The sequence below is a fragment of the Pseudomonas sp. LFM046 genome (assembly GCF_000949385.2).
Lineage (GTDB): Bacteria > Pseudomonadota > Gammaproteobacteria > Pseudomonadales > Pseudomonadaceae > Metapseudomonas.
On sequence record NZ_JYKO02000001.1, the window covers coordinates 1,574,220 to 1,627,765 of the forward strand.

General features: G+C 64.9%; 56 protein-coding genes and 4 pseudogenes (2 of these 60 cut by a window edge). 30 read left to right on the forward strand and 30 right to left on the reverse strand.

Annotated features, from left to right (window positions below; genetic code table 11):
* From TQ98_RS07365 to TQ98_RS07385, 5 genes are all read right to left on the reverse strand, one after another.
* Positions 1-35, reverse strand: the start of a protein-coding gene (locus TQ98_RS07365; protein ID WP_044871547.1) for a DUF2790 domain-containing protein. 232 nt of this gene lie to the left of the window's left edge; 35 of the gene's 267 nt are visible here — the first part of the coding sequence; the start codon lies at positions 33-35; its stop codon lies off the left edge, out of view.
* A gap of 141 nt (positions 36-176) precedes the next feature.
* Complete coding sequence (locus TQ98_RS07370) at positions 177-2,009, reverse strand: ABC transporter ATP-binding protein (protein WP_044871546.1); 1,833 nt, start codon at positions 2,007-2,009, stop codon at positions 177-179.
* Positions 2,010-2,067: 58 nt separating this feature from the next.
* Positions 2,068-2,622, reverse strand: coding sequence for a peptidylprolyl isomerase (locus tag TQ98_RS07375; protein WP_103102902.1), 555 nt, complete (start codon positions 2,620-2,622; stop codon positions 2,068-2,070).
* The gene (locus tag TQ98_RS07380; protein ID WP_044871543.1) at positions 2,616-3,425 is read right to left on the reverse strand and encodes an alpha/beta hydrolase; all 810 of its coding nucleotides are present in this window, start codon (positions 3,423-3,425) and stop codon (positions 2,616-2,618) included. Before TQ98_RS07380 ends, TQ98_RS07375 begins: the two co-directional genes overlap by 7 nt.
* Before the next feature lie 13 nt (positions 3,426-3,438).
* Complete coding sequence (locus TQ98_RS07385) at positions 3,439-4,365, reverse strand: LysR family transcriptional regulator (RefSeq protein ID WP_103102903.1); 927 nt, start codon at positions 4,363-4,365, stop codon at positions 3,439-3,441.
* A gap of 109 nt (positions 4,366-4,474) precedes the next feature.
* Between TQ98_RS07385 and TQ98_RS07390 the strand changes: the two genes are divergently transcribed.
* The 3 genes from TQ98_RS07390 to rarD all read left to right on the forward strand — a co-directional run bounded on the left by TQ98_RS07390 (position 4,475) and on the right by rarD (position 6,728).
* Complete coding sequence (locus TQ98_RS07390; RefSeq protein ID WP_044871540.1) at positions 4,475-4,792, forward strand: hypothetical protein; 318 nt, start codon at positions 4,475-4,477, stop codon at positions 4,790-4,792.
* A 161-nt stretch (positions 4,793-4,953) separates the two neighbouring features.
* Positions 4,954-5,553 (forward strand): FMN-dependent NADH-azoreductase, encoded by a 600-nt coding sequence (locus tag TQ98_RS07395; RefSeq protein WP_044871539.1) that lies wholly within the window; start codon positions 4,954-4,956, stop codon positions 5,551-5,553.
* A gap of 278 nt (positions 5,554-5,831) precedes the next feature.
* Positions 5,832-6,728: an EamA family transporter RarD gene (gene rarD / locus TQ98_RS07400; RefSeq protein ID WP_044871538.1), complete on the forward strand. Its 897-nt coding sequence runs from the start codon at positions 5,832-5,834 to the stop codon at positions 6,726-6,728.
* Positions 6,729-6,738: 10 nt separating this feature from the next.
* Here the strand turns inward: rarD and TQ98_RS07405 are convergent, their stop codons facing one another.
* Together TQ98_RS07405 and TQ98_RS07410 are read right to left on the reverse strand one after the other, a co-directional pair.
* Positions 6,739-7,134 (reverse strand): NUDIX domain-containing protein, encoded by a 396-nt coding sequence (locus TQ98_RS07405; RefSeq protein WP_044871537.1) that lies wholly within the window; start codon positions 7,132-7,134, stop codon positions 6,739-6,741.
* The gene (locus TQ98_RS07410; RefSeq protein WP_044871536.1) at positions 7,131-7,676 is read right to left on the reverse strand and encodes a dihydrofolate reductase family protein; all 546 of its coding nucleotides are present in this window, start codon (positions 7,674-7,676) and stop codon (positions 7,131-7,133) included. Before TQ98_RS07410 ends, TQ98_RS07405 begins: the two co-directional genes overlap by 4 nt.
* 139 nt (positions 7,677-7,815) lie before the next feature.
* Between TQ98_RS07410 and TQ98_RS07415 the strand changes: the two genes are divergently transcribed.
* The 3 genes and pseudogenes from TQ98_RS07415 to TQ98_RS28060 form a co-directional block, all read left to right on the forward strand.
* The gene (locus tag TQ98_RS07415; RefSeq protein ID WP_044871535.1) at positions 7,816-9,147 is read left to right on the forward strand and encodes a DEAD/DEAH box helicase; all 1,332 of its coding nucleotides are present in this window, start codon (positions 7,816-7,818) and stop codon (positions 9,145-9,147) included.
* A 2-nt stretch (positions 9,148-9,149) separates the two neighbouring features.
* Positions 9,150-9,278: pseudogene (locus tag TQ98_RS28055) on the forward strand (DUF4124 domain-containing protein); the annotation flags it as partial.
* Between the two features lie 135 nt (positions 9,279-9,413).
* A pseudogene (locus TQ98_RS28060) lies at positions 9,414-9,611 on the forward strand (DUF1294 domain-containing protein); the annotation flags it as partial.
* Between the two features lie 124 nt (positions 9,612-9,735).
* Here TQ98_RS28060 and TQ98_RS07425 read toward each other — a convergent pair.
* Positions 9,736-10,713 carry a zinc-dependent alcohol dehydrogenase family protein gene (locus TQ98_RS07425; RefSeq protein ID WP_044871534.1) on the reverse strand — a complete coding sequence of 326 codons (978 nt, stop codon included), beginning with the start codon at positions 10,711-10,713 and terminating at the stop codon, positions 9,736-9,738.
* A 211-nt stretch (positions 10,714-10,924) separates the two neighbouring features.
* Here TQ98_RS07425 and TQ98_RS07430 point away from each other — a divergent pair, with 211 nt between their 5' ends.
* Together TQ98_RS07430 and TQ98_RS07435 are read left to right on the forward strand one after the other, a co-directional pair.
* Entirely contained in the window at positions 10,925-11,983 is a 1,059-nt protein-coding gene (locus tag TQ98_RS07430) for a phosphorylcholine phosphatase (RefSeq protein ID WP_044871533.1), read from the forward strand.
* A gap of 180 nt (positions 11,984-12,163) precedes the next feature.
* A complete protein-coding gene (locus TQ98_RS07435; RefSeq protein ID WP_044871532.1) occupies positions 12,164-13,459 on the forward strand; it encodes a phospholipase in 1,296 nt (431 codons plus the stop codon).
* Between the two features lie 142 nt (positions 13,460-13,601).
* Here the strand turns inward: TQ98_RS07435 and TQ98_RS07440 are convergent, their stop codons facing one another.
* On the reverse strand, positions 13,602-15,935 hold the full coding sequence (locus TQ98_RS07440) for an LTA synthase family protein (protein ID WP_044871531.1): 2,334 nt from the start codon (positions 15,933-15,935) through the stop codon (positions 13,602-13,604).
* A gap of 319 nt (positions 15,936-16,254) precedes the next feature.
* Here TQ98_RS07440 and TQ98_RS07445 point away from each other — a divergent pair, with 319 nt between their 5' ends.
* Both TQ98_RS07445 and TQ98_RS07450 read left to right on the forward strand, forming a co-directional pair.
* Positions 16,255-17,091 (forward strand): S1-like domain-containing RNA-binding protein, encoded by an 837-nt coding sequence (locus tag TQ98_RS07445; RefSeq protein ID WP_044871530.1) that lies wholly within the window; start codon positions 16,255-16,257, stop codon positions 17,089-17,091.
* Positions 17,092-17,358: 267 nt separating this feature from the next.
* A complete protein-coding gene (locus TQ98_RS07450) occupies positions 17,359-17,619 on the forward strand; it encodes a DUF3509 domain-containing protein (protein WP_044871529.1) in 261 nt (86 codons plus the stop codon).
* A 54-nt stretch (positions 17,620-17,673) separates the two neighbouring features.
* Here the strand turns inward: TQ98_RS07450 and TQ98_RS07455 are convergent, their stop codons facing one another.
* Positions 17,674-17,994 carry a hypothetical protein gene (locus TQ98_RS07455; protein WP_044871528.1) on the reverse strand — a complete coding sequence of 107 codons (321 nt, stop codon included), beginning with the start codon at positions 17,992-17,994 and terminating at the stop codon, positions 17,674-17,676.
* A gap of 333 nt (positions 17,995-18,327) precedes the next feature.
* Here TQ98_RS07455 and TQ98_RS07460 point away from each other — a divergent pair, with 333 nt between their 5' ends.
* On the forward strand, positions 18,328-19,242 hold the full coding sequence (locus TQ98_RS07460; protein ID WP_044871527.1) for a c-type cytochrome domain-containing protein: 915 nt from the start codon (positions 18,328-18,330) through the stop codon (positions 19,240-19,242).
* 22 nt (positions 19,243-19,264) lie between these two features.
* Here TQ98_RS07460 and TQ98_RS07465 read toward each other — a convergent pair whose 3' ends face one another.
* Positions 19,265-20,200: a DMT family transporter gene (locus tag TQ98_RS07465; RefSeq protein WP_044871526.1), complete on the reverse strand. Its 936-nt coding sequence runs from the start codon at positions 20,198-20,200 to the stop codon at positions 19,265-19,267.
* 127 nt (positions 20,201-20,327) lie between these two features.
* On the opposite strand from TQ98_RS07465, the gene TQ98_RS07470 reads away from it, so the two are divergent.
* Positions 20,328-21,260 (forward strand): LysR substrate-binding domain-containing protein, encoded by a 933-nt coding sequence (locus tag TQ98_RS07470; protein ID WP_044871525.1) that lies wholly within the window; start codon positions 20,328-20,330, stop codon positions 21,258-21,260.
* Positions 21,261-21,305: 45 nt separating this feature from the next.
* On the opposite strand, the gene TQ98_RS07475 is transcribed toward TQ98_RS07470, so the two are convergent.
* From TQ98_RS07475 to TQ98_RS07495, 5 genes are all read right to left on the reverse strand, one after another.
* Complete coding sequence (locus TQ98_RS07475) at positions 21,306-21,860, reverse strand: hypothetical protein (RefSeq protein WP_044871524.1); 555 nt, start codon at positions 21,858-21,860, stop codon at positions 21,306-21,308.
* A 189-nt stretch (positions 21,861-22,049) separates the two neighbouring features.
* Positions 22,050-22,229: a hypothetical protein gene (locus tag TQ98_RS07480; protein ID WP_044871523.1), complete on the reverse strand. Its 180-nt coding sequence runs from the start codon at positions 22,227-22,229 to the stop codon at positions 22,050-22,052.
* A gap of 95 nt (positions 22,230-22,324) precedes the next feature.
* Positions 22,325-22,534, reverse strand: a complete 210-nt coding sequence (locus TQ98_RS07485) for a cold-shock protein (protein ID WP_044871522.1) — start codon at positions 22,532-22,534, stop codon at positions 22,325-22,327.
* A 275-nt stretch (positions 22,535-22,809) separates the two neighbouring features.
* Complete coding sequence (locus TQ98_RS07490) at positions 22,810-23,940, reverse strand: PilT/PilU family type 4a pilus ATPase (protein WP_044871521.1); 1,131 nt, start codon at positions 23,938-23,940, stop codon at positions 22,810-22,812.
* Positions 23,941-24,008: 68 nt separating this feature from the next.
* Positions 24,009-24,917, reverse strand: coding sequence for a LysR family transcriptional regulator (locus TQ98_RS07495; protein ID WP_044871520.1), 909 nt, complete (start codon positions 24,915-24,917; stop codon positions 24,009-24,011).
* 126 nt (positions 24,918-25,043) lie between these two features.
* Between TQ98_RS07495 and TQ98_RS07500 the strand changes: the two genes are divergently transcribed.
* Positions 25,044-25,802 carry an SDR family oxidoreductase gene (locus TQ98_RS07500; protein ID WP_044871519.1) on the forward strand — a complete coding sequence of 253 codons (759 nt, stop codon included), beginning with the start codon at positions 25,044-25,046 and terminating at the stop codon, positions 25,800-25,802.
* Positions 25,803-26,144: 342 nt separating this feature from the next.
* Positions 26,145-27,023, forward strand: a complete 879-nt coding sequence (locus TQ98_RS07505) for a universal stress protein (RefSeq protein ID WP_044871518.1) — start codon at positions 26,145-26,147, stop codon at positions 27,021-27,023.
* 60 nt (positions 27,024-27,083) lie between these two features.
* Here the strand turns inward: TQ98_RS07505 and TQ98_RS28250 are convergent, their stop codons facing one another.
* Positions 27,084-27,215: a hypothetical protein gene (locus TQ98_RS28250; RefSeq protein WP_277949285.1), complete on the reverse strand. Its 132-nt coding sequence runs from the start codon at positions 27,213-27,215 to the stop codon at positions 27,084-27,086.
* Positions 27,216-27,465: 250 nt separating this feature from the next.
* On the opposite strand from TQ98_RS28250, the gene TQ98_RS07510 reads away from it, so the two are divergent.
* The 3 genes from TQ98_RS07510 to TQ98_RS07520 all read left to right on the forward strand — a co-directional run bounded on the left by TQ98_RS07510 (position 27,466) and on the right by TQ98_RS07520 (position 30,692).
* Positions 27,466-28,233, forward strand: coding sequence for a protein phosphatase 2C domain-containing protein (locus tag TQ98_RS07510; protein ID WP_044871517.1), 768 nt, complete (start codon positions 27,466-27,468; stop codon positions 28,231-28,233).
* Positions 28,234-28,237: 4 nt separating this feature from the next.
* Positions 28,238-29,755, forward strand: a complete 1,518-nt coding sequence (locus TQ98_RS07515) for a serine/threonine-protein kinase (protein ID WP_044871516.1) — start codon at positions 28,238-28,240, stop codon at positions 29,753-29,755.
* 94 nt (positions 29,756-29,849) lie between these two features.
* Positions 29,850-30,692 carry an FHA domain-containing protein gene (locus TQ98_RS07520; protein WP_044871515.1) on the forward strand — a complete coding sequence of 281 codons (843 nt, stop codon included), beginning with the start codon at positions 29,850-29,852 and terminating at the stop codon, positions 30,690-30,692.
* A 62-nt stretch (positions 30,693-30,754) separates the two neighbouring features.
* Here TQ98_RS07520 and TQ98_RS07525 read toward each other — a convergent pair whose 3' ends face one another.
* Positions 30,755-31,345 (reverse strand): NAD(P)H-dependent oxidoreductase, encoded by a 591-nt coding sequence (locus TQ98_RS07525; RefSeq protein ID WP_044871514.1) that lies wholly within the window; start codon positions 31,343-31,345, stop codon positions 30,755-30,757.
* Positions 31,346-31,504: 159 nt separating this feature from the next.
* Between TQ98_RS07525 and TQ98_RS07530 the strand changes: the two genes are divergently transcribed.
* Positions 31,505-31,819, forward strand: coding sequence for a putative quinol monooxygenase (locus tag TQ98_RS07530; RefSeq protein WP_103102904.1), 315 nt, complete (start codon positions 31,505-31,507; stop codon positions 31,817-31,819).
* Here the strand turns inward: TQ98_RS07530 and TQ98_RS07535 are convergent.
* Entirely contained in the window at positions 31,816-32,580 is a 765-nt protein-coding gene (locus TQ98_RS07535) for an alpha/beta fold hydrolase (protein ID WP_044871511.1), read from the reverse strand. The two genes, TQ98_RS07530 and TQ98_RS07535, sit on opposite strands and share 4 nt — an antisense overlap.
* 164 nt (positions 32,581-32,744) lie before the next feature.
* Between TQ98_RS07535 and TQ98_RS07540 the strand changes: the two genes are divergently transcribed.
* Positions 32,745-33,068, forward strand: a complete 324-nt coding sequence (locus TQ98_RS07540) for a carboxymuconolactone decarboxylase family protein (RefSeq protein ID WP_044871510.1) — start codon at positions 32,745-32,747, stop codon at positions 33,066-33,068.
* 162 nt (positions 33,069-33,230) lie between these two features.
* On the opposite strand, the gene TQ98_RS07545 is transcribed toward TQ98_RS07540, so the two are convergent.
* Complete coding sequence (locus TQ98_RS07545; RefSeq protein ID WP_044871509.1) at positions 33,231-35,084, reverse strand: ABC transporter ATP-binding protein/permease; 1,854 nt, start codon at positions 35,082-35,084, stop codon at positions 33,231-33,233.
* A gap of 710 nt (positions 35,085-35,794) precedes the next feature.
* On the opposite strand from TQ98_RS07545, the gene TQ98_RS07550 reads away from it, so the two are divergent.
* Positions 35,795-36,721 (forward strand): universal stress protein, encoded by a 927-nt coding sequence (locus TQ98_RS07550; protein WP_044871508.1) that lies wholly within the window; start codon positions 35,795-35,797, stop codon positions 36,719-36,721.
* Positions 36,722-36,775: 54 nt separating this feature from the next.
* On the opposite strand, the gene TQ98_RS07555 is transcribed toward TQ98_RS07550, so the two are convergent.
* Positions 36,776-37,213 carry an Lrp/AsnC family transcriptional regulator gene (locus TQ98_RS07555; protein ID WP_044871507.1) on the reverse strand — a complete coding sequence of 146 codons (438 nt, stop codon included), beginning with the start codon at positions 37,211-37,213 and terminating at the stop codon, positions 36,776-36,778.
* A gap of 131 nt (positions 37,214-37,344) precedes the next feature.
* Between TQ98_RS07555 and TQ98_RS07560 the strand changes: the two genes are divergently transcribed.
* On the forward strand, positions 37,345-38,244 hold the full coding sequence (locus TQ98_RS07560) for a DMT family transporter (protein ID WP_044871506.1): 900 nt from the start codon (positions 37,345-37,347) through the stop codon (positions 38,242-38,244).
* Between the two features lie 59 nt (positions 38,245-38,303).
* Here TQ98_RS07560 and TQ98_RS07565 read toward each other — a convergent pair whose 3' ends face one another.
* The 3 genes from TQ98_RS07565 to TQ98_RS07575 form a co-directional block, all read right to left on the reverse strand.
* Positions 38,304-38,555, reverse strand: a complete 252-nt coding sequence (locus tag TQ98_RS07565; RefSeq protein ID WP_044871505.1) for a hypothetical protein — start codon at positions 38,553-38,555, stop codon at positions 38,304-38,306.
* The gene (locus tag TQ98_RS07570) at positions 38,533-39,237 is read right to left on the reverse strand and encodes a YebC/PmpR family DNA-binding transcriptional regulator (protein ID WP_044871504.1); all 705 of its coding nucleotides are present in this window, start codon (positions 39,235-39,237) and stop codon (positions 38,533-38,535) included. The genes TQ98_RS07565 and TQ98_RS07570 overlap by 23 nt, the downstream gene beginning before the upstream one ends.
* Before the next feature lie 193 nt (positions 39,238-39,430).
* Entirely contained in the window at positions 39,431-39,907 is a 477-nt protein-coding gene (locus TQ98_RS07575; protein WP_044871503.1) for a YbhB/YbcL family Raf kinase inhibitor-like protein, read from the reverse strand.
* 212 nt (positions 39,908-40,119) lie between these two features.
* Between TQ98_RS07575 and TQ98_RS07580 the strand changes: the two genes are divergently transcribed.
* From TQ98_RS07580 to TQ98_RS07595, 4 genes are all read left to right on the forward strand, one after another.
* Entirely contained in the window at positions 40,120-40,791 is a 672-nt protein-coding gene (locus TQ98_RS07580; RefSeq protein ID WP_044871502.1) for a twin-arginine translocation pathway signal protein, read from the forward strand.
* 26 nt (positions 40,792-40,817) lie between these two features.
* On the forward strand, positions 40,818-41,567 hold the full coding sequence (locus TQ98_RS07585) for a TIGR01458 family HAD-type hydrolase (protein WP_044871501.1): 750 nt from the start codon (positions 40,818-40,820) through the stop codon (positions 41,565-41,567).
* A gap of 218 nt (positions 41,568-41,785) precedes the next feature.
* The gene (locus TQ98_RS07590) at positions 41,786-43,549 is read left to right on the forward strand and encodes a diguanylate cyclase (RefSeq protein ID WP_103102905.1); all 1,764 of its coding nucleotides are present in this window, start codon (positions 41,786-41,788) and stop codon (positions 43,547-43,549) included.
* A 177-nt stretch (positions 43,550-43,726) separates the two neighbouring features.
* Entirely contained in the window at positions 43,727-44,578 is an 852-nt protein-coding gene (locus tag TQ98_RS07595) for a CAP domain-containing protein (RefSeq protein ID WP_044871498.1), read from the forward strand.
* 30 nt (positions 44,579-44,608) lie between these two features.
* Here the strand turns inward: TQ98_RS07595 and TQ98_RS07600 are convergent.
* A pseudogene (locus tag TQ98_RS07600) lies at positions 44,609-44,749 on the reverse strand (flavodoxin family protein); the annotation flags it as partial.
* 9 nt (positions 44,750-44,758) lie between these two features.
* Between TQ98_RS07600 and TQ98_RS07605 the strand changes: the two are divergent.
* A pseudogene (locus tag TQ98_RS07605) lies at positions 44,759-44,962 on the forward strand (LysR substrate-binding domain-containing protein); the annotation flags it as partial.
* A gap of 66 nt (positions 44,963-45,028) precedes the next feature.
* Here TQ98_RS07605 and TQ98_RS07610 read toward each other — a convergent pair.
* A complete protein-coding gene (locus TQ98_RS07610) occupies positions 45,029-45,865 on the reverse strand; it encodes a bifunctional allantoicase/(S)-ureidoglycine aminohydrolase (RefSeq protein WP_044874745.1) in 837 nt (278 codons plus the stop codon).
* A gap of 188 nt (positions 45,866-46,053) precedes the next feature.
* Positions 46,054-46,938: a LysR family transcriptional regulator gene (locus tag TQ98_RS07615; protein WP_044874746.1), complete on the reverse strand. Its 885-nt coding sequence runs from the start codon at positions 46,936-46,938 to the stop codon at positions 46,054-46,056.
* A 163-nt stretch (positions 46,939-47,101) separates the two neighbouring features.
* Between TQ98_RS07615 and TQ98_RS07620 the strand changes: the two genes are divergently transcribed.
* Complete coding sequence (locus TQ98_RS07620; protein WP_044874747.1) at positions 47,102-47,953, forward strand: AraC family transcriptional regulator; 852 nt, start codon at positions 47,102-47,104, stop codon at positions 47,951-47,953.
* A 39-nt stretch (positions 47,954-47,992) separates the two neighbouring features.
* On the opposite strand, the gene TQ98_RS07625 is transcribed toward TQ98_RS07620, so the two are convergent.
* From TQ98_RS07625 to TQ98_RS07640, 3 genes are all read right to left on the reverse strand, one after another.
* A complete protein-coding gene (locus TQ98_RS07625) occupies positions 47,993-48,502 on the reverse strand; it encodes a DUF417 family protein (RefSeq protein WP_044874748.1) in 510 nt (169 codons plus the stop codon).
* A gap of 528 nt (positions 48,503-49,030) precedes the next feature.
* The gene (locus TQ98_RS07635) at positions 49,031-49,261 is read right to left on the reverse strand and encodes a hypothetical protein (RefSeq protein ID WP_044874750.1); all 231 of its coding nucleotides are present in this window, start codon (positions 49,259-49,261) and stop codon (positions 49,031-49,033) included.
* A 129-nt stretch (positions 49,262-49,390) separates the two neighbouring features.
* Entirely contained in the window at positions 49,391-50,182 is a 792-nt protein-coding gene (locus TQ98_RS07640) for a helix-turn-helix transcriptional regulator (protein WP_044874751.1), read from the reverse strand.
* Between the two features lie 129 nt (positions 50,183-50,311).
* Here TQ98_RS07640 and TQ98_RS07645 point away from each other — a divergent pair, with 129 nt between their 5' ends.
* The 3 genes from TQ98_RS07645 to TQ98_RS07655 all read left to right on the forward strand — a co-directional run.
* Entirely contained in the window at positions 50,312-51,127 is an 816-nt protein-coding gene (locus tag TQ98_RS07645; protein WP_044874752.1) for a carbon-nitrogen hydrolase family protein, read from the forward strand.
* Between the two features lie 113 nt (positions 51,128-51,240).
* Positions 51,241-52,341 (forward strand): polyamine ABC transporter substrate-binding protein, encoded by a 1,101-nt coding sequence (locus TQ98_RS07650; protein ID WP_044874753.1) that lies wholly within the window; start codon positions 51,241-51,243, stop codon positions 52,339-52,341.
* Positions 52,342-52,394: 53 nt separating this feature from the next.
* Positions 52,395-53,546: the 5' portion of an amidohydrolase gene (locus tag TQ98_RS07655; protein ID WP_052659251.1), read on the forward strand. The gene runs 483 nt beyond the window's last position; only the first 1,152 of its 1,635 coding nucleotides appear in the window; its start codon is at positions 52,395-52,397; its stop codon lies beyond the right edge, outside the window.

The window sequence follows — 53,546 nt, forward strand, 5'->3', positions numbered from 1 at the left end:
GCAAGCACGGCGCTGACGGCGGATGCGATCTTCATGGGCTGATCCTCATTGGGTCCGTGGGTGGTTTCAGGTGAAACCGGAGACGGGTCCCATATGACCAGCCGGATGAGTCCGGTAGAAATCAAAGCACTTGGTAGTGGAGATCAGCCGCGTCGATGGCGCGACGCGGCCCGGCTTCATTCCACGCCGACGAAACCGCCGGTCTGGTGCTGCCAAAGCCGTGCGTAAAGGCCGCCGTGCTCCAGCAACTGCGCGTGAGTGCCGGTTTCCACCACTCGACCTTTATCCATCACCACGAGGCGATCCATGCGGGCGATGGTGGACAGGCGGTGGGCGATGGCGATCACCGTCTTTCCGTGCATCAGGGTTTCCAGGCTCTCCTGAATGGCCGCTTCCACTTCCGAGTCCAGGGCCGAGGTGGCTTCGTCGAGGATCAGGATGGGGGCGTTCTTGAGCAACACGCGGGCGATGGCGATGCGCTGGCGCTGGCCGCCGGAAAGCTTGACCCCCCGTTCGCCGACGTGGGCATCGAAGCCGCGCCGTCCGTTGGCATCCGAGAGCAGGGAGATGAACTCATCGGCGCGAGCCTTGCGTACTGCGTCCAGAAGTTCGGCGTCGCCCGCGCCGGGGCGGCCGTATCGAAGGTTGTCGCGGATGGAACGGTGCAGCAGCGAGGTGTCCTGGGTGACCATGCCGATCCGTGCCCGCAGGCTTTCCTGGGTCACCTGGGCGATGTCCTGGCCGTCGATGAGGATGCGGCCGCCCTCCAGGTCGTAGAGCCTCAGCAGCAGGTTGACCAGGGTGGACTTGCCGGCGCCGGAAGGGCCTACCAGGCCGATCTTCTCGCCAGGCCGTACGCGCAGGTCGAGGCCTTCGATCACGCCGCTGCCCTTGCCATAGTGGAAGCTGATCCGTTCGAAGCGTACCTCGCCCCGTTGGACCTGCAGGGGCCGGGCTTCGTGGTGATCGGTCACCTGCCGCGGCACGGCAATGGTCTGCATGCCGTCCTGGACCTGGCCGATGTTGTCGAAGATGCCGGTGACCGCCCACATGATCCAGCCGGACATGTTGATGATGCGGATCACCAGGCCGGTGGCCAGGGCGATGGCGCCGACGCTGATCAGCCCCTGGGTCCACAGCCAGAGGGCCAGCCCACCGGTGCTGACGATCAGCAAACCGCCCAAGGTCGTGATGGTGGCGTCCATGGTGGTCACGACGCGCGCGGCGAGTTGGCTGCGCCGGGTCTGCTCGTCGATGGCCTCGCGGGCGTAGTCCTCTTCCTCGCGGGTGTGGGCAAAGAGTTTGAGGGTGGTGATATTGGTGTAGCCGTCGACGATGCGCCCCATCAGCTTCGCGCGGGCTGCGGAAGACTCCACGGAGCGCTGCTTGACCCGGGGTACGAAATACATGATCGCCGCGATGTAGCAGCTGATCCACGCCACCAGCGGCAGCATCAGGCGCCAGTCGGCTTCGGCGAACAGCACCAGTGAACTGACGGCGTAGATCAGCACGTGCCAGAGCGCGTCCACCGCCTGCACCGCTGAGTCGCGCAGGGAGTTGCCGGTCTGCATGATGCGCTGGGCGATGCGTCCGGCGAAGTCGTTCTGGAAGAACCCGAGGCTCTGTTTGAGCACGTAACGATGGTTCTGCCAGCGGATCAGGTTGGTCAGGCTGGGGGTGATGGTCTGGTGCACCAGCAGGTCGTGCAAGGTGTTGAACAGTGGCCGCAGGACCAGGGCCACCAGCGTCATCCAGAACAGCTCGGCGCCATGTCTCTGGAACAGCTCAGTGCTGGGCGTGGCCTGGGCCAGGTCGACGATGCGGCCGAGGAAACTGAACAACGCGACCTCGATCAGGGCCACGATCAGTCCCACCAGCAGGAGGGCGCTGAAGAATGGCCAGACCTGGCGCAGGTAGTAGGCGTAGAAGCGCAGGACGCTGCGCGGGGGCATTTCGTCTGGCGCCTGACGGAACACGTCGATCAGGCGCTCGAAGCGTTGGAAAAGCATGGCGAATCCATCCGGTCAGGAGTCTGGCGACCTGGACTTCCTGTCCGGGCCGGCGGGTTCAGAGCCGCTTGGCAGAGAGTATCACCACTGGCTTCAGCGGAACGTTCTGGAACATGCCGTGATTGCCGGTGGGGACGTTGGCGATCTGGTCGACTACGTCCATGCCGCGCACCACCGTGCCGAACACCGCGTAGCCGAAGTCGCGGCTGCCGTGATCGAGGAAGGCGTTGTCCTTGTGGTTGATGAAGAACTGGCTGGTGGCCGAGTCAACCGCCTGGGTGCGAGCCATGGCCAGGGTGCCGCGCACGTTGTGCAGACCATTGTCCGCCTCGTTCTTGATCGGCTGGCGGGTTTCCTTCTCGCTGAAGGCGGTATCGAAGCCACCGCCCTGGATCATGAAACCGGGGATCACGCGGTGGAACACCGTGCCGTTGTAGAAGCCGGCATCCACGTAGTCGAGGAAGTTCTTCACGCTCACCGGGGCCTTGTCGGCGTCCAGCTCCACCTCGATTTCCCCGGCGCTGGTGGTCAGCAGCACATGGGGCTTGTCGGCGGCCATCAGGTTGAGGGAGACGAGCAGGGCACAGGCGCCCAGTACGAGTTTCTTCAGCATGGTTTCGGGTCCTTGTTGCGCTCCACTTCGTCGATGAAGTCGAGCAGGGTGGTGTTGAAAGCTTCAGGTTGGTCGAGCGGGGTGGCGTGGCGGGAATTCTCGATGATGACCAGGCGTGCGTCAGGCAGTTCCTTGACGTAGGCCTCCTTCTGGGCGACCGGGGTGTAGTCGCGGTCGGCGGTGACCACGAGGGTCGGGCAGTGGATACGCTCGAGCCTGTCCCGTACGCCCCAGCCGATGATGGCGTCGAGGGCCGAAAGGTAGGCGCGCTTGTCGTTCTGCGGCCACCGCTCCTCGATCTTGCGTCGCAGCTCCTCCTGTCCGGGCAGCGGGAAGAGCAGGCGTCCGAGGGCCTTGGCGATGCTCTCCAGGCTCAGCAGGCGGGAGAGGGTCCAGCGCTTGGCGATTTCCAGAAGGTCCCCGGGCGAGCGTGGTTTCACCTCGGGGCCGCTGTTGACGATGGTCAGGCTGCGCAGCAGGTCCGGGCGGTCGACACCGAGCTGGAAGCCGATCATGCCGCCCATGCTGATGCCCACCAGGTGCACGTTGATCAGCCCCAGGTGCTCGATCAGCGCTTCCACGTCTTCGGCAAAGCTGGCGATGCTGTAGCGCTCGCGGGGCTTGTCGGAGCGGCCGTGGCCACGGACGTCCAGGGCGATCACCCGGAAGCGCGCGGCCAGGGCGGGAATCTGGTACTCCCAGTCGCGGGTACTGGAGCCCAGGCCGTGGACCAGCAACACCGGAGCGCCGCGGCCGTAGTCCTCGAAGTGGATCTGGCAGCCATCGTTCTCGAAGTAGGACATGGGGACACTCCTGTCAGACGCTGGAAATCGGCGCGGCGAATGGGACGTCCAGCGGCGCCGAGTCGAAGGTCTTGATCAGTTCGACCAGGATCTGCGAAGCCGGGCCCAGGGCCTTGTCCTTGTTTGAATACAGGTAGAACGAGGGGTGACGGCTGCCACCTTGCTCCAGGGGCAGCGGCTTGAGCTGGCCTTCCGTGAGTTCTCGCTCGATCAGGTGGCGCGGCAACCAGGCGAAGCCCAGGCCACTGCTGACGAAGTTGGCGGCGGTGGACAGGCTGCCCACGGTCCAGCGCTGTTCAGCCCCCAGCCAGCCGACGTTGCGCGGCTGGGTACGGCCGGTGTCGCGGATCACCACCTGCAGCTGGCTTTCCAGGTCCTGGAAGTTGATCTGCCGTTGCAGGCGGTGCAGGGGATGGTCGGGGTGGGCGACGGCGATGAACTCCACCGAGCAAAGCCCAGCGCCCAGGTGGCCCTGGATATCCAGGGTGGTGATGGCCAGGTCCGCCGAACCTTCCAGCAGCACTTCCTCGACCCCGGACAGCACTTCTTCCCGCAGCCGCACGCGGCAACCACGGCTCTGCGGCATGAAGGCGGAGAGGGCACGCACCAGGCGGGCGTTGGGGTAGGCCGCGTCCACCACCAGGCGCACCTCGGCTTCCCAGCCCTGTTCCATGTGGTGGGCCAACTCTTCCAGCTGGCTGGCCTGCTTGACCAGTTGCCGCGAGCGCCGCAGCAGCACTTCGCCGGCTTCGGTGAGCACCGCCTTGCGGCCCTCGATACGCAGGAGCGGAACACCCAGTTGCTCCTGCATGCGCGCCACGGTGTAGCTCACCGAGGATTGCGAGCGGTGGGTGGCTTCCGCTGCCTGGGCGAAACCGCCGTGGTCCACCACCGCTTGCAGGGTTCGCCACTGATCCAGGGTTACGCGCGGGGCTTTCATGCTGTGCTGCTCCTCTTCCTGCTTATGCCGCCAAATTGCGCGCGCCCATGGCGCTGATGCCGCTTGCGGCGCTCTGTTAAGCTGGCGTTCTCTGCTCTGGAGAACGTCCATGAAAAAGCTGTGTTGTGCCGTGTTCGCGTTGTTGCCGGCCCTGGCCTTCGCCTATCCCATCGAGGTGGAGAAGCAGTACAACGGCGCCGAGATCGTCTACGACACCACCGATATCGATAACCGCCTGGCTGCGATCAACGTGCAGAACGTCGGTGAGGTCACCGCCGAGTGCAAAGTGGTGTTCGTGAACGGACCGGAAACCCCCAAGGTGCGCAAGGCCGTCATCGAGGGCGGCAAGAGCGCCTACCTGACCTCCAATTTCAACCGAGCAATCATCAAGCTGCGGATCAAGCTGACCTGTAACCCCAACCCGTAGCCTGGGTAGGGGGTTGGGCACAGGAATCAGCCTAGTGCCCCTCCTGGTACAAATCAACTTTCTTGATATTTTGAAGCGGATATTTACGCTTTTTTATCGATATGTGACGCCATAACCTGCATCCCATCGACGCAATCAACCCCCCGATGGAGGTAGCCCACATGTCCCGCGTACTCGTCATCGAAAGCAGCGCCCGCCAGCAAGGTTCCGTTTCCCGCCAGCTGACCCAGGACTTCATCGCCCAGTGGAAAGCCGCTCACCCGGCCGATGAAGTCACCGTCCGCGATCTGGCTGTCGACCAGGTGCCGCACCTTGATGCCGACCTGCTGGGTGGCTGGATGAAGCCCGCCGACCAGCAGAGCGAAATCGAGAAGGCCGCCCTGCAACGTTCCAACCTGCTGACCGAAGAACTGCTGGCCGCCGACGTACTGGTCATGGCCGCCCCCATGTACAACTTCGCCATCCCGAGCACCCTGAAGTCCTGGCTGGATCACGTGTTGCGCGCCGGCGTGACCTTCAAGTACACCGATACCGGCCCGAAGGGCATGCTGACCGGCAAGCGTGCCTTTGTCCTGACCGCCCGTGGCGGCATCTACTCCGGTAGCCCGCTGGACCATCAGGAGCCCTACCTGCGTCAGGCCATGAGCTTCATCGGTATCCATGACGTGACCTTCATCCACGCCGAAGGCCTGAACATGGGCAACGAGTTCCAGGAAAAAGGCCTGGCTTCCGCCAAGGCGCAACTGGCCAAGGTTGCCTGATCTTCCCTTCGCTCCCGCTCCGCCTGGTGCGCTTGGCTCCTTGAGCGCACCTTGTCGCCCGGCCTGTTTCAGGCCGGGCTTTTTTACGTGTGCGGGGAGGACCGATCCGGACACGGCCCATGCCGTTTTCGACAACGCAGGGGACGGCCCCGTCCGCATGGCCGTCTTTTCTGCTTGATAAGCTTTCGCTCGCGGCAAGGAGGGCGTATTTTCGCCGGCTGCTTTGCGAGGCTCATGATGATTTCGCTCCATTCCCTATCCTGCGTGCCGAGGCGGTCATGAAGCTGTCCGGTCGTGGTGTGGCGCTGTCCCTGACGGCGTCGGTTCTATTTGCCCTGATGCCCGGATATGTGCGCGAGCTGGCGCCGCTGGACGGCGTGCAGGTGTTCGCTCAGCGCGTGCTCTGGTCGATTCCGGCGGTACTGACGCTGTTGCTGATTTCCCGTCAGGTACCTTCATTTATCGCCGTGCTCGGGCGCTTGCGGCGCGAACCGCTGCTGCTGGCTTCTCTGCCGTTTGCGGCGTTGCTGATCGGCCTGCAATGGGGGCTGTTCCTCTGGGCGCCCTTGCAGGGGCGGATGCTGGAGGTGTCCCTCGGCTATTTCCTGCTGCCCCTGGCGATGGTGGTGGCGGGGCGGGTGTTCTACGCCGAACGGCTGCGGCCTTTGCAGTTGCTGGCGGTGTGTTGCGCGGTGATCGGCGTGCTCCACGAGCTCTGGCTGACCCGTGCTTTCTCCTGGCTGACCCTGGTCACCGCCCTGGGCTATCCGCCCTATTTCATGTTGCGCCGCTGGATGAGGCTGGATGCGCTGTCCGGGTTCATCCTCGAAATGGCGGTGCTGGCGCCCCTGGCCATCTGGCTGATCGCCAACTTCTCGCCGCCCGGGGCCTTCATCCAGGCGCCGCAGCTCTGGTGGCTGCTGCCTGGCCTGGGCCTGCTGGGCACCCTGGCCTTTGCCGCCATGATGGCCTCCAGCCGGCTGCTGCCCATGGGGTTGTTCGGGATTCTCAGCTATGTGGAGCCGGTGCTGCTGTTCGCGGTGGCGGTGGTGTTCCTCGGCGAGGCCTTCAATCCCGCCCAGCTCTGGACCTACCTGCCCATCTGGGCGGCGGTGCTGCTGATCGGCTGGGACAGTGCGGTGCTGCTGCGGCGGCAGTCCCGCAAAGGCTACTGAGCGGGCCCGTTCAGCGGCTCGCCAGGGCGTCCAGTACATGGTCCCGCAGCAGCGGGGCCAGATTTTCCGGATGGGGCTCGCCGGGCTCCAGCCAGGCCAGTTCCTCCAGTTCGGCCGCCGCTTCCACGGCGTGGGGCAGGCGGGCGACGAAGATGTCGGCATCGACCCAGGTGCCAGCTTCATTGGCGGCCGGCGCGCGGAAGCGGCCGAGGGGTTCCAGGGCCGAAGCGTCCAGGTTCAGCTGGAGTTCTTCCTGTAGCTCACGTTGCAGGGCCTGGATCGGGCTTTCTTCGGCTTCGCGCTTGCCGCCGGGCAGCATCAGCGCGTGGGTACCGCGCTTGCGCACCAGCAACAGGCGATCGTGTGCATCGAGCAGGCAGGCGGCGGCGATATTCAGGGTCGTCATGGTGTCTCGGAATCGGGCAGGAGCAGGTAGTGCAATTGCACCACGCCGGTGGGGAAGCTGCGTTGCTCGCGGAGCTGGAGACGTCGCTCGAGGCCCGTGGCGAACATCGGGATGCCGGCGCCCAGCAGGTGCGGGATGAAGCTGACCACCAGCTCGTTGAGCAGGCCGGCAGAGTAGCAGGTCCCCGCCAGTGAGCCACCCCCCACCAGCCAGATGCGTTTGCAGCCGGCAGCGGCAAGTTGCTCGATGGCCTGGGCGGGGGTGTCGTGGCTGATCTGCACCTCCGGTGCCGCGCGGGGCGGCTCGCCACGGGTCAGCACCATGCAGGGCTTGCCCGGGTAAGGCCACGCACCGCCGAACGCCAGGACGGCTTCGTAGGTCACCCGACCCATCAGCAAGCCGTCGATGCTGTCATAGAAGGCCTGGTAGCCATGATCGTCACCGGCGTCCTCGATGGGTTTCAGCCAGTCGACGCGGCCGTCGGGGCGGGCGATGTAGCCATCCAAGCTGGCGGCGACGTAGTAGATCAGGGCGGCACTCATGGTCGGGCTCCTTCGTTCGAGTGGTCAGAGCGTAGCTGCAGCCGGGAATTTCCGTCGCCGCACCGCCAGGAAATCGGGCGTTTGCTCGCGACTCCGGGTAACCTATGCAGCTGTTTACGCTTTCGACCGAGGTAGCCCTGTGTTTTCCCAATTCGCCCTGCACGAACGTCTGCTCAAGGCTGTTGCCGAACTCAATTTCGTCGAGCCGACCCCGGTGCAGGTGGCGGCCATTCCGCCGGCCCTGGAAGGGCGCGACCTGCGGGTGACCGCCCAGACCGGCAGTGGCAAGACCGCGGCCTTCGTCCTGCCGTTGCTCAATCGTCTGATTGGCGAGGCCAAGCCCCGCGAGCGCATCCGTTCGCTGATCCTGCTGCCGACCCGCGAACTGGCGCAGCAGACCCTGAAAGAGGTCGAGCGTTTTTCCCAGTTCACCTTCATCAAGTCCGGCATCGTCACCGGCGGGGAAGACTTCAAGGTGCAGGCTGCGATGCTGCGCAAGCTGCCCGACGTGCTGGTCTCCACGCCCGGCCGCCTGATCGAGCACCTGAACTCCGGCACTGTGGATCTGCGCGAGGTGGAAGTGCTGGTGCTGGACGAGGCCGACCGCATGCTCGACATGGGCTTCGCCGAAGACATGCAGCGCATCACCGAACTCTGCGCCAACCGCAAGCAGACCCTGCTGTTCTCCGCGACGACCGGTGGCGCCGCACTGCGCGAGGTTTCCGCCAATGTGCTGCGTGACCCGCTGCACCTGCGCCTCAATAGCGTTGATCAACTCAACGAGAGCACCCGCCAGCAGATCATCACGGCCGACCACCCCGAGCACAAGGAGGAGTTGGCGCGCTGGCTGCTGGCCAACGAGACCTACCAGAAGGCGATCATCTTCACCAACACCCGTGCCCAGGCCGACCGCCTCTATGGACACCTGGTGGCGGGTGGCTACAAGGCGTTCGTGCTCCACGGCGACAAGGACCAGAAGGACCGCAAACTGGCCATCGAACGCGTGAAGCAGGGTGGCACCAAGGTGCTGGTGGCCACTGACGTCGCCGCCCGTGGCCTGGATATCGAAGGTCTGGACCTGGTGATCAACTTCGACATGCCGCGCTCCGGCGACGAGTACGTGCACCGCGTCGGCCGCACCGGCCGTGCCGGTGGCGAGGGCCTGGCGATCTCGCTGATCTGCCATAACGACTGGAACCTGATGTCCAGCATCGAGCGCTACCTCAAGCAGAGCTTCGAGCGCCGGACCATCAAGGAGCTCAAGGGCACCTACACCGGCCCGAAGAAGGTCAAGGCGTCAGGCAAGGCCGCCGGCGCCAAGAAGAAAAAGACCGACAAGAAGGGCGACAAGAAGCCCGCCGCCAAGGCCGCCGCGCCCAAGCGCAAGCCGAGCAAGCCCCGCGAGGAGTCCCGCGTGGTCAGCAATGACGGCATGGCGCCGCTGAAGCGCAAGAAGCCGACGGCGGAGTAAGGATGCACAAGCTAGCCCCGGCTGCGTCCGGGTTTGCTGTGGCCTCGGCGCAGGCCGAGGTCTATCGCTGTGTGCAGCCGGACGGTGTGGTCCGATACACCGATCAGGGCTGCAGTTCCCTGGACGCCTCTCAGCCCCTGGCGTCCGGCACCCCGGATAATCTCGCGGGCCTGCTTCAGATTGCCGAGAACGGTGTGCGCCAGTTGGTGCCCTGGATGGGTGGACTGGCCGTGTGGCAGTGGATGGTGCTGGTCTATGCCTTCATGAGCCTGGTCTGCTTCGTTGCCTACTGGCGCGACAAACGCTTTGCCGTTGCCGGCGAACAACGCACACCGGAGTCCCGCCTGCATCTCTACGAACTCCTCGGCGGCTGGCCCGGCGGGCTGCTGGCGCAGCAGCTGATCCGCCACAAGAACCGCAAGCTGGCCTACCAGGTGAAGTTCTGGCTGATCGTGGCTGTGCACCTGGGGGCGTTGGGCTATTGGGTGGCGGGTTGAGGCAGGCCCGCGGCCCGGAGTAGAGCTGTAGGAGCGAGCAGAGCTCGCTCCTACAAAAGCACGCCCCGCTCGGCGGGGCGCCCCGTCATCGTCACGGCACCAGCACGATCTTCCCGTCCCGCTCTCCAGCCGCCGCGGCCACCACCGCTTCCTTGATCTGGCTGACGTTATAGGTGGCGGCGATGCGAGCCTTGAGCTGGCCGCTGGCGATCAGCTGGATCAGCTCGCCGAACACCTGCATCTTCTGCTGGGGGGTAGCCTGGCGGTACCAGCGGGCGAGCCAGAAACCCTTCAGCGTCACATCGCGGAATACAAAGGAGCCGGCATTGATCACGCACGCCTCGCCGCTCATGCGTCCGTAATTCACCAGTACGCCACCTTCGGCCAGGCTGGCTGCCAGGTGGTCGGTGGAGGCGCCACCCACGGCATCGATGCCGAGCTTCACCGGTGCGCCGCCAGTGGCTTCGCGCACGCGCTTTGGCAGGTCGGGGCCGTCCACCAACACCACGTCTGCGCCTTCGGCCTGTACCGCTGCGATCGCCGAGTCGCGGCGCACCACGTTCACGGTCTTCAGGCCACGAATCTTCGCCAGTTGGATCAGGTAGCTGCCGACACCCGAGTTGGCGGCGTTCTGGATCACCCAGTCGCCCGGCTGCAGATCGACGAATTCGCGCAGCATCAGGTAGGCGGTCGGCGGGTTCACGGTGAGCATCGCCAGCTGCTGCGGATCAGCGCTGGGCAGCGCGATCAGCTGCTGGGCGTCGGCGATCAGGTGGGTGCGCCAGGTGCCGCAGCCCACCGGCAGAAGCACGGTCTGGCCGGGCTTGAGGCCGGTCACGTCGGCGGCCACTTCCAGCACTTCGCCCACGCCCTCGTTGCCGCCGATGGCGGGCAGGGGAGGCAGCATGCCGTATTCGCCGGTGAGGGTGAGCACGTCGGAGGGGTTGATGGGCGCCGCCAGCACCTTCACCAGCGCCTGGCCGGCGGCCACGGGCGGGAGTTCGAACTCCACGGCTTCGATCACGTCCTGCGGCACCGGACCACGGGTCTTGTATTCGGCTTTGAGCATCACGCTTCTCCTGGCGGCTCTGGGGGCCTTGAGTCTAGTCGCTGAAGGTCACAGGGCGCTGAATCCCCTGGCATTTGCGTCGCTGATCCAATGGCGCGATGAGGACGCTGGAAGTCGCTTTGGCGCCAGCATCGAGCGGGCGCTTTGTTAGGTTCGACGGCGAAGCTGGAATCGGGGCTTCCTCACGTCAATGCACTAAGGAATAAGAAGAATGAAGATTGCCAAGACACTGATGTCCGTTGCGCTGTGCCTCGGGCTGGCCGGCGCCGCCCAGGCCGCGACCGAGCTGAAGCACTGGCCGGAGCCGGCTGCGAAGGAACTGAACGCACTGATCGCCAAGCATGCCAACCAGGGCAACTTCGCCGTCTTCGACATGGACAACACCAGCTATCGCTATGACCTGGAGGAGTCCCTGCTGCCCTTCCTGGAAATGAAAGGCGTGCTCACCCGTGAGCGGCTCGACCCGTCCCTCAAGCTGATTCCCTTCAAGGATGTGAACGGTCACAAGGAGAGCCTCAACAGCTACTACTACCGACTCTGCGAAGTGGACGACCTGGTCTGCTACCCCTGGGTCGCCCAGGTGTTCTCCGGCTTCACCCTGCGGGAGCTGAAAGGCTACGTCGATGAGCTGATGGCCTATGGCAAGCCGATCCCCGCCACTTATTACGAAGGGGACGAGGTGAAGACGGTCGAGATCAATCCGCCGAAGATCTTCACCGGCCAGAAGGAGCTGATGAACAAACTCAGCGAGAACGGTATCGAGGTCTACATCATGACCGCTGCCCTGGAAGAGCTGGTCCGCATGGTCGCCTCCGACCCGAAGTACGGCTACAACGTGAAGCCCGAGAACGTCATCGGCGTGACCACGCTGCTGAAGGACCGCAAGAGCGGTGCCGTGACCACGGCGCGCAAGCAGATCAGCGCCGGCAAGTATGAAGAGAAGGCCAACCTGGACCTGGAGCTGACGCCGTACCTCTGGACTCCCGCCACCTGGATGTCCGGCAAGCACGCCGCCGTTCTCACCTACATCGACCAGTGGAAGAAGCCGATCCTGGTGGCCGGCGATACGCCCATCAGCGACGGCTACATGATGTTCCACGGCACCGATGTGAACAAAGGCGGGATCAACCTCTGGATCAACCGCAAGGCCAAGTACATGGACCAGATCACCGCCATGCGCAAGACCAACGCCGAGGCCCAGGCCAAGCAGGGGCTGCCGGTGACGGCAGACAAGAACTGGGTGGTGGTGACACCGGAACAGATCCAATAAGAGCCTGAGCAGGCTCTGAGTTGCGGCCGCCCCAGGGCGGCCGCTTCGTTTCCGGGCTTTGGCTAAAGTCATTCCTGTCGGCTTGATCGGTGAGTCCCGCTGTCCTGGCTGGACAGTGAAGTCGCCTGCCATGGCTGCTACCCTGCCGGGCCTCGCTCGAACCTTGTCACGGAGTGATCGATGAAGTACCTGGCGCTCGCCCTCAGCCTGAGCCTTGCCGGCCTGCCGACCGCAGCCCTGGCCTGGTCCAACCACGCCCTGGGCACCGCCCTGGCACTGGCTGGGCTGCCCCAGATAAAGGATGCGCCACCGGTCGAAGTCGAGAGCCTGGAGTACTTCCTGGAAGAAGAGGGCGTCGCCCTGGAGCAGCTGCTGGACGAGCAGGAAGAGTTTTTCCGCGAGACCCTTCCGGACTACCCGGCCCGACCCGATGACCTGCGCTGGATTCCCACCCACGGCGGTGACCACCGTCGGGCCTTCCTCATGGCGCTGCGGGTCAATCCCGAGATCAAGCTGGCCTATTTCGTCCAGGCGCTGCCGGGCATGGACTGGAACGGGCGGACGCCCCTGGACGCCGCCGATGTGCTGGTCTTCCGCAAGCTCAACCTGTGGCGCGAGTGGCGCTTCTACCAGGTGCAGCCGGGCGACAAGCTGCCGGCCCTGGCCGTGGTTGCCAGTGCCGCCGACGAGCCGGACTACGGCCATGACATCAACCTGTTCAGCGACAACCCGGGCGAAGCCGGTACCCGCTACAACTTCGGCAAGCAGCCCTTCGGCGATCCCCGCTTCGAGTACTCCTCCCAGGCGCCGTTTCACATCGGCTACTACCACGAGGAAGACATCATCTACCGCGCCGCGCCGTACCTGGCCCGCACCTACCCCGAAGTGCGGGTGCACCAGTACCTCGGCCTGGCGCGCTTCGCCTTCGAGAGCGGCCACCCCTACTGGGGCTACCGCTTCCTCGGCTGGGGCCTGCATTACATCCAGGACCTGACCCAGCCCTATCACGCCAAGGCCTTGCCGGGTCACGGTTCCGTCCGGTTGATGTGGATCGCGCTGAAGGCGGCCGTCGGGTTGGACAGTGAAAAGCGGGCGGCCATCGCGCAGGTGGCCACCCGGCATACGGAGGTGGAGCGGTACCAGGCCGACTGGCTGCGCAAGCTGTTGCGGGAAGGGCGCAACGACAGCCCGCTGCTTCGCGCTTACACCGACAACCGTGTGGACGAAAACTATCCGCCGTTCGATGGCGAGTCCCTGCGCCTGGTGGTGTCCCAGGAAGCCTACGATGCCGCCGACGACTTCGATGCCCGTATCGCCCACTGGTTGGCGGGCGGGCAGGCTTCGACGGGATTCAGCCAGGGCAACCAACTGGCGGCGCTGCCCGACGACGTCCAGCTCAACCAGGCGCTGGTGCGCCTGATTCGCCATTTCGGCGCCCACAGCCGTAACGCGACCCGCGCCACGCTGCCGCAGTGACCCCAGGGCGCTGCCTGGATACGACTCACGTCATCTGCAACGCGCGAAGGCGCTGATCGGGGTGGGGCGTCGCGCGCACCCTACGGTGAGGCAGGCAGTGAAGAGGACAGCCCCCTCCGCGAGGGAAGGGGGCGTGGATTGCTCAGTGGTACTGCTGGAGTCGCAGTTCAGTGCTTTCCGGCAGCACGGCGCGATCGTTGCCCGGAGTTTCCAGCTCATCCTCCAGCGCGTCCTGCTGACGGCCCAGCAAGCCGAAGAGCGTGGTGATCGGGTGCAGCGGGCGTTTCTGCGCGACCTGGCCGGTGCTTTCAGCGGCGACGGCCGGGGTCGGCAGGGGCTCGGTGGTCACGCGGAAGTCGCTGATCTCAATCACACCGCGACCTTCGCCCAGCAGGTGGAAGGAGAAGGCCTTGCGCGCTTCCGGGTTGTCGAATGCGAAGTTGACCTTCAGCGGCTTGCCTTGTTTCAGCAACGGCATTTCCGGAATCGGCAGGGCCACGTCGCGCTCGAATTCCTTCGCCTTCAGCCGTAGCTGCGCACCCTTGCGGTCCATGCGCAGTACCTTGACGGTCATCTGCACGCTGGTGCGGGTGTTCTTCGGCAATTCCATGTACTGCGCGCCGATCAGGTTGTCGGCCCAGTCATCCTTGGCCTTGTCTTTCAGGCGGATGCGTTCGCGGGTGGCGAACTGGTATTCCTGGCCGAGGTTGCTGCCTTGTAGCGACTGGTCCAGCAAGGCGGCGCGCTGGGCGATCATGCGGGCCTTCTTGCCGCTATAGCTGCCCACGTACCGCGCTTCGTCGGCGATGAAGCCTTCGCTCTGGTAACGACGGCAGACCTGGCGGAAATCGCATTCGGTGAACGTGTCCTTGCCGTCGTGGTAGCGCAGCTTGCCGTTGGTGTAGGACATGATCTCGCGGCCAGTGGCGTAGTCGCGGAACAGCGAGCGGCCGGACAGGTTCTGCGGCACCCGGTAGCCGAAGTAGTCGAGGATGGAGGTGGTCAGGTCGACGTGGCCGTACACGCCGGCCTTGATCGGCGGCAGCGAGGCCTGTTCCGGCGCCAGCACCAGGTTGAAGCCCCAGGCCGAGGCGAGGCGAACGTTCTCGATACCGTGGGATTCGTCCGAGGTGACGATCACCAGGGTGTCCTTCAGCACGCCCTGTTTCTCCAGGCCGGCGAGGAAGGCGTCCACGGCGTCGTCCAGGTAGGCGATGGCGGCCTTCTTGGAATCCGGGTAGCGCGCCAGGTAATCCGCGGGGGCGGAGTAGGGCTGGTGGGTGCCGACGGTGAGCAGGGTGAGCATCCAGGGCTTCTTCTGCTGGCGCAGCTGTTTCACGTAGGTCAGCGCGCCCTCGAAGAAGGACTTGTCGTCCATGCCCCAGGGGAATTCCAGGTAGGCCTTGTTGCGGAACCAGTCGCGCCCCAGGGTCTTGTCGAAGCCCATCTGCGGCATGATCTTGTCCTTCGCCATGAAGCGCAGCCCGGCGCCCTGCAGGAAGTGGGTGCTGAAGCCGTGCTGGTGCATCTGCGACGGCAGGCAGGCCTTGGCGCGGGCCGGGTTGTTCAGCAGTTCCAGGCCCTTGGGCGTGCCCGAATCCAGCTTGCTGTAGTCACCGCAAAGCATGGCGTACAGGCCACGGATAGTCTGGTGGCTGTGCAGCACGTAGTCCGGCGTGGTCATGGCGCGTTCGGCCCAGGTGCTGAGCTTGGGCATCAGCGAGTCCTGGTAGCTGCTGTTGATGGCTGCCCGGTTGGCGGCGATGTAGGCACCGGGAATGCCTTCCAGGGTGATCACCAGTACGTTGCGCGCGCGGCCGGGGCCGGGGAGCAGGGGAGAGCCGTCGAGGTCCAGGCGCGCCAGGCCGGCAATGTCCGGCGGCGTTTCCGGCTGGTCGCCGTCGAGCCAGTCCTCCACCGCCAACTGGCCGCTGTTCACAGCGCTGGCCATCAGCTTGTGGGGCAGGTTGAACTGCTGCCACTGGTCGGCGTCACTGGGTTGCACGTACTGCAGCGCGACGTGGCCCATCAGCAACGCGGCCGGGGCGCTGAACCATTTCCACGACAGCGGACGGTGGCGGCGCCGCCAGAAGAGCAGGCAGGCCAGCAGGCTGGCGCCGATTGCCAGGCCCAGGTACGGATGGGTGATGCCGCCCCCCTGGGTGGAGTGGCTGACGAATTGCGGGTCGAGCAGGTATTTCAGGTCGCTCGGTTCCGGCATGCGCCCGACGGCGCCCACCAGTTCGGCGTTACCGAGAATCATCAGGCTCCAGAGCAGCATCAGCGGCACTGCCAGCAGCAGCGAGCGGCCGTAGAGCAGCAGCATCAGGAAGCTGCCGAAGGCGAGGTCGGAAAGGTAGCCGAAGGGGTTGGACCAGCCCAGCCAGTAGCGGCTGGCGAGGGGAATCACCAGGAAGAGCACGCCAAGTGTTGCGAGCGATGCGGATTGCGACAGCCAGCGGCTGAATGGACGCACAGGAACTCCTGAGATGGGGCAGTGAGAATCCGTTGGGTTGATGCTGGAATGCATGGGGTCGGGCACTCGACGACATGATTCTGAAACATCGGTGTGCTAGCGACCAGTAGACAGTTTTGCAGAATTAAAATTCAGGCGGGCTCCGGTGATTCGTCGCCGATGAAAGGAAGGGGCGGCGAGGCGCGTCGGAATGATTCCAATGGCGACTGTCGGTCGGGACGGGCGGCTTATGGAGGTAGTCGTGGTGGTGGGCTGCACGATTCACCCGTCGGCCAGGCCAGCAGGTAGAATGCCGCCTCGACTTTCAGAGGTAGCGGACATGGCACTCATCGGGCGTTTCAATTCACTTCAGGTGGCCAAGCACACCGACTTCGGCCTGTACCTGGATGGCGGCCCGGATGGCGAGATCCTTCTGCCCAAGCGCTATGTGCCCAAGGACGAGCCCACCGAGGTGGGCGACTGGCTGAATGTCTTCCTTTATCTGGACAGCGAAGACCGCCCGGTGGCCACCACGCTCAAGCCCAAGGTGCAGGTCGGCGGGTTCGCCAGCCTCAAGGTGGTGGAAATCAATCGGATCGGGCTGTTCCTCGACTGGGGCCTGCCCAAGGACCTCCTGCTGCCCCATTCGGAAGAGAAGCGCCCGCTCCAGGTGGGCGATTACTGCGTCGTGCATGTCTACCTCGACAAGCGCACCCGCCGCATCACCGCCACCGCTCGCCTGGACCGCTACCTGGACAACCACCCGCCGCACTACAAGCATGGCCAGGCCGTCGACCTGTTGGTGGCAGAGAAGACCGATCTCGGCTTCAAGGCCATTATCGAGGGCAAGCACTGGGGCCTGATCCACAAGAACGAGATGTTCAAGTTTCTCCGCAGCGGCATGCAGGAGAAGGGCTACATCAAGGAAATCCGCCCCGACGGCAAAATCAGCCTGAGCCTGCAGCCGGTGGGTGAGCAGGCGGTCAGCGGCCTGGGTGAGCAGATCATCGCCGCGCTGCGTGCCGAGGGCGGGGTGCTGCGTTTGTCCGACAAAAGCCCGCCGGAGCTGATCAGTCAGCGTTTCGGTGTCAGCAAGGGCACCTTCAAGAAGGCCATCGGCGGCCTCTACAAGCAGGGACTGATCCGCATCGAAGACGACCGTATCGAGCTGCTCTGAGCCTGCCGGTCGTTCTTCCGCAGGTCGTGTGATACGCGGCCCTGAAGTCAAAACCCCCGTCCGGATGCCTGGTCCGGACGGGGGTTTTGCATTGTGTGGGGCTTGCAAATTGCACGCTGAATGACGCCCGAATCGTGCGCAATGCATGAAAAAATTAGGCTAAAAAATTTGCAACCGACTGATTTATTTGGCGTTTCGGTTGTCATATCGCGGGCATGCACGCTGCAAATGGGGTGCAGGAGCAGTCATTTTTCTGGGAGAGAAGACATGGATCTGGATTTTGACAAGCTGATCAGCGCCTTTCCGGAATACGAGCTGAGTGCCAAGCCTCGGCCCGATGGTGGCTTTGTGCTGACACTGGAACGCGAGGGGAAATTCTTCCAGCGCGTGGTGGCAGCAACGGCGCAGCTGGATTGGCTGGTCAGTACGCTGAAGCGCGACCTGGCGCTGGAAAATGGGGAGGTTCCGCCGGTGGAGTCGCTGAAGGTGCTGCATCGCAAGCCCTTGCCGCGCTACCTCCGCGCTTGAGGTTGTGATGCCTGCGGGCCGCGAACGGGATGTCGCGGCCGGAATCTCCAGGGATCAGGTTTCAATTCCGGAGGGTGGCATCATGGCGTCCTCCTTCTTCTCATCCTTGTTCGACGGTTTGCGCGGCGATTCTTCGCGGCTCTCGTCCTTCTTCGGTTCCTTCAGCAGTTCCTTGGCCGAGGCCTGGACTTCGTCCACCTGCTTGTTCAGTTCGTTGACCGCTTCGCTGATGGCTTCCCGGGCGATCTCCTGGGCGGCCGCCTCGGCTTTTTTCGCCAACTTGTTGGCCGATTCTTCGGCCAGGTCGCAGCCGGACAGGCTGGCCAGCAGACCAGCGCCGAGCAGCAGGGCGACGAGACGGGGGGCAGGTTTCATGCAGTGTTTCTCCAGTGGTGCGATTTGCGGCGGCCATCATTGCCCAAGGCAGGCCCCGAGAAAACGGGTCAGGGTCGCAATTCTGTATTTGGACGTTTCCGATTTCCGCGCACAGGAAAGCCCCGGGGTCTACAGCGGCGACTGAAAAGAGCCCGGGGCTTTAGGCCGGCACCCGCCGACCTCAAATAAACTGACCGGCGGATCGGGGCGGGGTTCCCGCCTGCGCAGGGCAAGTTGTTTCACTAGGCTTACGCTCTGGACGAACAATCCGCGGACGGCGGTGGGCGTTCGTGCGGAACCTGGCGAGACAACCGGCGCGGGAGCGGATTCTACATGGGCACGTGGCTGCGGCGGGTGCTGCTGGGTGGATTGCTCATCACGCAGGGAGCGGTCCAGGCGGCGGAGGTGACCTTCGACGATATCCAGCCCATCCTCCAGGCCCGCTGCGTGATGTGCCACGCCGGCGAGGCGGCGCCCCTGGGGCTGCGGCTGACCCGCCTCGACGAGCTGCTCAAGGGTAGCAAGGGCCGCCCGGTGGTGAACGCCGGTGACCCTGCCGGCAGTGAGTTGGTCCGGCGCCTGAAAGGGATCAGCCAGCCGCGCATGCCCATGACCGGGCCTCCCTTTCTCAGCGATGCCGAGATCGCCCTGTTCGAAGACTGGATCGCGGGTGGCCTCAAGGCTGGCCGCAATCCGCCCGACACCCCTGTCGCGCCGGCGCCGTTGCAGCGCCCGGCGGCGGGCCAGCCGGTCACCTATGCCCATGTGGCGCCGATCTTCGCCAGTCGCTGCGTCAAGTGCCATTCCGCCTACGGCCTGATGGGGTCAGCTCCGGAAGGCCTGCTGCTGAACAGCTACGCCGCCATCCTCGACCGTCACGAACGGGTGCGTGTGGTGCCCGGTGCCGCTGGGGCCAGTGAACTGGTGCGGCGCATCCGTGGCCAGTCGCAACCGCAGATGCCCTACGACGGCCCACCTTTTCTCAGTGATGAGGAAATCCAGTTGATCGTGGATTGGATCGACCAGGGCGCCCGCGATACCAACGGCCAACCAGCGCCCAGCCCGGTGGGGGCGCGGGTGCGCCTGCAAGGCGTGCTGGGGGAGGGCTGGACCCTGGATTCATTGCCGCTGGTGGTCGGTCCCGGCACGCGCATCGACAAGGCGCCCGAGGTGGGCGACTACGTGGAAGTGCGCGGGCGGTGGGGCCAGGACGGCCGGGTGCTGGTAGAGCGCATCCGGCGGCGCTGATCTCATGGGCTGCGGAGCGGATTCAGGCCTCGGAAGGGGCCAGGGCCTTTCGCTGCTGGCGGCCGCGCAGCAGCTCGGTGCCGCTTACCAGCAGGATGCCGCCGAGCACCAGGATGGCGCCGACGACGAAAGACAGATCGAGCTGCTCGCCCAGTACCAGCACGCCAAAGGTGACACCGAACAGCGGGGTCATGAAAGACAGCACCGACAAGCGCGAGGCGAGGTAGCGGCGCAGCAGCCAGAACCACGCCAGGTAGCTCACCAGGGCGATTACCACCACCTGGAAGCTGAGGCTGATGATGGCGCGCTGGGTCAGCTGCATCTCGGTATTGCCGGTGCTGAAGGCCACCACGGTGAGCAGCAGGGCCGCGCCGAACAGCTGGTAGAACAGGGTCTTCACCGGGTTGGCCTCGGACAGCGACGAACCACGGATCACCAGCGTGGTCGCACCCCAGGCCAGGGCGCCGAGCAGGGCATAGCCGTCGCCCAGCAACGCATTGCCGGGGGCGCCGGCCGGCTGGCCGAGGAACGCGGTGGCGATGCCGCCGAAGGCCACCAGCACGCCCAGCCATTGCAAGGGCGACAGGCGTTCCTCGGGCAGCATCAGGTGCAGGCCCAGGGCGGCGAACATCGGGGCGGTGTAGAGGAATACCGACAGGTGCGAGGCGCTGGTGTGGTTCAGGCCTTCGCCGATGAACAGGAACTCCAGGGCGAAGAGCGCACCGACGGCGATGCCGGGCAGCAGGGTGCCGTCGCTGAAGGCCGCGCGACCTTCCTTCCAGAGCACCAGGGCGCCCAGCACCAGCGCCGCGCCGCCGGAGCGGATGGCCAGTTGCAGGATGGAGGGCACGTCGTCCAGGGTCAGCTTGATCGCCACTTGCTGGAAGCCCCAGCAGATGCAGAGGACGAACATCAGGCCGCAGGCGAACCAGTCCAGGGGCAGGCGGGAGGGTTTCATCGTTCAACTCGCATGGCAGAGAGCGCGGCAGAGGCCGCCAATGGCAGGCAGGATCGGTCCTTGGGTGCCTTGCATTCAAACGATGATTTGTCATCATGCTTTGACTTGAACTCAAAGCGAATTGGCCATGCGTCTCCCTTCCCTCATTGCCCTGCGGACCTTCGAGGTCGCCGCCCGCAGCCGTAACTTCACCGAGGCCGCCCAGGAACTCTCCGTGACGCCCGGCGCCGTGAGCCGGCAGATCCGCCTGCTGGAGGGCGAGCTGGGCGTGAGCCTGTTCGACCGCACCCGCAATACCGTCACCCTCAACGACAACGGCCGCCGTCTCGCGGCTACGGTGGCCCAGGCCTTCGAGCTGCTGACGCGGGGCGCCGACGAACTGCGCGGCCAGGACGAAGGGCCGATCCACATCACCTGCGCGCCGTCCATCGCCAGCCACTGGCTGATGCGCCGGCTCAACCAGTTTGCCGCGACCAACCCGGATATCACCCTGAGCCTGGAAGCCACCGAACAACTGGTCGATCTGGAGCGCGGCGAAGCGACCCTGGCTATCCGCTTCACCACAACGGATGCGCCCATGCCGGCCAGCGAACTGCTGTTTCACGAGGAATTCTTCCCGGTCTGCAGCCCGGCCTATCTGGAGCACTACGGCCCGGTGCGCGAGCCGCGCGACTTGCTGGGCGCGCGGCTGATCCACACCCACTGGAAGAACACCGCCAACCTGCAACTGCCGAGCTGGGAGGACTGGTTTGCCAGTTATGTGGGAGCGCCGGGGCCGGTGAAGGGCGGGATGCGTTTCGGCCTGATCGGCCACGCCATCCAGGGGGCCGTGAGTGGCCAGGGTTTCGCCCTCGGTTCCACCGCCCTGGCCTGCGATGACATCGCCAATGGCCGCCTGGTGTTGCCCTTTGGCGAGCACTGCCGCCTTTCCACCCCCTGGGCCTATCGGCTGGCCTGGAGCCGCAGGACACCACCGGCGGAGAAGGTGCGTCGGCTGATCGACTGGTTGCTGGCCGAAGCCCGCAACACGGTGCGGGAGCAGGGCAGCGGGGGGAACTGAAGCGGCGGATGACGCCAGGCGTTGCATCCGCCGCAGCGAGGGGGGTTACATCATCTTGCGGAATTGGTGCAGGCGGTGCTGCAAACCTTCAGCCCAGTCCGGGGTGGCCTGGCCGGTTCCGGCCATCCTGAGCATCGGGTGGTGGGCGACGACGCTGGCGAGGATGGGCTCCTGGGGCGGTTTAACGTCGACGAAGAACACATGCTTGCCTTCGTCCAGGGTGACCTGGAAGCGCTTCACCACGGCATTGGGAGTCTGTATCCCGAACAGGCTGCCTTCCCAGACGCTGAAGCCGAACAGGGCGATGGCGAGGAAGATGAAGGGAATCCAACCAGCCGCGGAGGCGGTCCAGCCGCCGTACCAGGCCACCAGGATCACCAGAGCCGCCAGGGTGAGGCCGATGGTGAAGCCGATCATGCCCGAATGGACCATGTCGCGTTTCATTACGGAAGACACGTCGTGCAATCGGTAGTGCTCGACGTCGGCGTCGCATTCACTGAGCACGTGGATCTGCTCGTGATCGATGCCGTTGGCTTCGAGTTCGCTTTCGACCCTTTCGAGGTCTTTGAGGTTGTCGCTGATGTAGTAGTGCCGCTGCATGGGACACCTCCCAGCTGGCTGCGCCGTGCCCCCGCCGGCCATACCCCCAGGTTTCGGCCGCGATTGGCCTGGTTGGAAGTTTAGTCGGGTGTGCTTCGGTGCAAGCGGCAACCGCCCATTGGCAGGGAAGGGCGGTGGCGCCCGGCGGCGGGTATTGCACCCGACCGCCCGCAGGGCGCCGAGCGGGTCTTACTTGTTGCCGATACGGATATGGCGGCTGGGGGCCACCTGGGCGCTGACGCCCTTGGCGATCTCCTGGATCTCGCCACCCTGCTTCAGGAAGGCGGCAATCTGGGCTTCCAGGGCTTCACTGCTGGTGGTGGCGGCCGGCGGCTTGGGGGTGCTGCTGTGGGAGTTCTTGATGCGCATGTCACTTACTCGGTACGGACTGGCCCGCGAAGGGCTCATTCAAGCGGCTGAAAAAAAAACCGGCCCGAAGGCCGGTTCTCTTATTCGGCTCGTGATCAGATCACTTGCACTTCGTCGGCCTGCATGCCTTTCTGGCCCTGCACGGCGATGAAAGAGACCTTCTGGCCTTCTTTCAGGCTCTTGAAGCCGGCGCTTTGAATGGAACGGTAGTGAACAAACAGATCCGGGCCGTTATCGGTGGTAATGAAGCCGTAGCCCTTTTCATCGTTGAACCACTTAACGGTGCCGGTTTGGCGCTCGGACATTGGAATGTCTCCTAGAAACTGAGTTATTGCTGGGCTGGAACCTTCCAGCCTGTCACTGAGTGCAGAAAGTGGGCTACCGATGAAGAGGGGACCGCTAATTTACAGACCGTTTCCCGGTGACACGTGCATCACAGCGCTCGACACAATACCTGTGCTTTCGAGGATTGCCTAACCTTTTATTCACCGGCTGTCTGATCAAGGCCGATCAGACGCTCTACGCGTCCAAGCACAACGGCGGGGACCGCTGCACCTGCTTCGCCTGAAAGGGGGGTGATCTAACTGTCACGCAGCACTTTCAGGTCGGCGTCGGCCGCGCTGAATCCATGCTCCAGCTTGATCTTCAGCCCGAGGTCGGTCCGCGAATCGGCGAATTTCAAGGCATCCGTCAACGAGATGCGTCCTGCTTCGAAGAGGGCGAACAGATGCTGGTCGAAGGTCTGCATCCCCTGTTCCAGGGCACGCTCGGTGGCGGACTTCAGGTCGTCCAACTGGTCCCGCAGGATCAGGTCGCGGATGTAAGGCGTTCCCAGCATCAGCTCCACGGCGGCCACACGCTTCTGCTTCAGTCCTGGCACCAGCCGTTGGCCGACCATCGCCAGCAGGTTCTGCGACAGGTCCGCGAGCACCTGGCGCCGTGCTTCATCCGGGAAGAAACGGGCGATTCGTTCGATGGCATGGCTGCAGCTGGTCCCATGCAAGGTTGCCAGGCACAGGTGACCCGTCTCGGCGTAATGCAGGGCGTGCTGCATGGTTTCAAGGTCGCGGATTTCGCCGAGCATGATCACGTCCGGTGCTTCCCGCAGCACATTGCGCAAGGCGTCGGAGAAACTGTGGGTGTCCAGGCCGACTTCCCGCTGATCGATGATCGAGCGCTGGTGCGAATGGACGAACTCGATGGGGTCCTCAATGCAGACGATATGGCCATCACGATGGCGATTCCGGTAATCCAGCATGGCCGCCAGAGTCGTCGATTTGCCCGAACCGGCGGCCCCGATCACCAGGATCAGCCCCCGATCCTGCACCGCCAGTTTCTCCAGCAGAAGCGGCAGGCCTAGGGCCTCCATGCCGGGAATTTCGCTCTTGATCAGGCGCACCACCATCGCCACCTCGCCACGCTGGTAGTAGACGTTCACACGGAAGCGGCCGCTGCGCTGGATACTCAGGGCAAGATTCATCTCCAGATCGCGCTCGAACTCGGCGATCTGTTTCTGCGTCATCAGCTGATAGGCCATGAGCTGTACTTCGCCGGATTTCAGCGGCCGATCCCCGACCGGCGTGCTGTGGCCCTCCACTTTCATGTGCGGCGGCGCGCCCACGCTCAGGAAGAGGTCCGAGCCGCCCCGTTCGTGGAGCAGCCGCAGCATGGGAAACACATCGGCGGCGGGTTCAGCGGTCGAGTCGTTCATCTTGCCTCCTGGGTCATGGCGGAAATCCTAGCGGTGACTTCAATTCGCCAGCATGACGCTCATCAACACTATGCGGCGCCTGATTGTGCGGACTGGCCAACGACGCCCATGAGCCACTCGGTAAAGGCCTGGACTCGCCGTGGCATTCGCCGGTGGGCATAGAGCAGGGTGGCTTCCAGCGGGGGCGCCTGGTAGTCGGGCAGCACAGCCACCAGTTCGCCGCTGTCCAGGTGCTCGCGCACGCCGTGCAGCGGGGCCTGGATCAGCCCCAGGCCACCCAGGCAGGCCGCCTCGTAGGCTTCGGCGTTATTCACCGTCAGGCCGCCGGTCATGGGCAGCTGCAGCACCTTGCCATTCTCGACGTACTCGAAGCCCGACGGGCGCGCGCCCAGCACCGGCAGGTAATGCACCAGGCGGTGTCCGGCCAGGTCCTCCAGGCGGTGCGGCACGCCGAAGGTGGCGAGATAGGCCCGGCTGGCGCAATTGACCATGGGGAAAGCGCCCAGGGAGCGTGCCACCAGTGAGTCGTCCAGCACCGGCCCCATGCGCAGCACCAGGTCGAAGCCTTCGCGCACCAGGTCCACCCGCCGGTCGGTGCTGCTCACCTCCAGCTCCAGGCCGGGGTGGCTGCGGGTGAATTCCGCCAGGCGCGGCATCACCACCTTGCGGGCCAGCACCGTGGGCATGTCCACCCGGATGCGTCCGGCCAGTGCGCTGGCGTCGTGGCGGAACAAGCTTTCCAGCTCATCCATCTGCGCCAGCAGCTCGCGGCTGCGCTCGTAGAGCAGCAATCCGTCCTGGGTGGCCTGCACCTTGCGCGTGGTGCGCTGCAGCAAGCGCGTACCCAGCAGTTCCTCCAGCGCCTGCACCTGGTCGGAAACCGTGGAGCGGGGCAGACCCAGGCTGTCTGCGGCCTGGGTGAAACTTGACAGCTCGCTGACCCGTACGAATGTTTTCAGTAGCTCCAGCTTGTTCATCCGTGTGGCGCCTCTCCGGATTGTTCGTTGTGGCCGATCAGTGCTTTCGAAATCAGCATATTTATCGGCAATGATCCGGACAATAAGCTCCTCACCACTTCCCCGCCCGCAACCAGGAGCACAGCAATGACCCGCAAGATCGCACTCATCACCGGCGCCAGCCGCGGCCTCGGCAAAAGCATGGCGCAGCACCTGGCTGCCCAGGGCATCGACATCATCGGCACCTACCACAGCAAGCTGGAAGATGCCGAATCCCTCAGCCGCGAAATCATGGACCTCGGTGGCCACGCCGCCATGCTCCAACTGGACGTGAGCAAGAGCGCGACCTTCGACGCCTTCGCCGCGAGCCTGGCCCGCCTGCTGAAGAACGAGTTCGGGCGCGACAACTTCGATTTCCTGGTGAACAACGCCGGCATCGGCATCCACGCCAGCTTTGCCGAAACCACCGAGGAACAGTTCGACCAACTGGTGAACGTCCAGCTCAAGGGGCCTTTCTTCCTGACCCAGAAGCTGCTGCCGCTGATCGCCGACGGCGGTCGCATCCTCAACATTTCCACTGGCCTCGCCCGTTTCGCCCTGCCGGGCTACGCGGCCTACGCGGCGATGAAGGGCGGCATCGAAGTCCTGACCCGTTACCAGGCCAAGGAACTGGGCGCACGGGGCATTTCAGTGAACGTCCTGGCCCCCGGCGCCATCGAGACCGACTTCGGCGGCGGCGTGGTGCGCGACAACTCCGAGGTCAACGCCTTCATCGCCGGCAATACCGCGCTGGGTCGCGTCGGACTTCCGGAAGACATCGGCGGTGCCGTGGCCATGCTGCTCTCCGATGCCGGCCGCTGGATCAACGGCCAGCGCGTGGAAGCCTCGGGCGGAATGTTCCTCTGATGGCGCCGGGCGGCGACGGCGTTCATCCGTCGCCGCCCGGGCGCGTTCCTGTCGGGCGGGCCCGTCCGCTTATTCCTTCCCAAGCCCCTGCTCAGAACCAATCGAGCTTTACCGCACGATGACTTGCCTTGCCCGCCCACCTTGGGCGGCCATACTCAAAACTCGATTCCGCTAATCGCTGTACAAGGCCCCCGGGTATCCAGAGGATGCGGGGATGTGTGCGCTCAATAGGAGCGCCGCTTCAGTTACGTCAGCGAGCACGACCTGCTGCCCTTTTGTTACCAATAACGAAGAAGGAGAGGCCAGCCCGCAATCGCGTTTCAACACAGGAGGACGATTGCCATGCGCTCGATCAATAGAATCCTGGTTGCCATTCCCCCCGAACCCGAATCCCCTGCGCTTGAACGCGGGCGACAGCTTGCCGAAAAACTCGATGCCACTGTGCACCTGTTGCTGTGCGACCCGAAGGATGGTTCGTCAGGGCTGCTGGATCAGTACCTGGTCAGTCTTCTGCATTCGGGCGTGCATGCCCGTGGCGAGGTGGCGCGGGTGGACTTCGACCGGGCGAGCAGTGCTGTGCTGGAAGCCTGCCGTGCCCAGGAATGCGACCTGGTGATCAAGCAGCATCGCCCCACCGGGCGCCTGACTCAGATATTGATGACCCCCGATGACTGGCAATTGCTGCGGCAGGTGCCCACGCCGCTGTTCCTGATCAGGAGCAGCCGGCCCTGGGAGGGCGGCACCATCCTCGCCGGCATGGACGTCGAGCATCAGGACGCCGCCCACGTTGCCCTGCAGGGCAACGTGATGGAGCAGGCCAATTTCCTGTGCGCCCTCTACGGTGCCAACTTGCATGTGGTCAGCGCCTATTCGCCGACATTGCTGCCCCAGGCCGACCCAACCCAGTCCATCGCCCAGGCCGTCGCCAGCCATTGCCATGAGCAGTGCCGCTGGTTCATGGAGCAGTACGCGCTGCCCGAGCACCGGTTGCACATCGGCGAAGGGCCGGCCAAGGAGCTGATCCCGCAGATCGCCCATGAGTTCGAGGCGGTGCTCACCGTGCTCGGAACGGTCGCCCGGCAGGGGATGATGGGGGCGCTGGTGGGCAATACGGCGGAAGCCGTGCTCGACCGCCTGGACGGTGACTTGCTGGTGATCAAGCCGAACGCCGTTGCACTGGAACTGCAAGAGGACGCGCCGAGCGGTCATCGCGCGGCCTGAGAGGCGTGCGTAAAAGAAAGCGCCCTCCGAGGGGAGGGCGTTTTCGTTGGACCTTGGACCTCATGGGTTCGGCGCATGGCTGCCGAGAATGCCCGCTCCGGATTTCTTGGAGCGCTTGGCCATACGTTTTTCCAGGAGGGTTTTCTGAGGCTTTTTCTTCGCCTCGCGTTTTGAGTCAAGACCTTTGCTCATGGCGGTCACCTTCGAGAGAGTGGATGGGTCAGCGCATCCCTGCCTTGAAGCGCTCAATGGCCATTACCACCTCCTGGGCTACACGAGCCTGTTGATTGCAAGGCTGATGACAAAAGCATAGTCGCGATGGGCCGGGCTGCATGACGTGGCAAATCCTCGACTGCTTAACACTTCGTGCGCCAGGCGGTGACAGCGCGCGGCAGTCGCCGCATCATGCCCGGATCAATGCTGGACGGCAGTAGAGATCCACATGCCCGAGTCACTGGGATACGCCGCGCAGTCCATCACCGGCTGCGTGCGCACGCACAACGAAGACGCGCTGCTCTGCGCCCCCGACCTGGGGCTCTGGGCTGTGGCCGACGGCATGGGCGGCCACCAGCGTGGCGAAGTGGCCAGTGCCGTGGCGGTCGCCGCCCTGCGGGACGCCGTGGCCGCCGGCCAGAGGCTGGAGTCCGCCGTGCAGTCCGCCCACGGCGCTGTGGTGGCGGCGGCCGCGGGTTCCGGCATGGGCACCACCCTGGTGGCGGTGAAATTCGACGGCGCGGCGTTCGACCTTGCCTGGGCCGGCGACAGCCGCGCCTATCGCGTCGGCATCGATGGCATCACCCGTCTCAGCCATGACCACAGCCTGGTGCAGGCGCTGGTGGATGCCGGTGAACTCAGCCCGGCGCAGGCCCGCCGCCACCCGCGTCGCAACGTGGTGACCCAGTGCCTCGGCCAGATGCACCAGGACCTTGAAGTCGGCTGCGTAACCGGCACACTGGCGCCCGGCGAGTTGCTGCTGCTGTGCAGCGACGGGCTGACGGGCGAACTGGACGATGGCGAGATCCTCGACCAGTGCGCCAGCGCAGAGACCCTGGAGGCCCTGGTGGCGCAGTTGCTGAACATGGCTTGCGATGCCGGTGGTCGGGATAACATCACCTGCATCGTCCTTGCCCTTAACGCGCCGGAAACCATCGTGGCGGCAAGCAGGTCGAATTCGTTCCTGAGCCGGTTACTCAAATCCCGAAGATCCTGAATCCATGAACGACAAACTGCTAGATATCCCCGGCTATCTCGTGCACGGCCGCCTGGGCAAGGGCGGGATGGCCGAGGTCTACCTGGCCACCCAGGAGTCCCTCAACCGCAAGGTGGCGGTGAAGGTGCTGGACCGCCTGGACGACGAAGCCTTCGCCAGCCGCTTCGTCAGGGAGGCGCGCATGCTCGCGTCCCTGCACCACCCGTCCATCGTCACCATCCACGACGTCGACCGCTTGCCCGATGGCCGTTACTACCTGGCCATGGAGTTTCTTCCCGGCGGCGACCTCGGCCGCTACAAGGGCCAGACCCTGGAGCCCCTCGAGGCGCTGCGCATCGTTCGGCAGATCGCCGGCGCCCTTGCCGTGGTCCACGACAAGGGCCTGGTGCACCGCGATATCAAACCGGCCAACATCCTGTTCCGCGACGACGGCACGGCGGTGCTCACCGATTTCGGCATCGCCAAGGACCTGGAGCTGGACACCGAGCTGACCCAGTTCAACGTCGCCGTGGGCAGCCCGGCTTACAGCAGCCCGGAGCAGGCCCAGTGCCAGGCGCTGGATGCGCGCAGCGATATCTACAGCCTGGGCGTGATCCTGCTGGAGCTGCTGACCGGGGAAAACCCGTATCGCGGCGCCAACTACGCCGAAACCGTGCTCAACCATGTGCAGATGGACCCGCCATTGCTGCGGCGTGGGCTGGCCGACTACCAGCACCTGATCGACCGCATGCTGGCCAAGGACCCGGATGAGCGCTTTTCCGACTGCCGCGTCCTGCTGGAAAGTTTGACCGAACTCTGCGAGCTGGACCTGGACTTCACCCGCATCGCGCCGGCGGTCCAGCTGGACCGGCCGGCGAAACCGTCGGCCGCTCGCAGTCGTTACCGTGGGCTGATCTGGGGCCTGGCCGGGTTGATGCTGCTGGTGGTCTCCAGCGGGGGCGGCTACTACGTGGTGCTGAGGATGAAGATCGCCGACCTGCTGGAACTGGGTGAACAGCGCCTGGCGGAAGGCAAGCTGATGGAGCCCGCCGGTGACAACGCCGACTTCTACTTCCATGAAGTCCTGCGCCTGGACAAGGACAATGACAAGGCGGGCGACGGCTTGCAGCGGCTGCTGGCGGCACGTATTGCCAACACCCTGGCCCTGGCCAATCAGCGGCTGGCCGAGGACCGCCTGCTGCAGCCGGAGCAGGACAACGCGGTGTTCTACTACCAGCAGGTGCTGGGTTGGGCGCCGACCAATGAGCAGGCCCTGGCCGGGTTGCAAAAGGTGGCGCAGCGTTTTGTCGCCCTCAGCGAAGACGCCTATGGCCGTCGCGAATTCGCCATGGCGCTCGAGTACATCGACGCTGGCCTGCAGGTAGCGCCGGAAGATGAAACCCTGCTCAAGCTCCAGGCCGACCACGAGCAACGGGTACGCAAGGCCAAGGCGACGAAGGTGGCGTCGAGCCGTTCCAAGTCGCAGCCGAGGCAGGAAGAGCAGAATCCGATCAAGAAGTTCTGGAATCGCCTGTTCAACTGACAGGTTGGGCCGCTGAAAATCTGCCAACTCCAGCAAGGTGGAGGTAAAGGCATATGGCTATCATTGCCGTGTGCTCTACCTCCCAGGACTTCACATGCTCAGGATTCAATTCGCGGATAACCGTCAGGCGCCCATCTGGCTGGTGGACGAACGCTTCACCATCGGCCAGGACAGCCGCAACAGCCTGGTCCTGACGGACCCGGAAATCAGCTTGTTCCATGCAGAAATCCGCCAGGATCACGGCCAGTACTACCTGAGCGACTGCGGCACGCCGGGTGGCACCTTCGTCAATGACGAACGCATCGGCGCACGTTTCCAGCTGCGCGCCGACGACCGGGTGCGCATCGGCAACCTCGAACTCCTGCTGGTGGACCCGGCCAAGGCGCGCCCCAAGGCCGAGACCGCGGCGCGTTGGTTCCTGCAGGTGATCAAGGGTGAGCACGAAGGGCAGAAGTACCACGTCACCGGTTCCATGACCTTCGGCCGCTCGGTGAAGTGCGAACTCTGCTTCAGCGACCAGGAACTGTCGCGCCGGCATTGCGAGTTCTTCCTCAAGGACGACGTCCTGGAGGTCAAGGACCTGGCCTCGGCCAATGGCATGTACGTCAACCAGCAGAAGGTGAGTACCGCTGTGCTGCAACCGGGCGACCAGATCCGCATGGGTTCGGTGACCCTGCTGGTGATCGGCCCCAAGGTGGTGGCTCCCCAGTCGGTAGACGAAGACGCCACGCTGTTCATGCCCGTGGTCAATCTGCCCAAGGCCACCGCGCCGCGCCCCGCTGGCCGCCAGCCGGTGGCCAATCCACTGCGGGCGGCGGCACAGAAAAGCGCCGCGCCCGCCGAACCGACCCGGCAGGCGCCGAGCAAGTTGCTGATCGGGATGCTGCTGGTAGTGGTGGCTGTCGCTGCTGCTTTTGCAGGGAAGACCTTTCTCTAGCAGCCCCGTAGGGTGGACATGAAAAGCGATGTCCACCCTACAACTTGGTCGCCACCGCGTGTTTACGCCTGAGCCGCGAAGACCTTCGCCAGGTGCTCTTCGTAGCGCTTCACGTCCGCTTCGATATTCGGCTGCTTCATCACGTCCACGCAGAGGAAGGTGGGCAGGGCGCTCATGCCGAGGAATTGGTTGGCCTTGTGGAAGGGGAAGTACACCGCGTCCACGCCCTTGGCCTCGAAGAAGTCGGTGGGGTCGTCGAAGGCCTGCTGCGGCGCGTTCCAGGTCAGCGACAGCATGTACTGCTTGCCGTGGATAAGGCCGCCGCTGCCGTATTTCTGGGAAGCGTCCGAACGGGTGCGGCCGTCATTGGCGTAGAGGCTGCCGTGGCCGGCGGTGAACACCTCGTCCAGGTAGCGCTTCACCGTCCAGGGAGCGCCCATCCACCAGCCGGGCATCTGGTAGATCACCACATCGGCCCAGAGGATTTTCTGCACCTCTTCGGCAACGTCGTAACCGGCGTCGATCTGGGTTTCCCGCACATCAAAGCCGGCGCGATCGAGGAACGCCAGGGCGGCGTCGTGCAGGGTGGCGTTGTAGCGGCCGTCGGAGTGGGCGAATTTCTTGCCGCCGTTGAGCAACAGAACCTTTTTCATGGCAGGAGCCTCCGCAAGTTTGTGTGGCGGCAGACTACCGGCCACGCGCGGGTGGAAACACCGGCCTGGGCGCAAATGATAGTTGCTGGAATGTCATGAATTGACGAGGTTGTTTTGCGATAGGGTTGATAAAAATCAGCCACCAGCAGGTCCATCGTCATGACTCAACCCTACGGCTTCATCCTCCATGCCCACACTCGCCCCGAAAAGGCCGACGAATTCGAAGCGCTGTTCCGCGCCTACGTCGAACCCAGCCGGGCAGAGGAAGGCTGCATCGAGTACCACATGCTGCGGGATGCCCAGGACCCCACACTGTTCATCTTCTATGAGGTGTGGCAGAGCCGCGCCCATCTGGACGTCCACAGCGCACTGCCGCACATGCGCCGCTTCCACGAGAACCGCATGGCGTTCCTGCGACGGGACTTCGAGATCCGCGAAATCGAGATGCTCAGCCCGTCCTCGGCCAACGGCTAAAGCCCATCCCGGATCAGCCGCAGGTATTCCGGCCGTTCGCCGATATCGTTGTGCCCCGCACCGGGGATCACCTCCACTCTCACCACATCGGGTTTGAACTGGCGAATCAGCTTCTCGGTGCTCCAGCGCGGGATCACTTCGTCGCGCTCGGCGGCGATCACCAGCGTTGGCACCTGGAGGGTCCGGGCGTAGCGCCAGGATTCGTACTTGTCCTGAAGCATCCAGCGCACCGGGAAGATGGGGAACTGATGCTGGGCCAGTTCCAGCACGCTGTTGTAAGGCGTCACCAGCACCAGGTGGGCCACCGGTCGCTGACTTGCCAGGCGGATGGCGACGCCGCTGCCCAGGCTGCGCCCCACCACGGCTATGTCGCGGTGCAGGGCATGGACCTTGTCGAACAGCTCCAGGGCGTCCTGCTGGATGGCCTCTTCCGAGGGCTTACCACTGCTGTCGCCGAAGCCCCGGTAATGCAGCAGGTAGAGAGCGTGGTCGGGAAAGGCTTCGGCGAAATCCGGCAGGCTGCGGGAAACGTCCTCGGCATTGCCACCGAAATAGATCAGCGCCTTGGGGCTGGCCAGGGGCCGTACGGTGACGGCGACCTGCTGGTCCGTCACCGGCAGCATCAACAGCCGGTCGGGGCCGCCGATGGCGCGGGGCTGGGGGAAGTAGATCAGCGACCGCTGGAAGATGAAGAGCGCCAGACCCAGCCCCAGGTAGAGCGCAAGAACCAGCAGGACGGCAGTGATCAGGCTGCGCGCCATGGTGTCAGCGGTCCGTGGCAGGTCCTGAGCATGACCAAGGTTCTCCCAGCGGCGGGGGGCGGGTCTCTTAACCATAGAACGTGTCATCGCTACTGGTTCCTGGGGCGAAGCACCTTTTCCCAGGAAACCTAAGCTGAAAGGGCATGCCCTCGCGAGGTGGTCCCATGGAACGCAAGCACGAACTCGAAACCTACAAACGCTTCAAGAAACTGCACCCGGCGTACTTCCAGGCGGTTGAAACACTGGGCGCCGTCGTGCGCCAGGCCGGTCCGTTGGATGAGCGCAGCCTGCAACTGATCCAGCTCGCCGCTGCGGCGGCCACTCATTCCGAAGGCGCGGTCCACAGCCATACCCGTCGCGCCCTGGAGGCCGGCGCCACCCCCGAACAGATCCACCACGCGCTGCTGGCGCTGACCAGCACCATCGGCTTTCCGACCGTGGTGGCGGCGCTGAGCTGGGCGGGGGATGTGCTCGATCCTGCTCCTTAGGTGGCTGCGTGATCGATGGGTATCGCGTTGCTCCACCACATCCTACGGAGCGGACCTTTGCCCTCGGCTGGGGAGGGGGCGCAATGTGGCCCGTAGGATGGGTAGAGCGGAGCGAAACCCATCGACCCGCCATCGACGGGGTTCGCGTTGTAAAACCACCTTCTACGGTGTGGGCGAGCCGGCGGCTTCGGGCTCTTGCTGCTGGAGCAGCCACATTTGCGCGTAGGTGCCGCCGGCTTCCAGCAGTTCGCGGTGGGTGCCTTGCTCGATTACCCGGCCGGCGTCGAGCACCAGGATCTGGTCGGCGTCCATCACGGTGGAGAGGCGGTGGGCGATCACCAGGGTGGTGCGGCCGACCTGGATGCGGTCGAGGGCGGTCTGGATGGCCTTTTCCGACTTGGAGTCCAGGGCCGAGGTGGCTTCGTCGAAGATCAGGATGGCCGGGTTCTTCAGCAGGGCGCGGGCGATGGCCACGCGCTGCTTTTCACCGCCCGACAGCTTGAGCCCGCGCTCGCCCACCTGCGTCTCGTAACCATCGGGCAGACGCAGAATGAAGTCGTGGATGTGCGCGGCGCGAGCGGCGGCCTCCACCTCCTCGCGGCTGGCCTCGGGGCGGCCGTAGCTGATGTTGTAGTAGATGCTGTCGTTGAACAGCACGGTGTCCTGGGGAACGATGGCGATGGCGCCGCGCACGGAGGCCTGGGTGAGTTCGCGCAGGTCGTGGCCATCGATGCGGATGTGCCCGGCGTCCACGTCGTAGAAACGGTAGAGCAGACGGGCCAGGGTGGACTTGCCCGAGCCCGAGTGGCCCACCACTGCCACCGTGCCGCCGGGTGGAATCTCGAAATCCACGCCGTGGAGGATTTCCCGCCGTGGGTCATACCCGAAGAACACCTTCTCGAAGCGCACCCGAGGGCAGGTGGTGACCAGCGCAGTCGCGCCGGGGGCATCCTGCACATCCTGGCGCTCGTCCAGCAGGCCGAACAGCCGTTCCATGTTGGTCAGCGCCTGTTTCACCTCGCGGTACATCATGCCCAGCACGAAGAGGGGCGCGGAAAGCTGCAGCAGGTAGGCGTTCACCAGCACCAGGTCGCCGATGCTGAGCTGGCCGCTGACCACGCCGGCGGCGGCTCGCCACATCATCGCCGTCACGCCGATGGCAACGACGGCGGTCTGGCCCAGGTTGAGCAGCGCCAGGGACTTGGTGGCCTTGACCTTGGCGTTCTCCAGGGAGCGCAGGTTCTCGTCGTAGCGCTTGGCCTCGTGGGCTTCGTTGTTGAAGTACTTGACCGTCTCGTAGTTGAGCAGCGAGTCCACCGCCCGCTCGTTGGCGCGGGTGTCGGCTTCCACCGAGGCACGGTAGAAGCGGGTGCGCCACTCCGTCACGGCGAAGGTCCAGACGCTATAGGCGACCAGGGTGCCGAGGGTGATGAAGGCGAAGCCCCAGTCATAGGCCCAGACCAGCACCACGGTCACCAGCAAGACTTCCAGCACGGTCGGGACGATGGTGTAGAGCGTCCAGTCCAGCAGGTCGGAAATTGCGCTGCCGCCACGCTCCACGTCCCGGGCCACGCCGCCGGTGCGACGACCGAGGTGGAATTTCAGGCTCAGGCCGTGCAGGTGCTGGAACACCTTCAGGGTGATCTGCCGCGACGCCCGCGCCATCACTCGGGCGAACACCACCTGGCGCAGCTCGGTGAACAGCGTGACGCCGATGCGCGACGCGCCGTAGGCCAGCAACAGGCCCACCGGCAGCACCAGCAGGCTGGGCTCGATATTGAGCTGGTCGACGATCTGCTTGAGCGCCACCGGAACGTAGAGGTTGACCAGCTTGGACGCGAAGATCAGCCCCAGCGCCAGGGCGATGCGCCCGAGGTAGGGTCGCAGGTAGGGCAGCAAGGCCGCGATCACGGCGGCATCGCCACGGGAACCGGCTTTGCGTGCGACGGGCCCGGTACCAGTGTCTTTGTCGCCGGCCGCGTCCTGCGGGGCCGGCTGCTTGTCGAGGGCTGTCATCGTGCCCGCCTTCCTTTCATGAGAACTCTGGTGGCGACCTTACTCCAGTCATGGGGCGCGCTGGAATTCCCGCGGCGGACCCGGCTGAAACTCTGGCCCTTCCAGCGCTCCACGGCACTCGCCTTGAACCGATTCGAAGTAAGCCCGTCCTGCCTGGAGCGCAAATCGCCTAGGTGGGGCGACCAGTTGCCTCGCTGTGATGCCGGCCGGCCACCATACTTCGCCCTTGAGCGAGCAGGGCCTACCCACTCGTGCCCTCCCATATTGCAACGCTCCCCACGGCACCCCGTGATCGATGAAAGGGGGTGTTTGTGCGTGCCCGTCGAGCCGCGACAAGTGAAGACGGGCGTGCCCTCGCGGGGAGGCTGTCGTTCCTTCGGTACCGGGCCCGATGCGGGAACGGTGCTGCCCTCTCAATGTGGATTCAGTGAAAGAGCAGCGCTTGCGCTGTGGAAGCGGTTTCCGTGGTGGCATGAGGGAGGAGCGGCACGTCCGTGATCTTCAGCTCCGGCGGGGTCCAGGCACAGTCACTGGAGCGCGTCGGTGGACCTGACCCCGGCTGTCGCGAGCAGGACGTCGACGGATGCGCTTCCGACTGACGGACGGAGCGGCTAGGGCGACGCACAATGCGTCAGGTTCGCTCGCAGGGGCACCCGCGACAGTGTCGTGCCCCCGTCCACCCAAAGATCGAACATGGGCGGAAGATAACGATGCATACCATCCGCAACACCCTGGTCGTACTCGACCCGCAGCAATCGGAGGGGCTCATCCTGAACCGGGCCAGAATGATCGCCAGCGCTACCCGGTCGCACCTGCACCTGCTCGTTTGCGACAAGCATCCCGACCTGTCCTCCCAACTGGAGGATGTGCGAGGTGCCCTGGAAAAGGAGGGGTTCAGTGTCAGCGCCGAGAGGGCCTGGCACCATAACCCGCACCAGACGGTGATTGCCGCGCAGCAGGCGGAGGGCTGCGGACTGGTGATCAAGCAGCACCTGCCCGACAACCCCCTGACGAAGTCGGTCCTCACCCCGGAGGACTGGAAGTTGCTCCGCTATTGCCCCAGTCCGGTGCTGATCGTGAAATCCGCCGAATCCTGGGCCAACGGCACCATTCTCGCTGCGGTGGACGTGGGCAGCAGCGATATCGAGCATCGGGTCCTCCATGCCGGCATCGTCAGCCACGGCTATGACATCGCCGAGCTGGCCGGCGGCAGGCTGCACATGATGAGCGCCCATCCCTACCCCATGCTGTCGGCGTACGACCCGATGTTCCAGCGCAAGGAAAGCATCCAGGCGTTCTACCGCGAACAGTGCAAGACGCTGCAGCAGGAGTTCGGCATCGATGACGAACGCCTGCATATCGAAGAAGGGGCGCCCGACATCCTGATTCCGCAGGTGGCCCACAAGCTCAAGGCTGCGCTGACGGTGATCGGCAACGTGGCCCGCACCGGGCTGGCCGGTGCCTTGATCGGCAACACCGCCGAGATGGTGCTCGACAGGCTGGAGAGCGATGTCCTGGTGCTCAAGCCGGACGACATCATCACCCATCTGGAAGAACTGGCGGCGCCGCCGCAAGGGCTCCAGCAGCAAGACGCGCTGTCGTCCTGGCCCTACAACCACCATCACCGACCGGTGTAGCGGTCCCCGGCCGGCAACACGCGTCCCCCTCTCCCTGTGGGAGAGGGGCGCTCCTCACGCCATCGGTGGCAGCCGTCTCTTCACCGGTGTCTTCTTGATGATGGCGGTGCTGGTTTCGGCATAGACATTGATACGGTCCAGCAGGATGTCCAGCTGCTCCATGGACCGCACGCACATGCGGGCGATGAAGCAATCGTCGCCGGTCACCTTGTCGCACTCGGTGAATTCCGGGATGCCCGCGATCTGCCGCTCCACTTCCTGCAATTGGCCGGGCAGGGGGCGGATGCGGACGATGGCCTGGAGCTGGTAGCCGAAGGCCTTCGGGTCCACCTCCACGGTGTAGCCCCTGAGCACCCCGCGCTCCTCCAGCTTGCGCAGACGTTCCGCGACGCTGGGGGAGGAGAGGCCGCTGATCTGTGCCAGGGCCTTGAGGGAGCGGCGGGAGTCTTCCATCAGTGCGGCGATCAGCAATTGGTCGATGTCGTCGGTCATGGATGTCTCGTTAGGTGATTTTGTGAAAGTGCCTTGATAGTAAAGGTAGCTGTTGAAATACGCCTTCGCTTTCGCATGGAGTTGCCCTGATCAGGCTCGTCATACTGTGCCCCATACAGAGGAGCCCCATCATGGACAAATCAATACATCGCGGTTCGTTGGAAATGGTCGTCGCCATGCTCATCTCCGGCACCATCGGCGCGCTGGTGATGCTCTCCGGCCAGCCGGTGCTGGATGTGGTGTTCTGGCGCTGCCTGTTCGGCGCGGCGACGCTGCTGGTGATCTGCGCAACGATGGGATTCCTGCGCCCCGGCATCCTGACCCGCACCACCTTCCTCCTGGCGGTTCTCAGTGGCGTGGCCATCGTCGGCAACTGGGTGCTGCTGTTCGCCTCCTACTCGCGGGCGTCCATCTCCATCGGCACGGCGATCTACAACGTCCAGCCCTTCATACTCGTGGGCCTGGCAGCGCTGTTCCTGGGCGAGAAGATCACGGCGCAGAAGCTGGCCTGGCTGGCGGTGTCCTTCGCCGGGATGCTGGCCATTGTCAGCGCCCACGGCGGGCAGGGGGAGGGCGGCGGCAATTACCTGGCGGGCATTGCCCTGGCCCTGGGGGCGGCGCTGCTCTATGCCATCGCGGCGCTGATCATCAAGTGGCTGGGCGGCGTGCCGCCGCACCTGATCGCGTTGATCCAGGTTTGCACCGGCGTGCTGCTGCTGGCGCCGATGGCCAACCTCTCCAGCCTGCCGCAGGGTAGCGACACCTGGTCGATCCTGCTGACCCTGGGCATCGTCCACACCGGCGTGATGTACGTGCTGCTCTACGGCGCGATCCAGAAGCTGCCCACGGCCCTGACCGGCGCGCTGTCGTTCGTCTATCCGATCGCGGCGATCTTCGTGGACTGGTTCGCCTTCGGCCGCCACCTTGAACTGCTGCAATGGGTGGGCGTGGCGGCCATCCTCATCGCGGCGTTGGGGATGCAGCAGGGCTGGAGCTTCGGTCTGCGCCGCTCGGCACCGGTGCAATCGTAGGCGGGGGATGGCCCAACGTCGGGCGGTGGGCTGAAGCCCACCCTAAGGTGCAGTGCCGCTTAGTGCACTTCTTTGGAGGCCTGGCCGAACTGGCGGTCGGCGGTGTTCAGGCGTTCCAGCTCGCGACGCACCATGTTGGCGAAGGCGGAGGGCTTGAAGTGGTAGAGCTCGGTGGCGACCCAGGCCAGCCAGCGCGGGCCCATGGCGTCGCGCTGTGCCAGGAGGCGCAGCGCTTCGGCAAGGGCCTGCTCGGCGTGTTCCTGGTGGAACTGCCGGCGGCTCTGGGGCTCAGTTGGCTTGCAGGCCGACATAGACGTTCTGCACGTCGTCGTGGTTGTCCAGGGCTTCGAGGAAGGCTTCCACTTCTTCCAGCTCGGCGCCGGACAGGCTGACCGGGTTCTTGGCCTTGTAGCCCAGGTTCGCCGACTGCACGGCAAAGCCGAAGTCCGGCAGGGCCTTGCACACGGCGTCCAGGTCGGTCGGGTCGGTGTAGAACAGGGTGGCGCCTTCCTCGGCGGCTTCGAAGTCCTGGGCACCGGCTTCGATGGCGGCCAGTTCAACGTCGGCATCGGCGCCGGCCGGCTCGGCCTCGATCATGCCCAGGTGGTCGAAGTCCCAGGACACCGAGCCGGATGTGCCCAGCTGGCCCTTGCGGAACAGCACGCGTACTTCGGCGACGGTGCGGTTCACGTTGTCGGTCAGGCACTCGACGATTACCGGAACGCGATGGGGCGCGAAACCTTCATAGAGGGTGCGCTCGTAGTTGACCACTTCGCCCGTCTGGCCGGAGCCCTTCTTGATGGCGCGCTCCAGGGTGTCCTTGGGCATGGACGCCTTCTTGGCCTGGTGCACGGCCAGGCGCAGCTTGGGGTTCATGTCCGGATCGGCGCCGTTACGGGCGGCGATCATGATCTCTTTCACCAGCTTGCCGAAGATCTTTCCTCGGGCGTTGGCGGCGGCTTCTTTCGGTTTGGCTTTCCACTGGGCGCCCATGACGGCTCTCTCGCTGGTTCGGGTTGGAAACGGGCGGAGATTCTACTGGGGCGGCGGGGGCGCCTGCCAGTTGGCTCGTCGGGTCGGACGCTGCCCGTAGGGCGCGCCGTGCGTACCTGAACCTCCGTGCGAGGCGATCGGTGCGCGCAGCGCACCCTACAGGAAGAGCGGCCGGACACGCCGCGACATCGCGCTAGCGATGCCGCTGATAGCGTCCGATCAGCTCCGCCTGGGCCAGGACGTGCCCCTGCATCGAATGTTCGAGCATCGCCTTGGTCGGGCGGCGCAGGTCGACGAGCTCCTTGTCCAGCGCGTACAGCTTGTGGAAGTAGCGGTGGTTGCCGATGGGTGGGCAGGGACCGCCGTAGCCCGTGCGCTGCCAGTCGTTGAGCCCCTGCAGGGTGCCCGGCGGCAGGTCGCTGTCCGCGACGCCCTCGGGCAGGATGCCGGCGGTGGGTGGCAGGTTGTAGAGCATCCAGTGGGTCCAGGTCATCTTCGGTGCGGCGGGGTCAGGCGCGTCCGGGTCGTCGACGATCAGCACCAGGCTGCGCGTGCCGGCGGGGGGCTCGGTCCAGTTCAGCGGCGGCGAGACGTCGCGGCCGTCGCAGGTGTACACGTCGGGGATGGTCCCATCGGGGGCGAATGCGGTGGAGCTAAGGCGGAAGGTCATGGCCGTATCTCCCAGTTAGCCAGGTGGATTCAGCAGCAGACCGCAACAGCGACGGCCGGCCTCGGCAGGCAGGCCGTGGTCGGGAGCTACCTGAAAGCATAGTGAACCGCCTGGCGGGCGGCTGGAGCAGACGGGCTGCTGGCTGGCACAGGGGGCGCTGCCTAGACTGATCAGGCATACACCCAGTGAGGGCATCCGCGCGGGAGGCAGAATTGGACAAGCATCGAATCCCGGCTGCAGGCCGCAGCATTTCGCGACGCCTCTTCCTGCGCGACAGCGCCGTGGTGCTGGGGGGCGGCCTGCTGGCCCACCCGCTCTTCGCCGCCACGCAAGGCTGCCGGCCCACCGACGGCGATATCCTCGGCCCTTACTATCGCTTCGGCGTGCCATTCCAGGCCCGACTGGCAGGGCCAGAGGAGCCCGGCGAGCGGCTGATCGTGACCGGCACCGTGTTCAGCGAGGACTGCAAGACGCCCCTTCCCGGCGCCTTGGTCGAAGTCTGGCAGGCCAACAGCGCCGGCCTGTACGACACTGAGAAGCCCGGCAACTTCACCGAGAACGAACGCTTCCACCTGCGGGGAATGCTCTATACCGACGAGCAGGGGCGGTACCGGATCGAGACGGTGGTGCCGGGGCGCTATCCCATCCCGCCGAACCTTCCCGGCCTGGAAAAGTACGCCGGAATGACACGGCCGGCGCATATCCACTTCCGGGTCATGGAGTCGCTGCACGTGCCGTTGACCATGCAGCTTTACTTCAAGGGAGACCCCTTCATCGCCAAGGACCCCTGGGCCGGGGAGAAGCCTTCCAACGTCATTACGCTGGAGCAGGACGGAAAGCTGCGTCGCGGCGTGTACGACTTCGTCCTCGCCAGGGGGTTCTGAGTCTCCAACAAAGGGGCGACAGGTTCATGCTGCAAGCCGTGCTGCTCGACATCAGCGGAGTGCTGTACGAGGACGACCGTCCCCTCCCGGGTGCGTTGCAGGCCGTGCAACAGCTCCAGGACAAGGGCTACCCCCTGCGGCTGATCACCAATACCTCGCGCCAGGGCAGGGCGGCGATCCACCGGCAACTGACCGCCATGGGCTTCGCCGTGACACCCCAACAGATCTTCACCTCGCCCCAGGCCGTGCTTCGCCACGTGCGAATGGCGGGCCTGCGTCCGTACTGCCTGATCCACCCGGGGCTGGAGGACGAATTCGCCGACCTGCTCGATCTGCCCGAGCCCAATGCCGTGGTGCTGGGCGACGCGGAAATGCGCTTCGACTATGCCCACCTCGACCGCGCCTTCCAGTTGCTGCTCGATGGCGCGCCGCTGATCTGCATGGGCGACAACCGCTACTTCCGTGGTCAGGGCGCCCTGCATCTGGACGCCGGCCCCTTCGTGCGGGCCCTGGAATACGCCGCCGGTACCACGGCGCTGGTACTGGGAAAACCTTCCGCGGCCTTCTACGCCAGCGCCCTGGAAGACCTGGGGGCAAGCGCCGAGGCCACCTTGATGATTGGCGATGACGTTATCGCGGATGTTCAGGGCGCGCTGGCGGGCGGCCTGCGGGCGTGCCTGGTGCGCACCGGCAAGTACCGCGCAGGCGACGAGTTGCGGGCGCCCACGGCCTGGGTGGCGGCCGATCTGGCCGAGGCCGTGGCGCGCTTTTGCTGAGCCCTGCGGCGAGGTGCGCAAGCATGGGCAACCGGCAGTGCCTGGATGCTACGCCGCGCCGATTCTTTGGCCTGAAAGCGGGGAGGGGCTGATGCTCCGCAACGTCCGCCGAGTTCGCGTCAGCGAAATGACACCAGATTGCCATTATGGCTAGACTGCAATTTCCCATGGCCGATCACGCCAGGCGGCATTTCCAGTCCCGGCGAGGCAGAGTCCACATGCAACCGCTGTTTTCTCTTGAGGCGCCAGAGAGCGCCAACGATGAGCGATTCGATGGTCTGACCCGCCTGGCCCGGCGACATTTCGGGGTCATGGCCGCGCTGCTGACGACCGGGGTCGGGGAGCCGCAGATCAGGAGCTGCGATGGCCTGGCCCTGCGCGGCGTCTTGCGGGTCGGCCCCCTTGGCGTGGTCCAGGGGCACTCCGATGCCCTGCTCGTGGTTCCCGATGCCCACTGCGACGAACGCTTCCGCCACCATGAATGGGTGACGGGTGCGCCCCATGTGCGCTTTCTCGCCGTCTGCTCACTGCAGGACTCGGCCGGTACGGTGATCGGCAGGCTGTTCCTGCTGCACGACCAGCCTCGGGAGCTGGACGCGCCCCAGCGGCAGGCTTTCCATGAATTCGCCGGGCTTGCCGCCGAACTGCTTGCGCGGGATGAGGCCGACGCCCGTCTGCAGCGGGAGCTGGGGGTGCTGCGTGAGAGCGAGCGGCGCATGGCGCTGGCCATCGCCGGAAGCGGTACTGGCATCTGGGACCGCAACGTGGCCACCGGTGACATCTATTACTCCACCGGCTGGAAAACGCTCCTGGGCTACGCCGAGCACGAAGTCGGCAACCACATCGAGGAGAGCTACACGCGGGTCCATCCCGCCGATCTGGAGTACGTGAAAGCGACCATGCAGGCCCACTTCGAGCAACGAATCGGCGTCTACGAAGTGGAGCATCGCCTGCGTTGCCGGGACGGCAGCTACAAGTGGGTGTGCAGCCGCGGCAAGGTGGTCGAGCGTGATGCCACGGGTAAAGCATTGCGCATGATCGGCACCACCACGGACGTCACGGCCATGCGCAGGCTGTCCGAACAGGTGCAGCAGACCGCCGCGCTGATGACCGACCTGACCAACGAGATTCCAGGCATGGCCTTCCAGTACCAGCGCCTGCCCGATGGCCGCTCGTTCTTTTCCTACGCCAGCGCCGGGGTTCGGGACATCTACGGCCTCACGCCGGAGCAATTGGCGGCAAGCGGGGAGGCGCTGCACGGGATCATCCACCCGGACGACCTGGCGCCGTACCTCGCTTCCTTCGAGGCATCCGCGAAGGATCTGACGCCCTGGCACCTGGAGTACCGCGTCCAATTGCCGGGGCGGGGGATTTGCTGGCGCCAGGGCGATGCCCGGCCCAGGCGCCTGGAAGACGGCAGTGTGCTGTGGCACGGCTTCATCACCGATGTCACCGAGTGGAAGCAGGTCGAGGCCGAATTGCAGGTGTTCGCCACCACGGACTCCCTGACCCAACTGTCCAACCGCCGGCACTTCATGCAGCTGCTCGACACCGAGCTGTCCAGGGTGCAGCGCTCGGCGGGCCATTGCGCGACCGTGCTGATGCTGGACCTGGACCACTTCAAGGCGATCAACGACCGCTGGGGGCACTCGGTGGGTGACCAGGCATTGCGCCACTTCGCGGCGATCCTGCGTGGGCAGCTGCGCAAGACCGACGCAGCGGGACGGATGGGCGGCGAGGAGTTCGCGGTGGTGCTGAGCGAGGCCAATATCGACCAGGCCGTCACCTTCGCCCGGCGCATCCAGAGCGAACTCGCCAAATCCCCGGTGCTGATTGCGGAGGAGCGGATTCCCCTGGCCGTCAGCATCGGCGTTACCGTCGTCAACGCCACCGATGCGAGCACCGAAGTCACGCTGTCACGTAGCGACATGGCGCTGTACCGCGCCAAGCGAGGCGGCCGCAACCGTATCGAGTGCCATTGAAGGGCGCGGTTCATTCGTGTCGAATCTGGATCGCGTTTCCCATTGGCCTCTTGCGCATCGATCACTGCCCGCGGTCCTGATGGCCCCTTGGGCAAATTCCCGCTGCCGTGGGAACGACTTCGCATAGAGTTTGGCCTAATCGCGCATCATGGGCGCAGTCAGGAGAAGGAGATTTCCATGGGCGTCATGTCATTCGTTTCGCGTCTTGCCTGCGTGTCGCTGGGGCTGGTGTTCGCCACCCTCGCCGTGGCCAGCGAGGAAACGCAGTTGATCGATTCGATCAACGCCTACCGCAGTGAAGTGCAGCGCTGTGCGGGCCAGGCCTCCTCCGAGCTGCCGCCGCTGAACGCCGACCCACGCCTGATCCTGCCGGCGGGCGGCATCGGCGACCTGCAACAGGCGCTGTCGCGCACGGCCTATCCGCTGGTGAACGTCCAGGCGATCAATCTCTCCGGCCCGCGTGATGCCCAAGCCGCCATGAAGGCGCTGCAGGAAAGCTTCTGCCAGGTGGTGCTGGACCCGCAGTTCGTCGATGTCGGCGTGAGCCGCGAGGGCGTCGACTGGCGCATCGTGCTGGCGCGGCCGCTGCTGGCAGGCGGCCTGGGCGACTGGCAGGCGGAGGGCCAGAAGCTGCTGCAACAGATCAACACCGCACGCGCCCAGGCGCGCCAGTGCGGCTCCCAATCCTTCCAGGCCGCCGGCCCGCTGACCTGGAACGCCACCCTGGCCACCGCCGCCCAGGACCACACCCGCGCCATGGCCAACCAGAATTTCTTCGATCACAAGGACCGCGACGGCCGCACCCCCGGCGACCGCGCCGAGCTGGCCGGCTATGTGGGCCGCGAGATTGGCGAGAACATCGCAGCCGGCCTGGATACCGCGAGCAAGGTGGTCGACGGCTGGTTGGCCAGCCCGGGCCACTGCGCCAACCTGATGAACCCGCAATTCAGTGAACTGGGTGCGGCCTACGCGGTGGACCCGAAGAGCGATGCGGGTATCTACTGGACGGCCTTGTTCGGCGCGCCGTAGATCCCCGTCATCCGGAGGCGCGTCTCGCCTTCAGCCCTGGTCGATATGGGCGGCGAAGCCGTTCTCGCCCTGGGCGAGGTCTGCGCGAAGGGTGAGGGCGGGAATCTCGTAGTCGCCGGCATTCTGCTTGCGGTAGGGAATGGGGGCGGTCCGCCATAGGTTGTCCAGGCGCAACAGACCTGGCGCGTGGCGGCAACCGACTACGGCGAGTCGTCCATCCTGCTACCGGCCCTGGCCGGATTGCGGACACGAGCACCGGGAACCCGGCTGGCCGTGGTGGAGAGGGTGCCGGCGCGCATCGCCCGGCAGGCCGAACAGGGGGAAATCGACCTGACCTTCCACACGGTCGAGGGCTCGCCGCCCAACCTGCGGCGGCGCACCCTACCAGGTAGGCGGTTGGTCCAGAGGCCAGAACGACAACGGGAGCCCTTGGGCTCCCGTCGAGGTGGATCAATGCGGCTGATTCAGCGTCAGGCGCATGTGGCGGTTCACATCCTTGTACAGCAGGTAGCGGAAGCGACCAGGGCCGCCGGAGTAGCAGGCCTGCGGGCAGAAAGCGCGGAGCCACATGAAGTCGCCGGCTTCCACTTCGACCCAGTCCTGGTTCAGGCGGTAAACGGCCTTGCCTTCCAGCACGTACAGGCCGTGTTCCATCACGTGGGTTTCAGCGAAGGGGATCACGCCGCCCGGCTCGAAGTTGACGATGTTGACGTGCATGTCATGACGCATGTCACTCATGTCGACGAAGCGGGTGGTGCTCCAGCGGCCTTCGGTGTCCGGCATGACCAGCGGCTGGATGTCCTGCTCGTTGGTGACGAAGGCTTCCGGCAGCGGCACGCCGTCCACTTTCTGGTAGTGCTTGCGGATCCAGTGGAAGCGGGTGTGCTGGCCGGAGGTATTGCGCACCTTGTAGTCGGCGCCCGGCGGAATGAAGGCGTAGCCACCCGGCTGCATGTTATGGACCTGGCCCTGCAGGGTCAGGGTCAGCTCGCCTTCCACCACGAACAGCACGGCTTCGGCGTTCGGGTCTTGCTCAGGCTTGTCGCTGCCGCCGTTGGGGGCGAGCTCGACGATGTACTGGGAGAAGGTCTCGGCGAAGCCGGACAGCGGGCGGGCGATGACCCACATCCGCATGTTGTCCCAGAAGGGCAGGTGGCTGGTGACGATGTCACGCATCACGCCCTTGGGGATCACGGCGTAGGCTTCGGTGAACATCGCGCGGTCGGTGAGCAGCTCGGTCTGTGCCGGGTGCCCGCCGTGCGGCGCGTAGTAGCTGGATTTGGACATGGGGCATTTCCTCATTGTTGTTTTGCTGCCTGGCGCATGCGGCACCGGGGCGAACAAACCGGGCAGATCGGTGCGCCACCAGGGGCGCTGACCGTCGCTGACAACCACGATATCCAGCGGCGATTTCATGCACAAATTAAATGTTGGAATCCGCCGTATTCGATTTACGAATGCGAATGAGCGGTCGTTCAGCCGCGCGTGTCCTGGGCCAGGACCCGCGACAGCACCTGGGCGAGCGCCTTGACCATCGGGTCCGCCGCCGGGCGATGGAGCAGCGCCACTTCGAACACATCCACCGAGGGCAGGCCGATGTCCTTCGGCACCACCGCGTGGTCCGCCGTCACCGCGCGCAGCGGCAGCAGGCCAATGCCCATGCCGTCCGCGATGGCCGACTGGATGCCGCTCAGGCTCGAGCTGGTGAAGCTGACGTGCCAGCGCCGGCCCACCGACTCCAGGGCGTTGATCATCTCGTCGCGGTACACCCCGCGCGGGGGGAAGGTGACGATGGGCACTGGATCGAGGTCGATGCAGGGGTTCTTGGCGCTATCCACCCAGCGCGTCTTCTCCGGCCAGCAGGCCACCGCCTCGCGGCTGTTCTGGCGCTGCTTGAGGAGCACCAGGTCGAGTTCGCCACGGTCGTAGCTGGCGCTGAGGTCGCGGCTGAGACCGCTGGTGACCTCCAGCTTCACCTGTGGGTAGCGGCGGTTGAAGGCCGCCAATTGCTCCGTAGTGCGCCCGCTGGCGAAATCGTCCGGCACGCCGATGCGCACCGTCAGTGCCACGGTGGCGCCGGACAGCGCCTCTGCCATCTCGTCGTTCAAGGCCAGCAGGCGCCGTGCGTAGGCCAGCAGGGTCTCGCCGGCATCGGTGGGCAGCACGTCGCGGTTGCCACGCTCCAGCAGCCGATGCCCGGCCATCTCCTCCAGGCGCCGGATCTTCTGGCTGATGGTGGACTGGGTGGAGTGAAGGCGCGTCGCGGCCGTGGTAAAGCTGCCGCAGTCGGCCACCGTGACGATGGCCCGCAGCAGGTCGAGGTCGAACAGGCGGCTATTCGATTTGTCACTTTCACTCATGGCGGTATTGGTTTTGTGAATGTCGATTTTGCTTTTAGCAGTTCGCTTCCGCCCCGGCAACGCCTCAGGCGCAGTGTAGAACCGAGGCGGTCGGACACGGCATTCGGCCCCGGATGCCCGGTGCTATGATTCCGCTTCTCCATGGCCGGCTATGGGGTGCCCTATGGACCGCCTGTCGACCCTGCTATCCCAATTCGGCGTCCGAGCCAGTCTGTTCCACAGCGGCAAGCTGTGCGGCGCGGCCACCTACGATGGCGCTGACCAGCGCGGGCACATCCACCTCCTGCAGGAGGGCCGCCTCAGCCTGCGGGGCCCCCGTGGGGCCGACCTGCTGCTTACCCAACCCAGCCTGATTTTCCTGCCCCGCCCAAGCCGGCACCAACTCATTCCGGGTGAGCCTGAAGGCGCCCGGCTGCTATGCGCCTCCATGGCGTTCGACGGCGGCGCGGGTAACCCGCTGTCCGCTTCGCTTCCCGACCTGCTGGTGCTGCCCCTCGATGAGTTGCCGCTGCTGGCCGACACGCTGAGGTGGCTGTTCAGCGAGGCGGCGGGCGGGCATTGCGGCAGGGAGGCGGTGCTCGATCGCCTGTTCGAACTGCTGATCATCCTGTTGCTCCGGCACCTGCTGGATAGTCGGGAGCTGAACACCGGGATGATGGCCGGGCTGGCCGATTCGCGACTGGCCCGCTCGCTGGTACGGATGCACGAGGCGCCCCGGCACGCCTGGTCGGTCGCGGAACTGGCGACTGAATCGAACATGTCGCGCACTGCCTACGCCGAGCATTTCCGTTCCGTGATCGGACAGACGCCCGCGGAGTACCTGCTGAGCTGGCGGATCAGTCTTGCGCAGAAGCGCCTGCGTGAGGGGCGGCCGATTGCGCTGATCGCCGACGAGGTGGGTTATGAAAGTCCCTCGGCGCTGGCCCGGGCGTTCCGCCGTAAGACCGGCTGCAGCCCCCGCGACTGGCTGAAATCCGTGGTTGACTCGGGGCGGTTGGTGGAGGACGGGGCCTGAGCGCAGTGGCGCGTTCAGGCCCGGTTCCGAGGGCGTGGTTCAGCGGTTTTCCAGGCGGCTCAGTGAATGGCCGGCGACGAATATCGAAGCGGCGAGCAGCCCCAGGTCCTTCAGGAGGAACTGGCCCGGCGCCACGCTGATGGCAGGGAAGCCGAGGCTGGGCTCGATCGCGCCGGGGGTGGAGATCATGAAGGTCAGCGTGGTGACGAACAGGCCGGCGGACAGCGCACCACCGACCAACGAAAGCTTCGGCGACACCAGTCGACCCGCGATCAGCAAGCCGATGGAGACTTCCAGGACACCGAGCAGGCTCGAGAAGGTCCTCACGCTGAACAGGTCGTAAACCCATCCCAGCAGCGGGCTGTTGCTCACGAGTGGCACCAGTCCTTCGGCTTCGTACTGTGTGAACTTCATGCCGCCGAACCAGAAATAGATGACCGCGAGGGCGAAGTAGGCGCCGTAGATGCCGACCGCCGTGGTCAGCGCCCCGGGTGACTGCTGGTTCGACAGTGCGTGGGTGTCTCGGTGGGTGATATTCAAGGTGTTCATTGATCTGCTTCCCGTGTTCTGGCTAAGGGGTGTCCCGGCGATCGTGTGGCCATGGGACTGTGGTCAAGAATTGCAACCTGCGTGAAGACGACGGGGTCGTCGCTGCGCGCCCGTCACGCCAGGGGCCATCAGATTTCCATCGGATTCGAGTCGTTGATGAGTCATCTCCCGCTGATCCCGCGCGGTATGCGTCGGGTTGGAGAGAGTCTCGCCGTGTGGCGCGTCCCGTTGGGTTCCGAACGTACGGAGTTCGATGCAGATCGTTCAGCCGCCGTGGCGCTTGTTGGCATTCAAGAGCTGGCGGCCCGTGGCGGGCGAGAGCGCCAGAACGGTTTCAGCAAGGTGGGGGCAGGCATCGTCTGGGACGTGAAGAGGAGAGGGCGATGACCATGGCTCCCGGTAGATTGAGATCGAACAGGCGGGGATACGATCTGCCACCGTTGCTCATGGTCGAATCGGATTTCCGAATGACATTTCCGCTTTAGCAGCGAGCCCCCGCCATGGCAATGCGCTGTGCGCCGACCGTTATCAGCGATCGGTGTTTTGACTCCAGGGGTCGACTTTTCCGCGTCTGTTGCCTTGCCTGCGGTCTTTCTCGAAGCGAATCGACTGGCGGCGATCAGCGGATTTGCGCCGATCCTCGCCGCTTCGGGTATCGATCTGGAATACCGCCTTGCCACCGCTGGAGGGCACCGCCTTGATCGGCTCGATGGGTTCCAGGCTGAGTTCGTCGAGGTTCAGCTTGTCGTTCGTGCTCATTGTTCAGCTCCGGTGGATCGGCAACAACCAGAGGGTAGTTCGGGGAATGCCGCCTCACGGGAACGATGGCATGAGCGGGCGATTGAGATGGCCGATGGGCCGGTGCGCCTGCGCAGGATCAAGGGCCGTTCAGGCTTCCGTCTGTGCCTTGAGGAACAGGGAAAACAGCTCCTGCGGCGATTTGATGTTCAGCTTGGCGTAGACATGACGGCGGTGGACCTTCACCGTCTCCGCCGAGATGGCCAGCTTGCCGGCCACTTCCTTGTTGGAGCAGCCGCTGAGAATCAGCCGGATCACGTCCAGTTCGCGAGCCGTCAGTGGCGTGCCGAGGCGCTCCATGGCCTCTTCCAGGTTGTCCTGCCAGCGCGGCGCCTGGCGAGGCGTGCTTTCCGCCATCGCGCCCTCGAAGAACATGCGCTGACGCATCAGCCCGACCACCCAGGGACGGATCATCTCCAGCAGTGAAATCTGCTCCGGCGTGAAGCGTTGCCGGCTCCCCAGCGAGAGGCTAAGGGTACGCGTCTCGTCGAGCTGCACGTTGTACTGCACCTCGTCCTGCTCCACGTAGTGGGTGAAGTAGAGGTTGTAGTACTCCGTGTCCTTGAAGCGCTCCGGCGCCACGTCGGCCAGGCGGAACAGCCCGGTGGCCGGCTGTTCCCGATTGGCGATGTAGAAGGGGTCGAGCAGGTACAGCCCCTTGATGTAGTCGTGGAACAGCGGGTCGGGTCCGTCTCCCTCGTAGGGGCTTTCGGCGAACGCGTACGGGCGCCCGTCGCTGAACAACAGCGCCACCCAGGTATCGACCGCGACGTATTCGCCGATCAGCCGGCTCAGCGCGCGCCAGAAATCCGGCCTGTCCAGATGCTCGATCAACTGGCCGGCGGAGCGGTGCCAGGCCATGTCCTGGAGCGTCGGCGTCATGCGTGTACCCCCTGGGGTTAATCACTCGACGGGATAGGAAAATCCCGGGCAAAACGCATACTTGCATCGACCTTTTGCAAAAGTCACTCACTTCCTGGCCGGGACTCAGCTCGACAACAAGGTCTGATAATGAAGCTCGAACTCGTACAGCTCGCGGGGCGCGACGGCGATACCGCCTACAACCTGAAACGCACCCTGGACGCCATTGCCAATTGCGCGCCCGATACCGACATCGTGGTATTTCCCGAAGCGCAGATCACCGGTTTTCTCAATCACCAGAACATCGCCGAACTGGCCGAGCCCCTCGACGGGCCTAGCGTCCAGGCCATCGTGCGGGCGTCGCGTGAGCGCGATGTGGCGGTGGCGGTGGGCCTGATCGAGAACGATGGCGGGCAGTTCTACAACACCACGCTGTTCATCACCCCCGACGGCATTGCCCTCAGCTACCGCAAGACTCACCTCTGGGTTTCCGAGCCGGGCCTGGTGCTGCCGGGCGACCGTTACGCCACCGTGGAATGGCGCGGCGTGCGCATCGGCCTGCTGATCTGCTACGACACCGAATTCCCGGAAACGGCGCGCGCCGTGGCGGCCCTGGGCGCTCAACTGATCCTCGTCACCGACGGCAACATGGAGCCCTACGGCCACGTGCATCGCACCTCCGTCACTGCGCGGGCGCAGGAAAACCAGGTGTTCGCCGTGGTGGTCAACCGCGTCGGGGAGGGTGACGACGACATGGTCTTCGCCGGTGGCAGTGCGGTAGTCGACCCCTGCGGCCACGTGCTGCTGGAAGCCGGCCGCCAGGAATGCCGCCACGTGATCAACCTGGACATGGCGCAGCTGGCCGAAGCGCGGACCGTCTACGACTACCGGGCGGACCAGCGCTTCCAGCTGCCGGGGCAACGCATCGAGCACCCCGATGGCCGCCGCGAATTGCTGATTCCCTGAGTGTGCCCGGGCGTTGCCCGTGGCCTTCGGTTGCGATCCATCCATAACAACAATCCAGCAACAGAAAGCTGATCGCCCATTCGCCGTAATCGGTCATCAGCCAGGAGCATCCCATGAAGTACTCGCGTTTATTGAAGGTCGGTCTGGCCTCGCTGTTCGGCTTGAGCCTCAACGCCGCGTGGGCGGAGGCGCCCAGCGTGCACCTGTACAACTGGTCCGACTTCCTGGCCCCGGAAACCCCCAGGGAATTCCAGGCCGACACCGGTACCGCGCTCATCTGGGACGCCTTCGACAATGCCGAGGTGATGGCAAGCAAGCTGATGGCCGGGCGCAGCGGCTACGACGTGGTGATGGTGCCGGATGACCTGATTCCCAATCTCTCCAAGGCGGGCGTGCTCCAGGAACTGGACCGCGGGCGCCTCGGCAACTGGTCGCACCTGGACCCGGAAGTCCTGAAGAAACTGGAGGTCAACGATCCGGGCAATCGTTACGCCATTCCCTATATGTGGGGGACCACCGGCATCGGTTACGACACCGTCAAGGTCAAGAAGCTGCTGGGGCCTGACGCGCCAGTGAATTCCTGGGACCTGATCTTCAAGGAAGAGAACATCTCCAAGCTCAGCCAGTGCGGCGTGGCCATGCTCGATGCGCCCGTGGAGATCATCCCCATCACGCTGCATTACCTGGGCCTGCCGTCGAACAGCAAGAACCCCGACGACTACAAGCAGGCCGAGGAACTGTTGCGCAAGATCCGCCCGTACGTCCGCTATTTCGATTCCTCCAAGTTCACCACCGACCTCGCCAACGGTGACATCTGCGTCGTGGTGGCCTGGGGTGGATCGGTGCTCAATGCCAAGACCAACGCGGACCGTGTCAACAATGGCGTCAAGCTGGCCTACAGCATTCCGCGCGAGGGCGCGCCCGTGTGGTTCGAGAACATGGTGCTGCTCAAGGACGCCCCTCATCCGCAGCTGGGTTATGACTTCATCAACTACATGCTGCGCCCCGAGGTCATCGCCAAGAGCGCCAACTACGTCGCCTACCCCAGTGGCAACAAGGACGCCGCCGCCTTTATCGACCCGCAGGTCCGGGACAATCCGAGCGTGTATCCGCCCAAGGACGTCATGGCCACGCTGTTCCCCCTCGAAACCCTGCCGCTCAAGCTGGAACGTGTGCGTACCCGAGTCTGGAGCAAGGTGAAGAACGGGACCTGAGCCCGGCGCGCCCACCGCTTCGCACAACAAGAATCCGATTGACCGGAGCCGCCATGACTCGCCCCGTAGACCTGATCATCACCCACGCCGACATCCACACCATGGACCCGGTCCTGCCCAGGGCCCAAGCCATCGCCGTGCATGACGGCCGTATCGTCGCCCTGGGCGACAACGCCGATATCGAACGCATGGCCAGTGCCGACACGCGCCGCATCAACGGGCAGGGGCGGCTGATGCTGCCCGGCCTGCAGGACACCCACGTGCACTTCCAGCTGAGCAGTGCCGACCTCTACCACAATGCGTCGCTGTACACGGCCACCACTCTCGACGAACTGCTGGCGATCATTCGCGAGTTCGCCGAGCGCCATCCGAACAAGGCCTGGATTCGTGGCGTCGGTTTCTCCTCAAGCCTGTTCAGTCCGGATGAGCTGACCCGAGAACGGCTGGACAGCGTGACCGGCGGTCGCCCGGCGCTCATGCTGGCCAGCGACTATCACAACGGCTGGGCCAACAGCGCCGCCTTCGAGATCGCCGGGGTGAAGCCCGGCAGCCCCGAGCCGGAGAACGGCAGCTATGTGCGCCAGGCCGATGGCACGCCCAAGGGCTGGCTGCTGGAAGATGCCATCTGGGCGATGAACCGCATCGCGCCCGGGTACACCGACGATGAATACCTGGAAGCGATGAAGCACTACAGCAAGGAATTCAACCGCCGAGGCATCACCGGCGTGCTGGATGCCATGGTCAGCGCCAACTACATGAAGAACTACCAGGCCTCCCATGACCGTGGCGACCTGACCCTGCGGGTTCGCGCGACCTCGAAGATCTTCGCCCACAAGCCGCTGGACGCGCAGATGCGCGAGCTCAAGGGCCTGCGCGAGACCTATCGAGGCGACCGGGTCTGTCTGCATTCGGCCAAGTTCTTCCTCGACGGCGTATTGGAAAGCGGGACTGCGGTGTTCCTTCAACCGCGCCGCGACACGGGCGGGAACGCCGAGCTGATGTTCACCCGGGAACAGATCAACCAGTACTTCGCGGCGTTCGACCGTGAGCAGTTCCAGTTGCACGTCCACACCATCGGCGATGGCGCCGTGCGTGCCGCCGTCGACGGGATCGAATACGCCCAGCAGCAGAACGGCAAGTGGGACTCGCGCCACCAACTGGCTCATCTACAGGTGGTGGACCCGGCGGACATTCCGCGCTTCGAG

Excerpts from the sequence above, each read along its gene's own strand:
- TQ98_RS07615 (WP_044874746.1), bottom strand. The coding sequence starts at position 46,938 with ATGAGTGAAAGTGACAAATCGAATAGCCGCCTGTTCGACCTCGACCTG.
- TQ98_RS07405 (WP_044871537.1), bottom strand. The coding sequence starts at position 7,134 with ATGACGACCCTGAATATCGCCGCCGCCTGCCTGCTCGATGCACACGAT.
- TQ98_RS07475 (WP_044871524.1), bottom strand. The coding sequence starts at position 21,860 with ATGCAGCGGCACTACTACATCAGCGACAACCTCAAAGACCTCGAAAGG.
- TQ98_RS07525 (WP_044871514.1), bottom strand. The coding sequence starts at position 31,345 with ATGAAAAAGGTTCTGTTGCTCAACGGCGGCAAGAAATTCGCCCACTCC.
- TQ98_RS07445 (WP_044871530.1), top strand. The coding sequence starts at position 16,255 with ATGGCACTCATCGGGCGTTTCAATTCACTTCAGGTGGCCAAGCACACC.
- TQ98_RS07460 (WP_044871527.1), top strand. The coding sequence starts at position 18,328 with ATGGGCACGTGGCTGCGGCGGGTGCTGCTGGGTGGATTGCTCATCACG.
- TQ98_RS07450 (WP_044871529.1), top strand. The coding sequence starts at position 17,359 with ATGGATCTGGATTTTGACAAGCTGATCAGCGCCTTTCCGGAATACGAG.
- TQ98_RS07470 (WP_044871525.1), top strand. The coding sequence starts at position 20,328 with ATGCGTCTCCCTTCCCTCATTGCCCTGCGGACCTTCGAGGTCGCCGCC.
- TQ98_RS07645 (WP_044874752.1), top strand. The coding sequence starts at position 50,312 with ATGAAGCTCGAACTCGTACAGCTCGCGGGGCGCGACGGCGATACCGCC.
- TQ98_RS07535 (WP_044871511.1), bottom strand. The coding sequence starts at position 32,580 with ATGGCGCGCAGCCTGATCACTGCCGTCCTGCTGGTTCTTGCGCTCTAC.
- TQ98_RS07380 (WP_044871543.1), bottom strand. The coding sequence starts at position 3,425 with ATGTCCTACTTCGAGAACGATGGCTGCCAGATCCACTTCGAGGACTAC.
- TQ98_RS07610 (WP_044874745.1), bottom strand. The coding sequence starts at position 45,865 with ATGTCCAAATCCAGCTACTACGCGCCGCACGGCGGGCACCCGGCACAG.
- TQ98_RS07370 (WP_044871546.1), bottom strand. The coding sequence starts at position 2,009 with ATGCTTTTCCAACGCTTCGAGCGCCTGATCGACGTGTTCCGTCAGGCG.
- TQ98_RS07495 (WP_044871520.1), bottom strand. The coding sequence starts at position 24,917 with ATGAACAAGCTGGAGCTACTGAAAACATTCGTACGGGTCAGCGAGCTG.
- TQ98_RS07530 (WP_103102904.1), top strand. The coding sequence starts at position 31,505 with ATGACTCAACCCTACGGCTTCATCCTCCATGCCCACACTCGCCCCGAA.
- TQ98_RS07650 (WP_044874753.1), top strand. The coding sequence starts at position 51,241 with ATGAAGTACTCGCGTTTATTGAAGGTCGGTCTGGCCTCGCTGTTCGGC.
- TQ98_RS07465 (WP_044871526.1), bottom strand. The coding sequence starts at position 20,200 with ATGAAACCCTCCCGCCTGCCCCTGGACTGGTTCGCCTGCGGCCTGATG.
- TQ98_RS07410 (WP_044871536.1), bottom strand. The coding sequence starts at position 7,676 with ATGAGTGCCGCCCTGATCTACTACGTCGCCGCCAGCTTGGATGGCTAC.
- TQ98_RS07620 (WP_044874747.1), top strand. The coding sequence starts at position 47,102 with ATGGACCGCCTGTCGACCCTGCTATCCCAATTCGGCGTCCGAGCCAGT.
- TQ98_RS07430 (WP_044871533.1), top strand. The coding sequence starts at position 10,925 with ATGAAGATTGCCAAGACACTGATGTCCGTTGCGCTGTGCCTCGGGCTG.
- TQ98_RS07590 (WP_103102905.1), top strand. The coding sequence starts at position 41,786 with ATGCAACCGCTGTTTTCTCTTGAGGCGCCAGAGAGCGCCAACGATGAG.
- TQ98_RS07575 (WP_044871503.1), bottom strand. The coding sequence starts at position 39,907 with ATGACCTTCCGCCTTAGCTCCACCGCATTCGCCCCCGATGGGACCATC.
- TQ98_RS28250 (WP_277949285.1), bottom strand. The coding sequence starts at position 27,215 with ATGAGCAAAGGTCTTGACTCAAAACGCGAGGCGAAGAAAAAGCCTCAG.
- TQ98_RS07635 (WP_044874750.1), bottom strand. The coding sequence starts at position 49,261 with ATGAGCACGAACGACAAGCTGAACCTCGACGAACTCAGCCTGGAACCC.
- TQ98_RS07515 (WP_044871516.1), top strand. The coding sequence starts at position 28,238 with ATGAACGACAAACTGCTAGATATCCCCGGCTATCTCGTGCACGGCCGC.
- TQ98_RS07480 (WP_044871523.1), bottom strand. The coding sequence starts at position 22,229 with ATGCGCATCAAGAACTCCCACAGCAGCACCCCCAAGCCGCCGGCCGCC.
- TQ98_RS07640 (WP_044874751.1), bottom strand. The coding sequence starts at position 50,182 with ATGACGCCGACGCTCCAGGACATGGCCTGGCACCGCTCCGCCGGCCAG.
- TQ98_RS07540 (WP_044871510.1), top strand. The coding sequence starts at position 32,745 with ATGGAACGCAAGCACGAACTCGAAACCTACAAACGCTTCAAGAAACTG.
- TQ98_RS07395 (WP_044871539.1), top strand. The coding sequence starts at position 4,954 with ATGTCCCGCGTACTCGTCATCGAAAGCAGCGCCCGCCAGCAAGGTTCC.
- TQ98_RS07455 (WP_044871528.1), bottom strand. The coding sequence starts at position 17,994 with ATGAAACCTGCCCCCCGTCTCGTCGCCCTGCTGCTCGGCGCTGGTCTG.
- TQ98_RS07510 (WP_044871517.1), top strand. The coding sequence starts at position 27,466 with ATGCCCGAGTCACTGGGATACGCCGCGCAGTCCATCACCGGCTGCGTG.
- TQ98_RS07490 (WP_044871521.1), bottom strand. The coding sequence starts at position 23,940 with ATGAACGACTCGACCGCTGAACCCGCCGCCGATGTGTTTCCCATGCTG.
- TQ98_RS07560 (WP_044871506.1), top strand. The coding sequence starts at position 37,345 with ATGGACAAATCAATACATCGCGGTTCGTTGGAAATGGTCGTCGCCATG.
- TQ98_RS07565 (WP_044871505.1), bottom strand. The coding sequence starts at position 38,555 with ATGTCGGCCTGCAAGCCAACTGAGCCCCAGAGCCGCCGGCAGTTCCAC.
- TQ98_RS07555 (WP_044871507.1), bottom strand. The coding sequence starts at position 37,213 with ATGACCGACGACATCGACCAATTGCTGATCGCCGCACTGATGGAAGAC.
- TQ98_RS07375 (WP_103102902.1), bottom strand. The coding sequence starts at position 2,622 with ATGCTGAAGAAACTCGTACTGGGCGCCTGTGCCCTGCTCGTCTCCCTC.
- TQ98_RS07390 (WP_044871540.1), top strand. The coding sequence starts at position 4,475 with ATGAAAAAGCTGTGTTGTGCCGTGTTCGCGTTGTTGCCGGCCCTGGCC.
- TQ98_RS07385 (WP_103102903.1), bottom strand. The coding sequence starts at position 4,365 with ATGAAAGCCCCGCGCGTAACCCTGGATCAGTGGCGAACCCTGCAAGCG.
- TQ98_RS07520 (WP_044871515.1), top strand. The coding sequence starts at position 29,850 with ATGCTCAGGATTCAATTCGCGGATAACCGTCAGGCGCCCATCTGGCTG.
- TQ98_RS07505 (WP_044871518.1), top strand. The coding sequence starts at position 26,145 with ATGCGCTCGATCAATAGAATCCTGGTTGCCATTCCCCCCGAACCCGAA.
- TQ98_RS07625 (WP_044874748.1), bottom strand. The coding sequence starts at position 48,502 with ATGAACACCTTGAATATCACCCACCGAGACACCCACGCACTGTCGAAC.
- TQ98_RS07550 (WP_044871508.1), top strand. The coding sequence starts at position 35,795 with ATGCATACCATCCGCAACACCCTGGTCGTACTCGACCCGCAGCAATCG.
- TQ98_RS07435 (WP_044871532.1), top strand. The coding sequence starts at position 12,164 with ATGAAGTACCTGGCGCTCGCCCTCAGCCTGAGCCTTGCCGGCCTGCCG.
- TQ98_RS07500 (WP_044871519.1), top strand. The coding sequence starts at position 25,044 with ATGACCCGCAAGATCGCACTCATCACCGGCGCCAGCCGCGGCCTCGGC.
- TQ98_RS07570 (WP_044871504.1), bottom strand. The coding sequence starts at position 39,237 with ATGGGCGCCCAGTGGAAAGCCAAACCGAAAGAAGCCGCCGCCAACGCC.
- TQ98_RS07425 (WP_044871534.1), bottom strand. The coding sequence starts at position 10,713 with ATGCTCAAAGCCGAATACAAGACCCGTGGTCCGGTGCCGCAGGACGTG.
- TQ98_RS07545 (WP_044871509.1), bottom strand. The coding sequence starts at position 35,084 with ATGACAGCCCTCGACAAGCAGCCGGCCCCGCAGGACGCGGCCGGCGAC.
- TQ98_RS07595 (WP_044871498.1), top strand. The coding sequence starts at position 43,727 with ATGGGCGTCATGTCATTCGTTTCGCGTCTTGCCTGCGTGTCGCTGGGG.
- rarD (WP_044871538.1), top strand. The coding sequence starts at position 5,832 with ATGAAGCTGTCCGGTCGTGGTGTGGCGCTGTCCCTGACGGCGTCGGTT.
- TQ98_RS07585 (WP_044871501.1), top strand. The coding sequence starts at position 40,818 with ATGCTGCAAGCCGTGCTGCTCGACATCAGCGGAGTGCTGTACGAGGAC.
- TQ98_RS07485 (WP_044871522.1), bottom strand. The coding sequence starts at position 22,534 with ATGTCCGAGCGCCAAACCGGCACCGTTAAGTGGTTCAACGATGAAAAG.